We start from the raw sequence: 52,837 nt of genomic DNA, 5'->3' as shown, positions 1-52,837 counted from the left end.
CGAGGTCTCGGTGGAGCCGCCCGTCGACGTCATCGCGAATCGGCTTCTGTTGTCGAACACGGACCAGCCCGCGGAGCTGCTCGGCCTGGCGACGACGTTCGAACGGATCCGGCCGATGCTCAACGAGCCCAACGCGGTGCTCGCGTCGATCCACAAGTTCGCGACCGCCGCGACGCTCGCCGATTGGAACATCCGCGTGCCCGACGCCCTGCTCGCGCTGTCGAACGACCGGCTCAACGAGGGCCGCGAGCGCTTCGGCGACGTCGGCGTGTACAAGACGGCGATCGGGACTCACGGCGGCGGCACGTGGAAGGTCGACCTCACGGAGCGCGTGAACCCGAAGGTCGGAAACCGGCAGGCGTTTCTTCAGAAGCTCATCGACCGCGACGACGAGGAACACCGCGACCTGCGCGTGTACATCGTCGGCGACGAGATCATCGGTTCGATGTACCGCTACGCGCCCGAGGGCGACTGGCGGACAAACGTGGCGCTCGGCGGCGCGGTCGAGGACGCGACCGACGACATGCCCGACGAGGCGGCCGAGACGGCGCTGTACGCGGCCGACGTGATGGACCTCGACTACGCCGGCGTCGACCTCGTCGAGGGGTACGACGGCTGGTACGTGCTCGAAGTGAACCCGACGGCCGGGTTCAAGGGGCTGTTCGAGGCGACCGGCACGAGCCCCGCCCCGCACATCGCGAAGCTCGCGATCGAGACGGTCGGCGGCGAGGTCGACGACGACGACGTCGAGCGCATCTCGGCGACCCTCGACGACTCGCGTCCCTCCTGCGCGCCGATCCCGAAGGCGAGTCCGTCCGAGCAGCCCGTCATCGGCTACATCGAGGAGGTCGTCGTCACCGGCACCTCCGGCTCCACGCAGGCGCACGCGAAGTCGGACACGGGCGCGACCCGGACGAGCATCGACACGCAGCTCGCCGCCGAGATCGGTGCGGGTCCGATCAAGAGCATGACGCGCGTGAAATCGGGCAGCGTGAAGGGCGGGAAGGCGCGCCCCGTCGTCGACCTCGTCATCGGCATCGGCGGCAACCAGCACACCGTCACCGCCAGCGTCGAGGATCGCGGGCACATGGAGTACCCGCTGCTTCTGGGTCGCGACATCCTCACCGACTACCGTGTCGACGTCCGCAAGCGCGCCGACGTGGAGGAGGCCGAGCGCGACGAGGCCGGCGAGATCCTCGAAGAGGAGTAACGCGTCGCGGGATTGCGGGAGGACGTGCCGCACTCGGCTGACGTGAGTGTTTATAAGGGAACGCCGCTAGCGCGGTGACCACCTCCAACGCCCCAGTCGCCGGCGGTTCGCCGCCGGCTGCCAGCGGCGCTCCGCGCCTCGCTGCCGCTCGCTTATAAATCGGTGCTCGCGCGGTGAACATCACCAACGCCCCAGCCGCACCTCACGCCTCCCCAGCCTCGGACGGCCCGTCCGCCCGACCGCTGGGCGGACGGGCCGCCCTCCCTCGCGCGGGCTCCTCGCGCCCGGCGGGCGCTCGGAGGCGCACGCCGACAGCAACGTTCATTTATAAGTAGTCGTCGCTCTCGTTCTCGGTCCGTCACGCCTCGCGCCGTCACGTCTCGGTCCGTCACGCCTCGCGCCGTCACGTCTCGCGCCGTCGTCGCGTCCGTTGTTTATAAGCGCGGGCCGCCCCGTCGTTCGCGTATGACCGACGACCTCGGGACGCCCGTGCTCGACAACCACCTCCACCTCGATCCGCGCCACGGTCGCGGCGTCGACGCGGTCGAGGACTTCGTCCGGCTCGGCGGGACCCATCTGCTCGTGGTGAACAAACCCTCGTGGCACCTCGGCGTGGAGCCCGACGAGCCGGCCGACTTCCGACCCGTCTTCGAGGAGACCATCGAAGCCGTCGAGAGCGCGAACGAGGTGCTGCCGGGCCGGGCGTGGCCCGTCCTCGGCGTCCACCCCGGACTGATCAGCCGGCTCGTCGACGAGCGGGAATTCTCCCCCGAAGACGCGCGCGACCTCATGCAGGGGGGCCTGGAGGTCGCGAGCGAGTTCGTCGCCGCCGGGGACGCGCTCGCGCTCAAGTCTGGACGGCCGCACTACGACGTGAGCGACGCGGTCTGGGACGCCTCAAACGCCGTGACCCGGCGCGCGTTCGAGCTGGGAGCCGCACTCGACTGCGCCGTCCAGCTCCACACCGAGGCTAGCGAGGACCTGACCGACCTCGCCGCCGTCGCGGAAGCGGTGGGGATGGACCCCGCTCGCGTCGTGAAACACTACGCCGAAGGCCGGCTCGCCGGCCCGACACCGAGCGTGATGAGCGAGAAGGACCGCCTCAAACGGGCCGCGGAGTCGGGCGAACCGTTCCTGATGGAGACCGACTTCGTCGACGACCCCGAGAAGCCGGGGATGGTGCTCGGACCGAAAACCGTGCCCCGGCGGGTCCGCTGGCTCCTCGAACGCGGGAACGACGAGGCGGTTCGGCGGGCGCACGTCGAGACTCCCGCCGCGGTGTACGGAATCGACACCGAAGCGACACTGGAGTGAGACTCCGGAATCCCGCCGTCGAGCGGGTGTGACGCCGTCTCGCGGCACGATCGATAGGAAAGGCATTTGAGTAGTCCGGGCGACGTATCGCACATGACCGACGACGACGCCATTGAAACGTTCTATACCGACGAACGCTGGCAGAACTGGCTCGACCGGCTCAAAGAGGAGGATCTGGACCCCGAAAACGAGGACTCCGCGCGGCTCCTGTTGAACCTTCAAGACGACGCCGCGATCGCCGTCGTGAAGGTGCTCGCGGCGTTCGACGAGGACCGAATCGACGAGGACCGCACGGTCGAGGAGCTCCGTGACATCCGCGAGATCGTCCTCGCAGAGGTCGCGTTCGACGACGAGGACAAGGTCATGCTGATCGACGGCGTCCAGACCTCGCTCGTTCCCGTCTTTTACGCGGCCGAAGAGTACGTCGTCGGCGGCGTCGTCGAGGGCGACGTGAGCGAGTTCGTGCGCGCGGCCGCCGACGCCGAGGCCGAGGAGGATCTCGACGCCGCGCTCGGCTACGTCGTGCAGGCCGGGACGCGCGTCATCGACGGCGAGCCGCTCGACATCGACCTCGTCGATGAACTTGAGTACGGACTCGTCTCCGAGTGGGTCAACGGACTCGACTCGCTGCAGTCCGCCATCGAGGACCCGGAAGTCGTCGAGGAAGACGACTGACGCCGCCGTCAGCTGTGGCGTCGACCCCGCTGTCGACCCCGTCGTCGACTGTGTCGTCGATTGCGCCGTCGACCCCGCCGTCTCTTCTCCGGTCGGGGTCGTCCGCTCACGCTGCGACCGCGAACAGGAGCAGGTTGTGCGCCGCTGGGCCGAGCCCGACCGCCGCGACGAACCCGAGCAGGAGGTACCCCTCCGACGGGGTCTCGCGGACGTACGCCGCGAAGAGCCAGACGACGAGGCTCGCGACCGCGAGTTTCACCAGTAGGAACAGCCATCCCTCGCCGAGCACCGGGACCGACGGGAGCCCGCCGAGTTCCAGCAGGATCCGCGAGACGGGCGTGCGCTCGCCGAAGCCGAGCTGGGTCGTTCCGATCGCAGTCGAGATGCCGTCGAGGGCGTGCCCGAACACCGCGAGTGCGCCGACCCCGCCGGTGATCCGAACCTCGGGACGGAGTCGCGTCAGCCCCACCCACGCGCCCGCGGCGATCGGGACCGTCGCGACGAGCGAAATCCCGGACCAGAACGCGCCGTCGGTCGACACCGCCGTCGCGAGCGCGAGCGCGACGACCGGAACGAGCAACGCCGCGCCGGTCACCGCGAGGCCGGTCGGAACGCGCTTCGGGAGGACTTCGGCGCTCGCGAGCCACGCCGCGCCCGCGAGCGACCCGACCGTGAGGTAGACCGTCGGCGAGCCGGCGAGCGGAGCGAGAAGCGGCGGGAGCGCGTCGACGACGTACAACACGTGGGCCGCGGATCCGAGCGCCATCCACGGCGCGAGCGCGAGCACGTGGCGATCGGTGACCGCGGGGCGACGGCGACGAAGCGCGGCGACGACCGCAGCGGTAGCGAGCAGGACGACGACGAGGTGCGGCACCGGTGGCAGCGTCGTCCCCGAGGGGACGAACGGGAGGCCGTCCACCATCACACCGACAGGACGGGCTGGCTGGCGTACAGGAGGACGTACTCGGCCGCCTTACCGAGCACCTCGCCCGGGTCACCCGAGACGGGCTCGCGGGGAACGACGATGAAGTCGGACTCGATCTCCTCCGCCGTGTCGAGGACGACGCTGCCGGGGTGGACCGTCTTCACTTTCGTCGAGAACCCGTACGCAATGGAGTTGCTGTGGGCGATACCGGCCGAATCCGCGCGTCTCGCGACGGAGTCGGTGAACGCCTCGGTGTCGTCGGCCACGTCGCGCTCGTCGATCACGCCGTGGTCGATGGCGCGGACCACGTCCTCGTCGAGCACATACAGGGCGTGGACGCTCGCGTCGTACTCGGCGGCGACCGCGATCGCGTAGTCGACCGCCTCGTGGGACTCCTCGCTCCCGTCGACGGGAACGAGGACGAGGTCGATGTCGAGATCGGTCATACGCGAGTCGTCGTCGGGGGAGTTCAAAAAGCCCGCCCCATGCGGTCGGTGGCGGAGACGCCGCCGACGCGGTCAACGTCCGGACGCTTCGCCGGCCTCAACACTCGGACGCCCGCCGGTTGTGGGCGTCAGAACTCCGGAAGCCCGCGCTGACCCGCCTCACACCGGTCGTTCGTCGGCACGTTTGTCGCGACGATCTCGTCGACCTCGTCGCGGTTCGCCGCGTCGCTGTTGATCGCGCGGGTCGCGCCCTCGACGTCGACGTGGAACCCCGCGTCGGCGTACGCCTCGTACATCACGCCGCTGTTGCTGAGCACGACCGACACGCCCGCCTCGTCGAGCTTCCTCGTCACGTCGAGCAGCCGACGCTGGTCCTCTCGGTCGAATCCATCGGCGCTGTACTCGTTGAAGCTCGCGGTCGCGCTCATCGGTTCGTACGGCGGATCGAAGTAGACGAGGTCTCCGGGCTCGGCGGCGTCGAGGACGTACGCGAAGTCGTCGTTGCGGACGGACCCGCTCGCCAGCACTCGGCTCGCGGCCCGGATACGGTCGCGTTGGACCCAGTCGGGGTTTGCGTACCGGCCGATGGGAACGTTGAACCCGCCGTCGGCGTTCTCGCGGTAGAGCCCGTTGTAGCAGGTTCGGTTGAGGTACAACAGGAGCGCGGCCTCTTCGAGCGGGTCGAATTCGCCCTCGTACGGCCGCCGGTTGAACCGCGCGCGCTGCTGGTAGTAGTAGTTCTCCACGGCGCGCCCGCGAGCCGTCTCCTCGCTGTACCGTAGGGACGGGTCCGGGTCGGCCTCCGGGTCGTCGAACGACTCCAACCGCTCGATCAGGGCGTCGGGATCGTCCCGCACCCGCTCGTAGAAGTTCACGAGCCGCGGGTTCGCGTCGTTGATCGTCGCCCCCGCGGGCTCGCGGTCGAAAAAGACCGCGCCGCCGCCGACGAACGGCTCGTGATAGCGACCGTACTCGGCCGGGAACCGCGCGTACAGCTCGTCGAGGAGCTGCCGCTTTCCGCCGGCCCACTTCAGGATCGGCTCGGCCATGTGCTGTCGGGAATCCCCCGCGCCGCCGTATAAACGTCCCGGGCGACGCGGAGCCGATCGGTTTCGTCGGGAACGACCGAGCCGGAAGTCAGTCGTCAGCGCCGACGACCAGCACGGGAGCGGAAGCGCCGCGCTGTACCCGGACGGGGAGCGTCTCGGGGTGGACCAGCCGGTCGAGGCCGGTCCGGCGCGCGGACCCGACGACGATCAGGTCGGCGTCGTGGGTCGCGGCGAAGTCGAGGACCTCGTCGTGGGCGGTCCCGTAGCGGAACCGCTTCTCGACGTCGACGCCGCGCGCTTCGCCGCGCGCCGCCGCGTCTTCGACGAGCGTCTCGCCGGTGCGCTCGGAGCGCTCGACGGCCATGTCCCAGTGCTCCCTCGTGTCGACGACGTACAGCGCGTCCACGGTCGCACCGTGTGCGGCGGCGACGTCGAGGCCGGCGTCGACGGCCGCCCGTCCGGCGTCGTCGTCAGCGGTGACGACGAGCACCCGCTCGAAGAGAGCGGACGCCGACGCGGAGTCGAACGTCGCCGAGGGGTTCGTTTGCGACGGGCTCGTTTGCGATGGGCCCGCCTGCGGACTGGTCGCGGAGCGGTTCGTCGAGTCGGGAGTGTCTGGGTCGGCGGACATTGGTTCTCGGTACCGGGTATCGTCCGTTCGAGGACGCCGGTGGTTCTCGTATTCACGTACGAGCGGGCCCCTCTTAACGATTTTCGACAGGATAAACGATTATCATTATCTATCCGTAAACGGTGGACGATAGTTCAACACACTCTCGTTTTGTTCGACGATCACGATCTTTATGAGCGATTCGGTGCGTTGCGAGCGACTCCATCCGCGTCAGGTCGAGACGGCAAGAACGACTGCAACGACGCGTTTTAATCCGCGAGTCCGAACAGTACCGATAGGACAACGGATCGCCGCGCTCGCGCGGAGCGGCGAACGTCGAGAGGAACGACGATATGACACGGGAAACCACTGCCGACGCGACGGACGGAAACGATGGATGACGGCGACGAGAACGGCGACGGTGTCGGGGACGATGCCGACGTAGTCGCCGATACTAACGAGGGCGACGACATTGCCGGAGACGCCGAGGGAGACGACATTACCGGAGCCGCCGAGGGCGGTGAGATCGACTACGCCGGTCGGGCCACCGACGTCCTCGGATTCTCTCGGTGGTGGCAGATCGTCGCGGCGGCCGGCATGATGGCCGCCGTGAGCCCGTACCAGTACGTCTGGTCGTCGATCGAACAGCCGCTGGCGGCGAACCTCGACATCGCGTTACCGGCCTTGGGCGCGGTGTTCTCGTTTTACGTCGTCTTTCAGTCGCTCTCGCAGTTCCCGGCCGGGAAGTGGCGGGACAGTCGCGGACCGGGGCTGCTCACGTTCGTCGCGGCGCTACTCGCCGGCGGGGGCTACATCGGCCTCGCGTACGCGACGACCGTCTGGCAGCTGTACCTGCTTTACTCGCTGGGAGCGGTCGGCGTCGGGATCGTGTACACCGTCGCGGTCAACACCGCGGTCAAGTGGTTCCCCGACCGCACGGGACTCACGACGGGCATCGGGACGATGGCGTTCGCGGGCGGCAGCGCGCTGGTCGTGCCGTACGTCCGCGCGAACGCCACGGTGGCCGCCTACAGCGACGTGCTCCGAAACGTCGGTATCGGCATCCTCGTCGTGACGCTCGTCGGCGCGTTCCTCCTGCGGGATCCGCCCGACGACTGGCTCGGGTTAACGGATCGAGAGGAGGGTGACGGCGGCGACGATGGGCTGGCGGCCTCGCTCCGGGGGCGCGCGTACACGACCCGTGAGATGCTTTCGACGTGGCAGTTCTGGCTGCTGTACGCGATGTTCGTCGCGACCGCGGCCGCCGACCTCATCGTCATCGCCAATGTCGTCCGGTTCGCCGAGCAGTTCGGGCTGGCGGCCGTGGTCGCGACCGCGTCGGCGACCCTGCTTCCCGTCGCCGCCGGCGTCTCGCGGATGATCCTCGGAGAGGCCTCCGACCGCTTCGACCGCAAGCGGGTGATGGCGGTCTCGTTCGTGCTCGCGGGCGTGTTCAGGCTCGCCCTGATCGGGGCGGGATCGTCCGGATCGGGAGTCACGTTCGTCGCGCTGGTGCTCGCGGCGATGTTCTTCTCCTCGCCGCTGTACGTCTACTTCCCGGCGATGATCGCGGACTACTACGGCGCGCGCAACTCCTCGGGCAACTACGCGGTCCTCTACACCGCGAAGGTCGGTGGCGGCGTGTTCGCCGGCACCGTGACCGGCTACCTCGTCGCGACGGTCGGATGGGTCCCGACGTTCGCGCTCGGGGGCGGCCTCGCGATCGCCGCGGGGCTCGCGACGTTCGTCCTCCGTCCACCGAGCGGTTCCGGGTTGGACCGCGACGAGGCCGCGTCTCCGAACTGACGGCTCGGCATCCGCCGCCCCGCATCCGCCGAGCGACCCCGCTCCTTTTGCCCTCGCCGCGCGTACGTCCGGCGATGGAACACGCCGCCGAACTCGAACTGTTCAAGGCCCCGGAGACGACCGCGTCCCGGGACCAGGGCGCGTTCAGGACGAACTTTAACTTCCCCGGACGGAATCGACCGGGCCACGAGGACCACGGGTACGGGCCGCTGTCGACCGTCGTGGAGTCGTTCATGGACCCGGGGACGCTGATCCCCATGCACCAGCACCGCAACGAGGAAATCGTCTCGTGGGTGCCGGCTGGCGTGATGCGCCACGACGACGGAGAGGGGAACCGGCTCGTCACCGATCCGGAGACCCTTCTGATCATGAACGCCGGCCGCGGGTTCTCACACTCCGAGGAGACCGCCGCGGACGACCCGCCGCTCCGGATGCTCCAGATATTCGTCCGTCCGCACAGCCTCGATCTCGACCCCGGTATCCAACACGAACCGCTCCCGGATCCCGTCGCGAACGAGTGGCGTCGCGTGTTCGCGCCGGCGGGGACCGATCACCCGCTCACCGTCCGAAACGCCGTGTACTGCTTCGATCTCCGGCTGGACGCCGGCGAATCCGTCGCGCTCCCGGACGGACGGCGGACCGCCGCGGCCGCGACGGATTCCCAAGACTGGGACGTGTACTTCTACGTTTTCGAGGGGGAGATCGAGGCAGCGGACACCACGTTCGCTCGGGCCGAAAGCGGTCTCTGGACCGGCGGAGAGACGCCGACGCTGACCGCCACCGAGGATGCGGTCGTGGTCGCGTTCCGCCTCGACCCCGACGCGCCGATCACCCGACGGGGAACGATCGGACGGTAGACGGTCGGACTCCGGTCCGTCGTTCGTCGTCGAAGGCGTCCCCGATCCACTCGCGATCAGCTTGGCCGGCGTGACGTTTGCCCTCGTCGTCGCGGTGGAGACGCCATCTTCCCCGTCTTCGGCGGCGGTACGATCGGGATGGCCACGCTCGTTCCGCTGTGACACCAGGCAGCGAACCGATCCGGTCGTCACCGACCGCCGGCGATTTCCCGTTCGATATCTCGCCGGAGCGCGTCGATCCGATCGCCGACGGTCCCGATCGCCGCGAGAACTGGATACGTCACCGACAGGTCTTGGTAGAGGTACGTCGCCAGGTCGACATCGCCGTCGAGCGCGAGCGATCGCTCGTGGTCGACGATCTCGCGCTGACGCCGGACGGCGATCCGGTCGCAGTCGGAACGGAGCACGTTCGTCCGCGCCCGGCAGGCATCGAGCGCGCCGAAGTCTCCGTCCGGGACTTCCTCGCGCGCCATCGCCTCCAGTTCTCGATCGATCGGCGTCAGTCGAGAGGCGGCACGGTCGACGGACTCGATCTCGGATCCGATCGTCTCCGCGAACAGCTCCCGTTCATCGATTGCGTCGTCGACGGCAGCGAGCAGGGACCGCTTGTACTCCGCGTGGAATCGCGCGGTTCGGGTGAGCGCGAACGCTATCTCCGGCCCGAACTCCGCGGCGAGGCTCCGCTCGTAGGTGTCGTCGTACTCGATGTCGTAGTGCGGAACGGACATGACCGTCTCCGCGTACGCGTCTCGGACCGCGACGAGCCCCGACCCGGCGGGAGCGTGGGTACCGATCGGCCCGCTAGGGGAGCCGAGTCCGTCCGCGCCTCCGATTCCGTATGCGGCTGCCCCCGGTTCGCGGTCCGTTTCGATTTGCTCCGTCGAGACGGATTCGATCCGGTCCCGGAACGCGCGGAAGGCTTCGCGCTCGTCGACGACGCGCCGCCGCTCGACGCGGAGTACCTCTCTCGCATCGTCGAGCGCGACGAGGCCACCGTCCGATGATCCGTCGATCGTTGCCATACCGCACCTCTCGCGGATCGCCCTCGTAAACGCTGGTATGAGTGGTATGGGGTGCGACGGAGAGGTATTGAGCACTCAATACACGCGCCGCGTTCGGTCGGTCGGCCACCGCGGGCTGCGACCGGATCAAAAGCCGGCGGGCTGATGTCCGGGAGTCGCGAGAGTCGCGGGAGTCGCGGGAGTCGCGAGGACGCCGACGGTGATCGATGCTTCCACCCCGGAATGCGGACGCCAATCTCCCCTGGCGACATACGCCGTTCAAAAGCGGTTATGAACGATATAAAACGATTTGAAGTCGTTATAAACGGTCGTTGAACTCGGTGAACGGTTCGAAACGGTCGCAAACGATCGACAATCCGGCTGAACACGGGCCAACGCTCTGTCCCTTATATGATGTCGGCGCTGCATGAGTCGAGTGACGACGGTGTTCCCCATGTCAAGTAAAACGGCCTCCTCATCGATCCGCACGCCGATCCGGATCGGCAGTACCGTTTCGGCCGAGTGTTGCCGCCGCGCGGTCGCGGGCGTACGCGGCGTCGCGTTCTGGGCGTCGGTCGTCCTCCCTCTCGCGTACCTGCCCGCGGCGTACGGCGCGATGGGCTTCGAGGGCGCGTGGAGCGCGCTCGCTCTCATCGCCGTCCACATGGCCTGTATCGTGATCGGTCACGAACACAACACCCCCTCCACCACCGCATGAGTACCACGAGTTCCCCCGCCCGACCAACGGCCGCACAGTCCGCCGAACAATCCGTCGAACGGTCCTCGGAGCAGTCCGGCGAACGGTCCACCGAGCAGTCCGGCGAACAGTCCACCGAACCGACCGCGTCGAAGGCCGACCGCCTCACCGACTTCCTGCGATCGGAGGCGGCCGACGGCGAGACCTACTTCAAAGCGAAATTCATCGCCGACGACGTCGGGCTCTCACCGAAGGAGATCGGCGCGCTGATCGTCCAACTCCAGGAATCGGTGCCGGATCTCGAAATCGAGAAGTGGTCGTACACCGGGGCGACGACGTGGCGCGTGTCCGAAGCGTGATCGCAACGCGGGATTCACATTCGGATACGACGGTCGACCGCGGAGCTATTTGAGAAATTTCCACGCAACACGGTAGACATCCCCTCCGGCCAGTACGGGAGTTGGAGCGAACCATCCCGGGAGTGGGTATTGCACGCGGGTGGAGTGGTCATTTATAAGTGAGTGAGTGGTGTTGCTGGCGGCTGTTTATATATCGTTGCTGGCGTGGTGAATTGCGGTGTTTCTGGCGTTGATTATTTATACGTGATCGTTGCTGGCGCGGTGAACACTTCCAAAGCCCCAGCCGCGAGGTGGGCGCACACTCGCTGCGCGCCTCGCTCAGTCGCTACGCTCCTTCGCTGCGGTGCTTGTGTCGCCTGCGCCCACCTCGCGGCTGCCCCTTTGAGTCCCACCCCCCACCGCAACCGCACCGCAGCCTCACACCTCCCCAGCCTTGCGGCTCCCTGCAGTCGCCGCGTCCCTCGCGGGCTCCTCGCGCTCGCTTAAAAGCGAGCGCTCGGAGGCGCGCCACAGCGTCGTCTATTTATAAGTAGTCGTCGCTGCCGCGCTCATTTCTTTTAAATATCACGTCGCCGGCAGCGGTCTGCGATCCCTACTCCCGTACTCGCTCGGTGCCGTTTCTGTATTGACCACGACCGGAAGAAACGCTCACCGACGGCGGTTCCAACAGGGCCTGTTTACTCCTCACGGCCGGCGAAGGTCCGGTACTTGAGGTCGTCCTCGCGGATTTCCTCGACGATCCGATCCACTATCACCTCGCGCGGGCGGTGGAGTCCGGAGACGCGCTCGGAGACCTCCTCGAAGCGCTCGAAGGGGCCGCGCTTCCGCTCGTCGAGTAGGTTGTTACGGAGCTGCTTGCCGATCCCGGGAAGGAGATTGAGCTGGTGGAGCCGGAGCGTGATCGGTCCGGCCTCGTTGTAGAAGTCGACGAAGCGCTCCTCGTCGGCGTCGACGATCGCCTCGACGGCGTACTCGATCTCCGCGGCCGCGTTGTGCGTGAGGTCGTCGAACTCGACCTCGCGGTAGCGACCGACTGAAGGCCCGTCGAGGCCGATCCGATCGCTCACGGAGACGTCCGCGTCCTCGTCGAGCGAGAGCTCGTACAGCCGGAACGAGTCCGTTCCGAGACCGTAGGCGACCGGTGACTTCTGGTGTGCCGGCCGGTTGTCGTCGGGCCGACCGTTCGGTAACACGTCCAGCAGGACGACGGTCGGACCGGCGGACGCATCGACTGCGTCGGTCCCGTCGGTCCCGTCGGTCACGTCGGCCGCGTCGGCATCGGGATCGCTCATACGTCGAGTACCGCGCCGTACGGTGAAAAAACCGCTGCCGACGAGCGCCCGTACCCGACGCGATACGCGGTAGCAGTCGACGATAAACACACGCGGTAGCAGTCGACGATAAACGGGTGTCTACGATGACCGATCGACGATGAGAGACCGTCCGTCGGCGGCGGCCGTACCGCGCAGGTCGTTCAGTCGCCGACTACGACGACGTCGGCGACATCTGGATGTTGAGACTCTTCTGGACGAGCTGAGTGAACGCCATCGAACACAGGAAATACCAGACGATCCACATCTGGATCGGGCCGACGAGCCCGGCGTCCCACGTGACGGTGCCGGCGATAGGAACGATGAGTTCTTGGGCCGCGATCTCGGGGTATGCGGACTCGGATCCGCGGTACCCGATCACCCAGAACATCCACAGGAACGCCGGGATCGTGAGGAACATGATCCACACCATCGGACGGAACTGCTCTTTGAACATCCCGAGCTGGTCGCCCATGGCGTCCATCTGCTCCTCTTGGATGGCGTCGAGCGCGGCCTGGTCGTCGCGCTCTTTCGCCTCCTTTCGTCGGTTCTGAATGTCCTTCATCCGATCTTGGTACGCGCTCATCTTGTCCATGTCCATGAGTCCCGCGCGCAACAGCGTGGAGTACAGTCCCGTGGCGAGGGCGATCACCATTATCACGACGTAGAACGGAACGATGTTCAAGAGCGGTCCGAGCACGATGTCGATCGATCCGGCGATCGCGTTCCGGACCGGACTGACCGCGTAGCCGACGAACGCGCCGAGCGTCGCCACCCCGGCGATCTTGTCCCACTTCGTCCATGACGTCGTCTCCGGCGTCTCGACGTCGCCGCCGCTCGAAAGATCTCCGTCGTCGTCATTGGTCATTCCCGCCTCGATTGCGTCCGGGTCGGCCAGCGCGAACCCGGTCTCGCCGTCGACGAGGATCTCCTTTTCGATGAGTCGGCCCCACTGCCCGCTCGTGATCTCGTCGCGAACGTCCACCCACTGGACTTCCCCGTCGGTGGCACGATCGAGGACTACCTCGACGGCGTCCCGCATCTCGCCGTCCTCGCGGACGAGCGAGCGGACTCTCCGTTCGACCTTGCTCATTATCGGACGATTGGCGGTCGACGGTTAAGAACCTTGTAGAATCGGCGTCGACGCGGCGGTCGGCTCGCAGCGGGGTGACTACTGATCGACGCCCTATTCGTCGAGAACGTCGCGGATGCGGTCGAAGACCTCATCCGGAGGGGCCTCGCCGTCGACTTCGACGAGATCCCCCTCGTCACGGAAGTGCTCGATGACGGGTTCGGTGTTCTCGTAGAAGACCTCCAGTCGCTCGCGGGCCGTTTCCTCCGTGTCGTCGTCGCGCTGGATCAGCTCGCCGCCGCACTCGTCACAGACGCCGGGCACTTCCGGCGGCTGGAAGTCGACGTGAAAGTTCGCCCCGCAGTCGTTACAGACGCGACGGCCGGTGAGGCGGTCGACGAGCACCTCCTCGTCGACGTCGAGGAAGATGACCGCGTCGAGGTCCGAGATCGACGAGAGGTACTCGGCCTGGTCGAGGTTGCGCGGGTACCCGTCGAGCACGAAGCCGTCGGCGTCGGCGAGTGCGGCCTCGACGATCTCGTTGACGACCGGGTCGGGGACCAGCTCGCCGGCTTCCATGAAGGAGCGCGGCGTGCCGTACTCCGTCTCCATGTCCTTGTTTGCACGGAGCGCGTCGCCAGTCGTGACGTGCTCGACGCCGTACTCGTCGGCGAGCTTCGCGCTCTGTGTCCCCTTTCCGGCTCCGGGTGCCCCCAGCAGAAGGATCCGATGGCTCATACCCGAGCGCTCGCTCGCCGCACGTAAAGGCTTGAAGATTCCGACCAGCGCTTCGCGACTTCCCCGGATCCTCGTTCTTCCTACCTCGAATCCTCGTTCTGTCCTACTCCTGATCCTCGTTCAGCCGCAGTCCCATCTCCAGTTCGAAGCTTTCCGCGTCCGACGTCTCGAACCCGATCTTCTTGTACAGCGAGACGGCGGCGCGGTTCCATCGCTCGACGGTGAGCCACACCTTGGTCACGCCGGCCGCCTGCCCGTGGCCGAGCAGTCCGCGGATGAGGTGTGTCCCGATCCCGGCGCGCTGGTACTTCTGATGGACGAAGATCGCGAGTTCGTAGGCGTCGTCGTCGGGAACGAGCGTGGCGTGACCGGCCGCCTCGTCGCCGCACCACGCGACCACGTTGAAACAGTCGTCGCCGAGAATCGCGTCGAGCCAGTCGCGGATCCGCGCCTCGCCGCTCGGCGGGATCCCTTGCGCGCGGTCGGCTGGGTCGAAGGCGTCGTACATCTCGACGAGCGCCTCGTATCCCTCCTCGGTCCCCTCGTACGGACGGAGCTCGATGAGGCGGCCCTCCCGGTCGGAGAACTCGGTGGGAGGGACGGGGAAGTCGTCGGCCACCGCCTCCGGATACGCTCGGTCGCTCATCTGACCAGCGTGACCGACGTCTTGGCGTTCAACAGGACGAACTCGGCAATCGGTCCGATCGTGATCTTCCCCATCGGGCTGGTGTGGCCGCCGCCGAGGACGATCTCGTCGAACGACTCCGTCTCGGCGATCTCCACGAGGCGGCTCCCTGGATCTCCCTCGACGCGTCTGACCTCGGCGTCGATCCCGGCGTCGGCGAGGGCCGCCTCGGCCCGCTCGACGATCTCGTCGGGCGCGATCGACGAGTCCGGGTTCTCGACCACGGCGACGGTGAGATCGTCGTTCGCGACCGCCGCGCGCTCGACGGTCCGTTCGAGCGCGCGGATCGAGTCGTCGCTGCCGCCGATCCCGCAAAGCACCTTCATGCGTCTCACGTCCACACCCCGATACAAAAAGGGATCTCCGACGGGACGCGCCGCGACGGCGGAGCCCGTACCGACCAACAGACGCCCACGCGGAGCGGGGCCGAGTCGTCGAATCCACCGACAACCCTTTTATTTGGGGGTAAGGTTACTAAAGATATGAACGATCACACCGATCCCGCGTCGGATGATTCCGACGCCGAGGGATCGGACTCCGCCGGCGAGCCGGCGAGCACCGTCGGGGAATCGACGGAACCGCCCGACGGACCCGATGAGCGCGGTGATTCGAGATCGGCCGTCGAGGCCGACGGCGCGGGCCCGATCGGAACCGGAGCGTCAGTCGACGGCGAGAGCGACGAGGTGGACGCGGGCGACGAGGTCGACGGCGAGAGCGACGAGGTGGACGCGGGCGACGGGGTCGACGGCGAGAGCAACGAGGTGGACGCGGGCGACGGGGTCGACGGCGAGACCGACGACGCGGTTCCCCCCGAGGTCCGCAAGTACGAACGATTCAAGAAGATGGACGGCGCGCGCTACGAGCGCGTCAACGAGTTCCTTCGGGACCGAACGTACATCACGGCCCGGGAGTGGGCGATCGCGCGGCTCTGTGCCGACTTCCGCACCGAAACGGGCGTCGAGATGACGAAGATCGGCGAGAACCTCCCAGAGTTGGTCCCCTTCATGACCGACACGTACACGCCGCAGGCGGTCAATCAGGCGCGGTACTCCTTCGAAGAGAAGGTGACGAAGGCGGGCGCGACGTTCCTCTACGGCGCGATGTCCGGCTTTTTCACCGCGGAGGACTTGGACGAGATGATGTACGAGGTGACGGAGGTCGCGAAGTTCCTCCTGGAGGTCGAGGGCGTCGACCTCGCCGTCGCCGACGAGCTGGAGGCCGAAGACCGGATCAGCGAGGTGATGCGCGAGGTACGCACCTCCTCGGCCGACCTCCGGGGGGAGGAGGTTCGCTGTCCGGAGTGCGGGCACATTCACGAGCCAAGCGAGGAGTAGCAGTGGACCGATTTCCGAAGGCGCTCGGCGGGCTCCCAGACGCGGTGGTGATCGTCGACGGCGACGGCGTCGTCCGCGCCGCGAACGCGCGCGTCGAATCGGTGCTCGGATACGCCCCCGCAGAGCTTGAAGGGGCCCAGTTCGAGTCGCTCGTGTACGACCCCGACGACGGCGCTGCCGGTCAGGAGCTCCACCGCTACGTCACCGATCCCGCGCCGCGCTCGATGGCCGCGAGTCTCGATCTCAACGCGTGTCGCGCGAACGGGACCGAGGTCCCCGTTACTGTCAGCCTCGGCCCCTTCGAGCAGGACGGCGAGACGTACCTCGTCGTCACGCTCGTCGACATCAAGGCGGAGCGGGCGGAGCAGGCGGAGCTCCACCGGCGGACCGAGACCCTGGAAGCGCTCCACGAGGCGACACAGAACCTCCTGAAGACGACCGATCGGGAGGTCGCGGCGGAGGCGGCGGTGGATTACGTCGAGGACGTGCTCGGGCATCCGATCGCGGCGATGTGGCTGTACGACGAGGGCCGGACCCGCCTCGAGCCGGTCGTGTGGACCGAGGCGGCGGACGACCTCATCGGCGATCACCCGACCTTCGGTGCCGACGAATCCAGCATCTCGTGGGAGGTGTTCGAATCCGGCGACCCGGAGTACGTCGCCGACACCCACAGCGACCCGAACCGCCACAACCCGAACTCGCAGATCCGGAGCGAACTCGTGCTCCCCCTCGGTCGCTACGGCGTCATCAACGTCGGCGATACGGAGCCGGGCGCGTTCGAAGAATCGGACCTGGCCGTGGCCCGGCTCTGGGCCGCGACCGTGACGATGGTGTTCGTTCGGATCGAGCGCGAGCGACAGCTCCGCGAGCGCGAAGCGGAGATCGCTCGCGAGCGCGACCGGCTGGAGGAGTTCGCCAGCCTCGTTTCGCACGACCTCCGGAACCCGCTCAACGTCGCGACGGGGAATCTCGACAGGGTTCGCGACCGCTTCGAGGAAGAGCACGAGGACACGACGGTGATCGACACCGTCGCTCGGTCGCTCGATCGGATGGAGGCGCTCGTCGAGGACATGCTGACGCTCGCACGGCAGGGCTCAGCGATCGACGAGACCGAACCGATCTCCCTCTCCTCGCTCGCCGAGGAATCCTGGTGGAACGTCGACACCGGGGCGGCCGAGTTCGCCGTCCGCGAGGACCTCCGATTCCGCGCCGACCGGAGCCGACTGCGACAGGCCCTCGAGAACCTGTTCGCCAACGCCGTCACCCACGGGGGCGATGCGGTTCGCGTCGAGGTCGGCCCCCTCGACGACGGACGGGGGTTCTACGTCGCCGACGACGGCCCGGGGATCCCGGTCGACCGGCGCGACGACGTGTTCGAAGCGGGAGTGACGACCGACCCCGACGGAACCGGATTCGGACTGAAGATCGTCACCGAAGTCGCCGACGCGCACGGCTGGACGGTCGAACTCGCCGACGCCGCCGGTGGCGGTGCGCGCTTCGAATTTCGCGGTGTCGACTCCGCGACGCCGGCGGATTCGGACTGAACCCCACCGCACGGCCGAGACGACCGAGACGGCCGAGACGACCGAGACGGCTGAGACGACCGAGACGATCGAGACGACCGCGGTGACCGCGACGACGATTGGTCGTCTTGGGCGATCAGTCCAGTTCCGAGAGTGATCGACCGCGCCGACAGCCTCGACTGCGCCGACAGCCTCGACCGATCCCTCTGCCCAACCTCCGACGCCGGGGCTCAGATCCCGTCGAACGAGGGGAGGTGCCACGTCGAGATCCCCGCGTCGTCGATCACGACGTCGACGTTCGGATCGCGGTCGGCGCTCGGGAGGCCGACCTCGATCCGACCCTCGCCGGTCACGCCGTTGTCTTCCATGCGAGCGATCACATGGTACCCGCCCCGGACGTTCGCGATCGAGGCGAGCACCACGGCCGATTCGGCGGCGACCGCGGTGTCGACTTCGGCGACCGTCTCGGCTTCGGCATCGTCGTCGGCTGCGGCTCCCTCGGCGTCGTCCGCCGACCCGTCTTCGCCGTCGTCGATGGGGTCCGTACGGGTCACCGTCACGACCACCTCTCTGGGCTCGCCGGTAACGTTGAGGAGGCGGACCCCGAGCGGCGGGGACGTCGACTCGTCGCCGGCGGGCTCTCGGTCGTCATCGTCGCCTGATTCTCGATCGCCGTCTCCGACGGTCCGGCGGTCCACGTCCATCGAGAGGGTTCGCTCCGGCGACACGAGGTACGGCGTCGGCTCGGAGTACACTTCGCCGACGGATCGAACGCCCTCGTCGTTCTCGTGGTACACCGTGCCGGCGTGTTGAGCCGTGGCGACGTGGTCGTCCCCGGCGGCGTGATCGAAGGTGGCGGTCGCGTCGATCGTCACCTCCGCGGCCCCGTCGGCGGCATGTGAGTTGTGCGCGCGGACCTCCTCGTAGTCGGCGACGTAGGCGGCGACCGACTCGGGCGTGAGCCCCTCTGGGCGGTCCGGAAGGTCGCGCTCTGCGACCTCGGCGTCGGCGCGTCCGGCGAGGTCGGTGCACCCGGAGAGCGACCCCGCCGCGCAGCCCGCGCCGACGAGAAACGAGCGTCTGTTCATACGCGGACCTCGAACGGGCCGCCCAAAAGCATCACTGAAAACACAAATGCGCGTTTGTGTGTTCGGCAGTTGCGGTGTTCGGGACGACTCGGCTGTTGCGGCCTCGAGAGACGCTTGTCCGCCGCGAGAGCGCGTCAGTCGCCCGCCGCAGCGCCGCCGCCGAGGCCGTCGCGGTCGGCGTCGCCGTGGCCGGGAACGGTCCCGTCCTCGTTCCAGCCGCGGAGCGCGTAGTACTCCGAGAGTCCCTCCTCGAAGCCGTCGATGGCGTCCGCGTACGGGACGGTGTCGTCCTCGCGGTCGAACCCGCGAGCGTTGTTGAACGCGCGCTCCAGTTCTACGACGCGCGCGCCGAGGTCGAGCAGGTCGTCGTACGTCGCGTTGAGCAGGGCCGCGAGCTGGTCGTCGGAGATGACCCCCCGAGAGAACTTGCAGACGACCGCGGAGTCGAGAATCGCGTTGCGGTTCTCCTTTTCGACGAGCATCGGCGGTTTTCCGTCCAGTCCACTCGGGTCGAGCGCGTCCTCCTGGTCGACGAGCGGGTACTCGTACGGGTAGAACTCGCCGTACATGTGGTCCGCGCCGCGGTTCGCGGTGGCGAACGCGAGGCCCTGTCCGTTCAGTTTCCGACCGTCGTGTCCGGAGAAGGGCAGCCCCTTCACGGTCCAGTCGTCGGCTCCGAACTCCTCGTGGGCGCGGTGGACCCCCTCCGCGAGCTTGTCGCCGACGCCCTCCCGATAGGCGATCTGTTCGACGATCGACCGGACGAGGCCGGCGTTTCCGAACTCGTCTTCGGACTCCAGGAACATCGAGACGACGTCGCCACAGGAGATGGTGTCCATGCCGAGTTCGTCGCACAGCTCGTTCGCGCGCATCACGTCGACCACGTCGTCGACGCCGGCGTTCGATCCGAACGCCATCACGGTCTCGAACTCGGGCCCTTCCGTCTCCACGCCCGCCTCCTCGTCGCGGGTCGGGAGCTTGCAGGCGAACGCGCAGCTGGAGCAGGTTCCCTTCTTGTACTTCTTCTCCTCGACGCGGTCGCCGGAGATCCCCTCGACGCCCTCGAAGGACGTCTCGGAGAAGTAGTACGAGGGGAGCGCGCCCACCTCGTTCGCCAGCTCCGTCACGCTCGCGGTGCCCTGCCGTTTCATGATCGAGTCGGAGGTCGCCGCCTCGCGGTGGATCTCGCCGGCCTCGTCCGGCCAGTCCAGGTCGATCGCGGCGTCGGCGGACCCGTCGAACGTGAGCGCCTTCACGCCCTTCGCGCCGAGGACCGCCCCGAGTCCGCCGCGGCCGAACGCCCGCGTGTCGGAGGTCATGATCGACGCGAACCGCACGCCGTTCTCGCCGGCCGGACCGACACAGGCGACGTGCTCGGCCCCCACGCCGTGACTCTCGGCGAACCGGTCGGAGACGGCGGACACCTCCGCCTGCTCCAGATCCGGCACCGATTCGAACTCGACGGTGGGGACGCCGTCAGCGCCGATTTCGCGGACGTGAACCGCGAGCAGTTCGTCGCTATCGCCGACGAGTTCGACGGCGGCGTACCCCGCACCGGTGAAATTCCGCGAGAGGAACCCGCCGGCGTTCGACGACAGGAGGCCGTTCGTGAGCGGCGAGAGACCGGTCGCCGCCATCCGACCGGTGTACGAGGTCGTCGAGTACTGCATCGGTCCCGTCGAGAGGTAGAGCCGATTCTCCGGACCGAGCGGATCGGCGTCGAACGGGATCCGATCGTACGCGAGTGAGGTGTTGAGTCCGCGGCCGCCAGCGAATTCGGCGAGTCGGTCGTCGATCGCCGCCGTCGACGCCGACCGATCGGCGAGGTCGATCGTGAGGAGCGGTCCCTGCGCGTGTCTCATACACGTATCTGAGACGGAACGGCGATAAAACTCCGGGTGGAGGCGGATCCGATGTCGTCTGCGACAGCCGACGGCGACGCGCACAGCTACCGAATCGACGCGAGAAACAGAATGATGCGAAGGTCGTCAGTTATCGCCGTTCTTCGACTGCCATGAGTAGCCGCGTCGCTTCGCAGACTTCCCGAAGCCGCAGGAGGAGCAGCGCTCCTTTTTCGTGTGGTAGGACTTCTCGCCGCAGCGGCGGCACTTCACGTGAACCGTCTTGTTCTTTTTCCCTTGAGAGGGCGTTCCGGAGCCGGTCATGCTTTGATGGTGACGACGTTATCGCCGCGTATAATCGTTGTGTCTTCGATTGCGACGGCGAACTCGCCGTCGAGATCGCCGTCGACGCGGTCGTCGACGCCGGGCTCCGGCTCGATGACGATGTTCATGTGCTGGTCGTATCCGGCCAGCACGCCGTAGTAGGTCGTACCGTCCTTCAGGTGTACCGTCACCGGCTCCTCGAGCGACGCTTCGAGCACGTCGAGGGGTCGTCCACTCATTGTTCATACCGCCGCCCGTCGCGCTATTAAAAATACCGGGACGAAGAGTGTCTCGTGGGCGAGGATCTCGTGGGCGAGCCAGATCGGAGAAGTTGATCGTGGGCGAGCCAGATCGGAGAAGTCGAGACCGATGATGAGGTCGATGATGTGACCGACGATGCGACCGATGACAGATCTGGAGAATCACGCTCGCGAGCGCGAACGACCGCGCGGGCACGGCCGAACCCGGGTGTTTTTAACACGGGCACCTGTATCTCCAGATACCACACTCCCGCGGGACACGGTGAGTCGACGTTGGCTCGGCCGTAGCGGGGCCTCAACGACGCACGGTCGGATGTAGCGCAGAACGGCTCCTTGCGGGGTTTCAGTGATGGACGCCGATCAGGCGTTCGATATCGACAAATCATGGAAATCGAAATTGCGACACTCGGCGGTTACGAAGAGGTCGGTCGACAGATGACGGCGGTTCGAGCGGGCGAGGACATCGTCATCTTCGACATGGGCCTGAATCTCAGTAAGGTCCTCATCCACGACAACGTGGAGACCGAAAGCATGCACAGCCTCGACCTGATCGACATGGGCGCGATCCCGGACGACCGCGTCATGAGCGAACTGGAGGGCGACGTACAGGCGATCGTCCCCACCCACGGCCACCTCGACCACATCGCTGGCATCCCGAAGCTCGCACACCGGTACGACGCGCCCATCGTCGGCTCGCCGTACACGATCGAGCTCGTCAAACAGCAGATCGACGACGAGGGGAAATTCCACGTCGACAACGACCTCGTGAAGATGGAGGCGGGCGGCACGATGCGGATCGGCGACTCCGAGCAGGTCGAAATGGAGTTCGTCAACGTCACCCACTCGATCATCGACGCGATCAACCCGGTTCTCCACACGCCTGAGGGCGCAATCGTCTACGGGCTCGACAAACGACTGGACCACACGCCCGTCATCGGCGACCCGATCGACATGGACCGCTTCCGCGAGATAGGTCGACAGGACGAGGGCGTCCTCTGTTACATCGAGGACTGCACGAACGCGGGCCGCAAGGGTCGGACTCCCTCGGAGTCGTACGCGAAAAAGCACGTCCACGACACGCTCACCTCGATGGAGGACTACTCCGGCGGCATCGTCGCCACGACGTTCTCCTCCCACATCGCTCGCGTGAAGACCCTCGTCGAGTACGCCCGCGAGATTGGCCGACAGCCGGTCCTGCTCGGGCGCTCGATGGAGAAGTACTCCGGCACCGCGGAACGACTCGACTTCGTCGACTTCCAGGGCGACGTCGGCATGTACGGCCATCGGAAGTCCGTCGACCGCGCGTTCAAGCGCATCATGAAGGAGGGGAAGGGGAACTTCCTCCCCATCGTGACGGGCCACCAGGGCGAGCCGCGCGCGATGTTGACCCGCATGGGTCGCGGCGAGACCCCGTACGAACTGGACGACGGCGACAAGGTCGTCTTCAGCGCGAGCGTCATCCCGGAGCCGACAAACGAGGGGCAGCGCTACCAGTCCGAACAGCTGCTCCGGATGCAGGGCGCGCGCATCTACGACGACATTCACGTCTCCGGGCACCTCCGCGAGGAGGGCCACTACGAGATGCTCCAGGCGCTCCAGCCGCAGCACCTCATCCCTGGTCACCAGACGCTTCCGGGCCGGTCGCCGTACGTGAACCTCGCGACCTCGCAGGGGTACAAGCTCGGACGTGACATCCACGTCACGCAGAACGGCGGCACGATCCAGCTCGTCGAATGACGAGCGAGACGAAGGAGGCGCGGGTGCTGGAAGCCATCCGCGAGCGGCGTGAACTCGTCAACGCCGCTATCGACGAAGAGCTGCCGGTAGAGCACCCGGAGCGGCTCTACGAGGCGACGCGGTACATCCTCGAAGCCGGCGGGAAGCGGCTCCGCCCCACGGTGGCGACGCTGGCCGCCGAGGCGGTCACGGGGACCGAGCCGATGGACGCCGACTTCCGCGAGTTTCCGTCGCTCGACGGTGGCCCCGTCGACGTGATGCGCGCGGCGGTCGCCATCGAGGTGATCCAGTCGTTCACGCTGATCCACGACGACATCATGGACGAGGACGCGCTCCGGCGCGGTGTCCCTGCCGTCCACGAGCAGTACGACATCTCGACGGCGATTCTCGCCGGCGACACGCTCTACTCGAAGGCGTTCGAGTTCATGACGGAGACCGGCGCGGCCCCGGCGAACGGGTTGGAGGCGATGCGGATGCTCGCGTCGACCTGCACGGAGATCTGCGAGGGACAGGCGCTCGACGTCGCCTTCGAGTCGCGCGACGACATCCTCCCCGAGGAGTACCTGGAGATGGTCGAGTTGAAGACGGCGGTCCTGTACGGCGCGTCGGCCGCGACGCCCGCCCTCCTGCTCGGCGCGGGCGAAGACGTCGTCGACGCGCTCTACCGGTACGGGATCGACTCCGGACGGGCCTTCCAGATCCAGGACGATGTTCTCGATCTGACGGTTCCCTCCGAGGATCTCGGCAAGCAGCGCGGCTCCGATCTCGTCGAGGGGAAAGAGACGCTCATCACCCTCCACGCCCGTCAGGAGGGCGTCGACGTCGACGCGCTCGTCGACGCGGAGACGCCTGCCGAGGTGACGGAGTCCGCGATCGACGACGCGGTAGCCACCCTCGAAGCGGCGGGATCTATCGAGTACGCCCGCGAAACCGCGGAAGATCTCACCGAGCGGTCGAAAGAGCACCTCGAACTGCTCCCGGAGAGCGGCTCCCGCGGCCTGCTCGAAGATCTCGCAGACTACCTGATCGTCCGCGGCTACTGACCGGTTGCAACGACGAGGGCGCGGCGACGGTGAGCGCGACCGCGATGGCGGCGACGACCGCGACGATCGCGACGATGGGACGGCGGCGACGACCGCGACGAGCGCGACGGCGGCCGTGATCACCGCCCCGAGACGGGACAGGATCTTCGGACGGAACGCCGCGTTTCCGGAACGGTCGTCCGCAACGGACACCGCTTTATCGGCGGGCCGCGTTCGTCAGATAGTGTCCCGGTACCGAGACGTCGTCCTGTTCTTTCTGCTCGCGCTGCTTTGGGGCGGCTCCTTCATTGCCATCGAGGTCGGGCTCGACTACTACCCGCCGGTGTTGTACGCCGCGTATCGGTTCGACGTGGCGGCGCTCGCGCTCGTCTCGTACGCCCTCGTCACCGAGAGCGGTCCGCTCCCCCGAACCCGCGGCGACGTGGCCGCGATCGGGTTCAGCGGGGGGCTTTCAGTTGCGGTCAACAACTCCCTGCTATTCGTCGGCCAGCAGTACACGACGAGCGGAATCGCTTCGATCACCTACAGCCTCGTCCCAATCGCGACCGCTGCGGTCGCCGCCCTCTGGATCGGCGGGTCGAACCTCGACGCGCGCGGCGTGATCGGTGTGGTGCTGGCGTTCGTCGGCGTCGGCCTCGTCGCCCAACCGGATCCCGCGAACCTGGTCGGCGGCGTCACGATTGGCGTCGGGCTCATCTCGATCGGCGTGATCGCCGTCGCGGTGGGGAGCGTCGGTCTCAGAACCGTGGAGACGAGTTTCTCCAGCATCGCGCTCACCGGCTGGGCGATGTTGTTCGGCGCGATGTTGATCCACGGGTTCAGCGTCGGCCTCGGCGAGCCCCAACAGCTCCCGTCGACGGCGCTTCCGGCGCTCGGGGCGCTGCTGTTCCTCGGGGTGTTGGCGTCGGCGGTGGCGTACTCCATCTACTTCACGCTGCTCGGCCGGCTGGGGGCGTTCGAGATAAACCTCGTCTCGTACGTCGTTCCGGTGGTCGCCACCGTCGCCGGCGCACTCCTGCTCGCCGAGCCCGTGACCCCGATGACGGTCGTCGGATTCGCCGTCATCGTCGTCGGGTTCGGTCTCCTCAAACGGCACGCGATCGCGACGGAGGTGCCGAAGCTCCTCGCCCGGGTCGGCGGGCTGTTCTGATGGTGTGGGTCGACGGGCTGTTCTGACGGTGCGGGTCGCAGGATCGCTGCGCTGACCCACTCAGTCGTCCAGCGCCGCGATGTCCTCGACGATCTCGACCGCGTGGTCCTCGGGCGAGACGCCCTCGTACGCCAGCACGATCGTCCCGTCCGGGTCGATCACGTACGTGTTCCGGAACACGCCGTCGAAGGTGTTTCCGAACATGGTCTTTTCGCCGTAGGAGTCGTACGCGCCGGCGACCTCGCCGTCGGAATCGGACAGCAGGCTGAACGGGAGGTCGTACTTCTCGGCGAACGGTTCGAGGTCCTCGACGGGGTCGTCGCTGATCCCGACGACGGCGATATCGGCGTCCTCGAAGGCCTCCCACTCGTCGCGGAATCCGCAGGCCTCTGTCGTACAGCCCGGGGTGTCGGCCCGGGGGTAGAAGTAGACGACCGTGTAGCGCGCGGCCGCGGGGTCGACGGAAACGGTGTCGCCGTGCTGGTCGGGAAGCGCGATCGCGGGCGCGGGATCGCCGGGGTCGAGCATACCGTTACTGGTCACGCGGCCCTCTTAGGCGTTCGGTCCGGTTGCGTGGTCGTGTACGATGACCGTCACTTCGACTTCACGCCGATCGCCCGCAGGACTGCGGTCGCAGCCGGCGTCGGCCGCAACCTCTTTGCGGCGGGTCGCCGAACCGGACCTCATGAGTCACGGACCGCTGGACGACGACGTAGTCGAGAGCTACCGGGAGGCCGGTGCGGTGTTGGTCGAGGCGATGAACGAGGCCCGCGAGATGGTTGAGCCGGGACGGACGCACCTCGAGGTGGCCGAGTGGACGGAGGACTTCATCCGGGAGCAGGGCGCGGGCCTCGCATTCCCGGTCAACATCAGCGTCGATCCCGAGGCGTCCCACGCCACCCCGAGCCGCGACGACGAGACGGAGTTCGGCGAGGAGATGGTGTGTCTCGACGTCGGCGTCCACGTGGACGGCTACATCGCCGACGCCGCGGTGACCGTCGACCACACGGGTACCCCGGAGCTTGTCGAGGCCGCCGAGATGGCGCTGGAAGCCGCTGTCGACGAGGCGGGACCGGGCGTCGAGGTCGGCGTCGTGGGGAAGGCGATCGAGGACGTGATCCGCGGGTACGGCTACACCCCGGTCTTGAACCTCTCAGGCCACGGCGTCGAGCGGTACGACGCGCACACGGGACCGACGATCCCGAACCGCGGCGTCGAGCGCTCCACCGAGCTGGAGCCGGGGCAGGCGGTCGCCATCGAGCCGTTCGCCACCGACGGCCGCGGGAAGGTCGGCGAGGGGACCGACGAGGAGATATTCGAGCGACAGGGCTCCGCGAGCGTGCGCGACCGCCGGGCGCGGCAGGCGTTAGCGGAGATCGAGGCGTTCGACGACCTCCCGTTCGCGGCGCGATGGCTCGACGGCGACCGCGTCGGGATGGCCCTTCGCCGGCTGAAGCAGGCGAACGCGGTCAAGGGATATCCAGTCTTGAAGGAGGACGACGACGCCCTGGTCAGCCAGGCCGAGCACACCCTGCTGGTCACCGACGACGGCGTCGAGGTGACGACCGCGGGGATCCACGACTTCGACTGATGGACCGGATCTACGCGCCGTGGCGGATCGAGTGGGTCGAACGCGACGCGGACCCTATCGACGGCTGTCCGTTCTGCGTCCTTCCTGAACGCGAGGACGACCGCGAGTCGCGGATCGTCGCGTACAGCGATCGCAACTACGTCCTGTTGAACAACGCGCCGTACAACCCCGGCCACGCGATGGTGATCCCCCGCGCGCATCACGAGGATCCGACCGACCTCGACGACGCGACGCTGTTCGACCACGCGCGGCTGAAGGCGGCGACGCTCGCGGCGTTGCGCCGCGACGTGGACCCCGACGGGGTAAACACCGGCCAGAACCTCGGCGGATCGGCCGCCGGCGGTTCGATCGACCACCTCCACACCCACGTCGTCCCGCGGTGGAACGGCGACACGAACTTCATGCCCGTGACGGGCGAGACGAAGGTTATCGTGGAAGCGGTCGACCGCACGTACGAGCACCTCCACGCCGGGTTCGCCGCCGGCGACGACGTGGTCGACGCGGGCGACGCCGAGGCCGGCGACGCGGTCGAACTTGCCTTCGATCTCGGCGGGTTCGCGATCGAAGGCGACGACTGAGTCCCGGAAGCGCCGCGTGCCCGTCAGTACACCAGTTCGCCGGCGATGAACTTCCGAGTGCGCTCGTCGGAGGGATCCTCAAATATCACGTTGGTCGGGCCGACCTCAGTGATGCCCTCGTCGAGCAGCACCGCGACGCGGTCGGCGACGCGTTCGGCCTGGTGCATGTCGTGTGTCGCCACGACGACGCCGATTCCTCTGTTTCGAGCCTCGTCGATCGCCTCCTCGATGACCGCGGTGTTCCGCGGGTCCAGGTCCGACGTGGGCTCGTCGAGCAGCAGTACGTCCGGATCGTACGCCAGCGCGCGGGCGAACGACACGCGCTGGGCCTCCCCGCCCGAGAGCGAGTCGGCGTGCTGATTCGTCTTCTCCGTCAGCCCGACGACGTCGAGCGACTCTCGAACGGCGTCGGGAGTGTCCGCGAGACCCAGCGCCGCGGCGATCCGGTCGGTCCACGGGCTCCGAACCCTGAGCCCGTATTCGACGTTGCGTCCCACGGACGCGTCGAAGAGGCTCGGCTCTTGGAAGACCATCCCGACTCGCCGACGCATGGCGAGGCGATCGGACTCCTCGACGGCCCACGTGTCCGTACCGCCGAGCGCGACGGTCCCCGCGTCCGGTTCGAGCGAGAGCGCGAGGGCCCGGAGCAGCGTCGTCTTGCCGACGCCGGAGGGACCGATGACGCCGAGAACCTCGCCGGCGTCCACCTCGATGGAGAGGTTCTCGAACACGTCCTCGTCGCCGAACGACTGCGAGATGTCCGTCGCCCGAAGCATCACCGAGCCACCCCCCCGTCGCCGAAGTGAACGACCACGGCGTTGACGATCAACACGAGTGCGACGAGGACCGCGCCGAGCACCATCGCCGTCTCGTACTGCCCCTGGCGGGCTTCGAGCTGGATCGCGGTCGTCAGCGTTCGGGTCTTCGAGATCCCGTCCGCGCTCGTGATGTTGCCGCCGACGATGAGCACGGATCCGACCTCGCTGACGGCCCGGCCGAAGCCGGCCAAGATCGCGGTGGCGATCCCGTACCGCGCCTCCTTCAGGACGACGAGGGTCGCGTCGAGGCGCGTTCCGCCGAGCGCGCGCGCCGCGTCGCGGACGCCCTCGTCAACCCCGGAGACGGCCGCGAGGGTGATCGCCGTGATCGGCGGCGTCGCGAGCACGAACTGCGACATGATCATCGCCTCTCTGGTAAAGACGAGTTCGAGCGATCCGAGCGGTCCCTGGTTCGAGACCGCAAAGAGGACGACGAGGCCGACGACCACGCTCGGAAATCCCATCCCCGTGTTGATAACGGACTTCACGAACCGCTTTCCCGGGAACTCGGAGAACCCGATCAGGACGGCGACTGGAACGCTGAACAGCGTGCTCAGCGCCACGGCGGTGCCGCTCACGTACAGCGAGACGTAGATGATGCTCCGGACGTAGCCGTCCCTGAACGGGAGGTCGAGGAGGGGGGAGAGCAACTGTGCGACGAATTCGATCGGCACGCTCACTCGTCGGACGAGTCGCTACTCCAACCTTCCGGAACGTACTGCTGGAAGTCGGGATTCTCCGAGACTGCCTCGGGGAAGAACAGCTGCTCATCGTCGACCCGGTAGGTCGAGATCGCGTCCTGCGTTTCGGGACCGGTGATCCACCCGATGTACGCCATCGCCAGGTCGTAGTTGACGTTATCGTGGACGCCGGGGTTGACGGCCATGATCCCGTAGGGGTTCGCGAGGATCTCCGGGCCGTCCTCGATGGGTCCCTGCACGAGGACGACGAGGTCGAGCTCCGAGCGCTGTGAGATGAACGTCCCGCGATCCGAGAGCGTGTACGCGCCCTGCTGGGTGGCGTTGTTCAGCGCCTCGCCCATCCCGGAGCCGGTCTCCTGATACCAGTCGCCGCCGGGGTCGGTTCCCGCGGCCTCCCAGAGGTTCAGCTCCTTGGTGTGGGTTCCGGAGTTGTCCCCCCGCGAGACGAACGTCTCCCCCGCGTCGGCGATCGAGGTGAGCGCCTCGGTCGCCGAACTCATCCCCTGAATCCCCACCGGGTCGCTCTCGGGCCCGACGATAACGAAGTCGTTGAACATGAGGTCCCGGCGGTTCACGCCGTACCCGTTGCGCAGGAACTCGTCTTCGAGGCCGCGAGCGTGGACCATCACCACGTCGGCGTCGCCGTTGCGCGCCGATTCGAGGGCCGCACCCGTCCCCTGGGCGACCGCGTCGACGGACACGCCGTACAGCTCCTCGAAGTCGGTGTGAATCGCGTCGAGCAGCCCCGTGTCATAGGTACTCGTCGTCGTCGTGAGCGTGAGCGTCTCGCCGGCCACGGCGGGCTGGTCGGCGTCGGTCTCGCTTCCGCCGGACCCGCCGGATCCGTCGGACTCACCGGATCCGTCGGCGGTTCCGCCGATCGTCGAACACCCGGCCGCGCTCGCGATCGCCCCGGCACCGACCGCCGCAACGAACCCCCGGCGTTGTATCGACATAGATACATCGTTGACCCGGCGTCTGATATAACTTCTGGCGCTCGTCATCCAATGGGCAGTCCAGGGGTACCCCGTCGCGGGGTGCTCCCGCCGCGAGGTACCCCCGTCGTGAGTTACCCCGCCGCGAGGTGCTCCGGTCGCGAATTGCTTCGCGATGGAAAGCACCAACACGCTTCGGGCCGAGCGTCACCGCATGGACGACTCCGCAGACGGCGACGAGGGGGGCCGCCGCGACGCCGCCGAAACCGCGGGCCGCGGGCGGGCGGCGCTCATCGAGGGCGGGGCGGAGTTCGACGGGCGCGACGCGGCACTCCTCCGGTCGATCAACGAGACGGGATCCGTCGCGGCCGCGGCCTCGGCGTTGGGCCGCTCGCGCGCGAGGGCCCTCTCGCGGATCGAGTCCCTGGAGGACGCCTTCGGCACCCTCGTCGAGCGCCGGCGCGGCGGCTCCGGCGGGGGCGGGAGTCGGCTGACGCCCGCGGGTCGCGGCCTTCTCGACCGCTACGACCGGTTACAGGCCGTGCTGGCCGCAACTGCGACTGTTCCCGAGACGGTGCTCGAGGGGACGGTCGCCCACGTCGACGGCGAGCTGGCCGACGTCGACACCGCGGTCGGCACGGTTCGCGGCCTCCACGACGGAGCGGAACGGACTGACGACGCCGGCGACGGGGTGGCCGACGATGACGGGGTGGCCGCCGGCGACGCGGTCCAGGTGCGGATCGGCGCGGACGCGGTGACGATTTATAAGGGCGACGAGCGCGTCGACCCTGATTCGACGAGCGCCCGGAACCGGCTGCGCGGCGCGGTCGTCGGCGTCGAGGCCGGCGAGACGGTGTCGACGGTTCGTGTCGCGGTGGGCGAGGTGGAGTTTCAGGTGTTGATCACGGCGGAGAGCGCGGCGCGGTTGGCGCTTGACGAGGGCGACGAGGTGGCGATCCGGTGGAAGGCAACCGCGACGCGAGTGGTGGCGCACGCGACCGGTTCGGATCACTAAGCCGGTAGTGGAGGGTATACAAGCGCAGTCGGCCGAACGACCGTCTCCTCACTTCCCCCAGAACGGGTCCCGCTTCCGCTTGGTCTCCAAGTACGCCGCGAGCGCCTCGCGCTCGTCGGCCGTGATCTCCTCTTTTAACTCCTGTTCTAAGATCTTCGCGTGCTTCTCGGGGACTTCGGTCCAGAGCGTGTCGCCCTCCTCGATGTCGCGGCCGACGGTGGGACCGTCGATGGCGATGCTCACGCGCTCGCCGGCGCGCGCCTCGTCGACGTCGTCACCCTGCTTTTGGATCCCGGAGAGCTGGCCGACGCGGTCGAACTCGTTGCCCTCGAATACGCCGACGTTGCGGTTGTTCTGGACCGTACCGGCGATGACCTCGACGCCGACGACGGCGGGGTCGTTCTGGCGGAAGGTGTGGTCGGGGAGGATGCGGAACCGGGCGGGGCGGACGACCTTGTCGAGCACCGTCTCCTGCTGGGCGCGCTGTTTCTCCTCGACGTACGTCTCGTAGTCCTCGATCAGCTGGTAGATCACGTCGTTCGTGAACAGCTTCACGTCGGCGCTCTCCAGCTCCGACTCCGCGTTCGCCAGCAGGTCGACGTTGAACCCGAGGATGGCCTTGTGCTCGTCCTGATTCGCGGTCTCAGCGACGGCGATGTCGCGTGGCGCGATGTCGCCGACCTCCGCGCGCAGGATCGGCACCTCCGCCTCCCGCAGTGCGTTCGCCATCGCCTCCAAGGAGCCGAGAGTGTCCGCCTTGACGACGACGCCGTCCTCGGCGGTGTCGACCTCGATCTCCGCGAGCTCGGCTTCCACCTCGGCGATGACCTCCTCCAGCGGGCGGTCTCGGACCACCCGGACCGGCGCACCGGCCATCGCTCGGTCGAGGTCCGGGGCTGCGATCTTCACGCCGGCCGCGGCACCGACCTCCGCGACCTTCTCGAACTTCTTCTCGGTGCGGATCTCTTCGAGGGGGCGCGGCTGGAGCAGAGCCCTGATCTCGGTGACGATCGGGTCGTCCTGCCCACCGACGACGATCTGATCGCCGTTGCGGACCACGCCGTCGTACACGACCGTGTCGATGGTCGCGCCGAAGCCCCGCTCGTCTTTCACCTCCAGTACCGTCCCTTCCCCCGGCCCCTGCACGTCGATCGCCATCTCCTCTTTCATGAACCGCTGAGAGAGCCCCATGAGGACGGTGAGCAGGTCGGGGACGCCCTCACCGGTGAGTGCTGAGAGGGGGACGACGCCGATGTTCTTCTGGAAGTCCTGCACGCGCCAGTAGAGGTCCGCGGAGAACCCCGCGTCGGAGAGCTGCCCGATGATCTCGTAGAGGTTCTCGTTGAGCATGGACTCGGCGCGCTCCGATTGCGCCGCCAAGCTCCGTTGGATCGGCTGGCCGTCCTGCGGGTTCCATCCCGGCGTCGTGTCCACCTTGTTGGCGGCGACGACGAAGGGGGTCCCGGTGCGCCGGAGGATGTCGATCGCCTCTTCGGTCTGCGGCTGGAATCCGTCGTTGACGTCGACGACGAGCACCGCGATGTCGGCGAGCGCGCCGCCCCGGGCGCGCAGCGTCGAGAACGAGTGGTGGCCGGGCGTGTCGATGAAGAGGAGCCCGGGGAGGTCGAAGTCGGTCGGGTCGATGAGATCGCCCGCCATCCCGGAGATCGTGTCGAGCGGAATGTCCGTCGCCCCGATGTGTTGGGTGATCGCGCCGGCCTCGCCCTCGCTGACGGCGGAGCCGCGGATCGTGTCGAGCAGACTGGTCTTGCCGTGATCGACGTGGCCCAGCACCGCGACGATCGGCGTCCGAAGGGTGTCCGCGTTTGTGTGGTCGGTCATAAGTGATCGCCCCGAAAAGGTCGGTTATCATTCGTTCGGCCCGGGCGTCAGTTAAGTGTTTCAAAACGCGTCCGTCGCCCGTCGGACGCCCCCGTGGCGTTTAAGACCGTTGCCCGGGACGATGCGCACATGGTAGACATCCTCGCGGAGAACCTCTCCGGGAAGGCGGTGATGAGCGCGGATGGAACGGAGCTCGGCGACCTGTACAACATCACGATGGACCTCAAGTCGGGCGAGCTCGCCGACCTGCTCGTGAGCCCGCACGAGCATCTCAGCCCCGAGCGATCGGGCTTCGACGTCGACGAGATGGGCCGTCTCAAAGTCCCGGTCGCGAACGTGCAGGCGGTGAAAGACTACATCGTCGTCGCCCGCTGATGCAGGTTCTCGACACCTCGGCGTTCATCCACGAGTACACCACCGACACCGATGTCGTCTCGGTGCCCGAAGTCCACGAGGAGCTGGCCGACGAGGGAGCGCTGCGCTTCGACGCGATGGAGGGGTCGGGGATGACGATCCACGTCCCGGCACCGGAGGTGATCGACAACGTGCGACGCGCCGCGAGGGGATCCGGCGACGCCGCGGAGCTCTCCGATACCGACACGCGCCTGATCGCGACCGCGCTCGAACTGAGCGCGACGCTCGTCACCGACGACTACGCGATGCAGAACGTCGCCGAGCGGCTCGATATTCCCGTCGAGGCGATCGCCCGCGACGGGATCACGGAGGAGCGCGAGTGGCGGTTCCAGTGCGTCGGCTGCAACCGGACGTTCGACGAGAACAAAGAGCGGTGCCCGATCTGCGGGAGCGACCTGACTCGGAAGAACCCGGCCTGAATCGGTCGAGGGCGACCGTTCTCGACGGCGCAATCAAACGTTCTCGACGGGGCGAGCGAGCGTCATCAATCTGCGAGTTCCGACTCCGGGTCGACGGCCTCGATCTCCTCCACGGCGTCAATCTTCCCCACGGCGTCGATAGAACCTGGGGCGTCGTCCACGTGGATTCCGTCGCCGTCGTCGTCGTCGTCGACGTCTTCGTCGCCGGTCGGCGGACGCCCGTCGCCGGGAATCGCGGCCGCGATCACGTCGCCGTCGAGACGCGGGACTCTGTCTCGGAGCCGCCGCGCGACGGCGTGGGCCTCGGCGAGTTCGACCTCGGCGACCGCTCGAACGAGGGCGGCCGCCCGTTCCGCGCGGGCGCGCTGCCACGATTCCTCGCGGGCCTGATACGTGCGAATGGCTCGCAGGAACTCGCCCTGCGAGAACTCCGGCCAGTAGGGCGCACAGAAGTAGACGGCGGCCTCGTTGCCGTTGGCGTGCCACGGGAGGAAGTTCGAAGTTCGCTCGTCGCCGCCGGTTCTGACGATGAGGTCGACGTCGCGGACCGGTCGGTCGTAGATCCGATCTTCGACCGTCTCGACGTCGACGTCCGCGGGATCGAGGTCGCCGGCGTCGACGTCGGCGGCGATCGCCCGAGCGGCGTCGAGCAGCTCAGTGCGACCGCCGTACGCGAGCGCGACGTTCAGCGTGAACCGGTCGTTGTCGGCGGTTCGGCGCTCGGCGTAGTCGACCGCGTCGCGCACGCGCTTGGGGAGCCGATCGAGGTCGCCGATCGCGCGGACGCGGACTCCCTGATCGTGGACGCGGTCGGCGTCCGCGAACTCCCGGAGCTTGTCCTCGAGGAGGTCGAACAGCGGCTCGAGCTCCTCGTCCGGACGCTCGAAGTTCTCGGTCGAGAAGGCGTACAACGTCAGCTCCTCGACGCCGAGATCCGCACACCAGTCGAGGACGCGCTCCGTGGTGTCAGCGCCGGCGCGATGGCCGTCGGGCGCGTCGTCCCCGCGCTCGCGAGCGTACCGGCGATTCCCGTCTTGAATGATCGCGACGTGCGCGGGCACGTCCTCGATCTCGCGGCGGAGGTGTCGCCGATACGCGCGCTCGACGAGGCCGCGAAGCCGATCCAACATACGGTTCTACCGACACGACGGAGCGGTATGTAGCTTTATGCTTCGGGGGACCGTCGGACCGCCGATGGACGCCACGTACGTCTTCCGGGTCACCGTCCGTCTCGATCCCGACGGCGCGACGCTTGATCCCGATCGATTCGAAGCGACGATGGAGATCCCCGCGAGCGAGCCGGGGGAGGACGGGTGGCTGTTCTTTCGGGACCGACTGTGGCGGGGTGAGATCGGCGATCTGGACGCCTTCCGAGCCTTTGCGAGCGAGCTGCTCGACGCCGACGTCGTCGACGCCTCGTTCCGCGAGCTGCGGACCGACGACGCCTTCCTCGACGCGTTGAAGGTCGAAATTGGGGGCGATCTCGATCCGTTCAACGCCGACTCCGTCGACGAGGTCCTCCGGAAGTACCTCGGCTCGTCGGTCCACGTGCGGGATTGACGAGCACGCGCGGGATTGGCGAGTACGTCGGCGGCGGCAGCGCCCGAACCCCGCAACGCACTTAGCGACCGGCGGCGTACGACCGCTGCCATGGTCGTCGCCGACTACGACTTCCACCTGTTCGACCTCGACGGCACCCTCGTCGACGCCGATTGGTCGTACACCCGGACGGTGTTCGACCGCGTGGGCGACCGCCTGGATCGTCGCTTTTCCGACCGCGAGGCGCGCGTCCTCTGGCACGGACTGGGCGGTCCCCGCGGTGACACCCTCCGAGATATCGGGATCGACCCGGACGCCTTCTGGCCGGCGTTCCACGAGGTCGAGGACCCGATTGCCCGCGCGGAGGCGACGTACCTCCACGACGACGCCGCGCGGCTGCTGGACCGAGTCGACGACGTCGGCGGGCCCACCGGTCTCGTCACTCACTGTCAGCGGTTCCTCGCCGACCCCGTGCTGGATCGGCTCGACCTCGGCGGGCGATTCGACGCGATCGTCTGTTGTACCGACGAGACGGGCTGGAAGCCGGACCCCGATCCGATCGAGTTGGCGATGGGCGAACTCGGCGTCGACCCCCGGACCGACCGCGGCTACTACGCCGGCGACGGCGAGAGCGACGTGGGTGCGGCGTGGAACGCGGGACTCGACGCGGTCCACGTCGAGCGCGTCGGCCACGACGACCGCGGCCGCTGCGTGCTCGGCGACCGACGCGTGAGTCGGCTCGACGAACTGCTCGAATCGACGTGAGTGATATCGGATCCCACCGCGTCGATGACCGAACGCGAGGGAGGCACGGGGCTGCGATGCAGTCTTGGAGAATGCGGTGAGGTGGGTGCCGGGACGGATGCGGTGAGGCGGATGCCGGGACGGATGCGGTGAGGCGCGTGGATGAGAGGTGTGCTGGGGCGTCAGGAACCGGTCATCCCTCGGATCCGTTCTTTGCCGCACTTCGTACAGCACTCCACGACCTCGTCGGGATCGATGATTATCGCCCGCCGCTCGTACTGGTGGCGACAAACCAAGCGTTCGATCGGTTGCATACCAATTTCGTGAAGCCCGCGATAATGAAACTTTGGTGAGCACATACTATTACACATAATACGATTCATAAGAATACTTTTGTCCTAGATAACTAAACACTAGTGCTAAAAATAGACGTTTTATTGCTGTGATATTGATTAATTAGCAGCGGTGGTACGCGGGGCGGTGACGACACCCTCGGACGGCTCCCTACGCTCGTTTCGGTCTGGTACGTTCCCGCCGCGACCCCAACCGTTACCCTCGGCGGTCGTCGAAGGCCGGTATGGAGCTTTCAGCCGTCGACCTCTCGCCGATCCCCGCCGGCGGGACCGCCGCGGACGCCTTCTCGAACACCGTCGCGACCGCGGAACAGGCCGAGCGCCTCGGCTACTCGCGGTTCTGGGTCGCCGAACACCACGGCCGCGCCGAGCGACTCGCCGGCACGACCCCAGAGGTGCTACTCGGGCGACTCGCCGCCGCGACCGAGGACATCCGCCTCGGGAGCGGGGCCGTGTTGCTCAACCACTACAGCCCGTTCAAGGTCGCCGAGGCGTTCGGGACGCTCGACGGGCTCGCACCGGGCCGAATCGACGCCGGACTCGGTCGCGCGAACGGTTCACCGGCCGCCGACCGGGCGCTGGGGACGGACCGAGGGGTGGAGAATCCGAACGAGGACCACGAAGAGCGGATTCGGGCGGTCGTGAACCACCTCTACGACGCGTTTCCGGACGGTCACCCGTACGCGAACCTCTCGATCCCGCGGTCCGACGCCGCGCCGCCGGCCCCGTGGGTGCTCGGATCGAGCCCCGCGAGCGGCGAGATCGCGGGGGCGCTCGGGCTCCCGTACTGCTTCGCCGCGTTCATCCGTCCGGGATTCGCCGAGCGCGCCCTCGCGGCCTACCGCGAGGCGTTCGAGCCCGAGACGCTCCCCGCGAGCCTCGACGAACCCCGCGGCACGCTCGCGATCAACGCGGTCGCCGCGGAGACCGACGAGGCGGCGGCGCGCCGGCGCGCCCCGGCAGAGGCCGTCTACCGCCGGATGCAACGAGGGACCCTCGGCGACGGGACGCCGTCGGTCGAGGAGGCAATCGACGAGCTGGGCGGGGCCCCCGACCCGACGCCCGAAACGCTCGATCCCGACGAGTTCCCCCGGTCGGTCTCCGGGAGCCCGAAGACGATCGCGTCGGTTCTCTCGGAACTCGCCGACCGAGTCGGCGTCGACGAAGTGATGGTCCAGCACACGGTGCCCGACCACGACGACGCGCTGGCGTCGCACGCGCTGCTCGCCGAGGCCGTGGGACTCGACCCGCGGGAGTGAGCGGGAAGAGTGAACGGGGAGAGTGAGCGGCGGCTGCGGCGGGAGCAGGGAGAGCATTCGCCCGGTCCCGAGTAACGCTTATGTGGTGGCGTGAGGAATGTTACCATGTATAGTATGTTCGAACGGTTTTCGAGCGGCTACTACCTGGGAGAACTGTACGTGGAGCCCCACGGCGGCGACCGGGCCGTCATCCAGCGGGTCGACCACGAGCACGTCAACGAGCAGCTGTACGCGGACGGGGAGGGGATCGAGCGGCTCGACGCTCCCCTCGTGATGAAAGTCGGGGGCGGCCATATCCCGGTCGCCGGCGACGACGACGTGCCGAGCGGCACGCTCGCGCTCCCACATGAGCTAGCAGACGAGACGCTTCCGGACCGCCGGAACGTGCTGCTAGCGGACGCGGATCGCGCCGAGACCCTGTTGCGGTGGGAGGGATGGGAGCCGTTCGCGAACGCGTGAAACTTCGAGTACGATCCCGCTCGACCGCTACTGCTCTCCGCCGTCAGTCGACGGCGACGCCGACGGGCGACCGCGGATCTCGACCCGTCCCTCGACGCGGGGATCGATTCCGCGCTCGCGGGCGTACTCGGCGAGCACCTCGTACTGGATCCCGGCCTCGTCAATCCGGTGACGCTGCGCGAGCGTCGGGAACTCGTGTTCGGAGTGTAGCAGGTACTCCGAGACCGCGACCGTGTACCGCGCCTCGGGATCGATCGGCTCGCCGCCGACGGTGGCCTCGACGATCAGTTCGGTGTCGGCGTCCCAGACGACCGCGGCGTTCGAGACGTGCCCGTGCCACCAGTCGTCCTCCCCGAAATCGACGTCTGGCGCGGCCATTTCGCGGAATACGTCGTGTAACTCAGCGCCGGTGACGGAGGCGAGCGCCACGGGCTCCTCGAAGGGGAGTAAGCTGATCAGGTCGGCTTTGGTCACGTCGCCCGCCAGCGGGTCGCCCTGCCGGAGCCCGCCGGCGTTCGAGAGCCCGACGTCGGCGTCGAGCGCCCACCGGAACGCGTCGGCCACGAAGTTGCCTGCCCTGCACTCCCCGCCGTGAACGACCGCGCCGGTCCGCTCGATCGGCTCCGAGACGCGGTCGACGACCTCGCCAAGGTCGGCCGCGGCCATCCGCTCGGCGAGGGCGTCCTCGAGCCCGGACACCGGCGTCGCGCCCTCCGGCTCGTGAAGCGTCGCGGCGGGAGGGGTATCGGGTGCTCCGGCGCTCCCGAACTCGACTTCCGCCACCGCCTCGCCGTTGACGCCGGGGCGGACGAGGCGTGTTCCGGCGACGACCTCGTTGCGGCGGCTGTGAACGTGCCCACCGAGGATCGCATCGACGTCGAGCGCGCGGGCGAGGTCATCGTCGCCCGCGCCGAGATGCGAGAGGACGACGGCGTAGTCGAGGCCGTCGCCGTTCTCGCCGATCTCGTCGCGCATCGCCGCGAGGGCGTCGTCCGCGGCTGCCACGGGATCGTCGAACGAGAGCTCGGCGGCCATGGGGTTCAGCGAATCCGTCGCGGGGTCGGTGACGCCGACGAATCCGATCGTGGCACCGTCGATCACGCGAGTCGTCCACGGGACGACGCCCTCCTCGCGGCCGAAGGGCTCGCCGTCCTCGTCGCGGACGTTCGCGGAGACGAAGGCGGCCGGCGCGTCGTCGACGAGCCCGCGAAGGGCGTCGGGCCCGTAGTCGAACTCGTGGTTGCCGAAGGTGTCGAGGACGGTGTCCGTCGCGGCGTAGAAGTCGACGATCTGTCGCCCGGTCGCGACCAGCGAGAGGACTCCGGGGGCGGTCGTGTCGCCGGTGGCGACGACCGCAGCGTCGGGGCCCGAAAGCGCCCGGATCCTGCCTGCGAGACGGGCAGCCCGCTCGGGCGCGTCGAAGACATTCTCGATGTCAGAGTAGTGAACGAGACGGACCATTCGATGTGCGACCGGAGGGGCGACCGACGCTTAAAAAGCGCGGAGTTCGGGCGTCGACTCCCGTGACCCCCGCTCGCACACCCGCAGGACATTGAAAGCGCTTTTATGGATGTCCGGACTAGGTCGCTTCACAGCCTCTGCGGGGTTGATGATGTGCCGTTCCGTTAGGGACCGACCACGGGACGGACACGCGAGCCCACGCGGGGGACAGGAGAAACATATGCCCGTTTACGTAGACTACGAAACCCCAGCCGACCTCGCCGAGCGATCGCTCGAGACGCTCGAGGTCGCCCGAGACACCGGTACCGTGAAGAAAGGAACCAACGAGACCACGAAGGCCGTCGAGCGCGGCAACGCCGACCTCGTTATCGTCGCCGAGGACGTCTCCCCCGAGGAGATCGTGATGCACCTCCCCGAGCTCGCGGAGGAGAAGGGCATCCCGGTCGTCTTCGTCGAGACGCAGGACGAAGTCGGTCACGCCGCCGGCCTCGAAGTCGGCTCGGCCGCCGCCGCCGTCGTCGACGCCGGCGACGCCGACGACGACGTCGAGGACATCGGCGAGAAGGTCGCGGAGCTTCGATAACCACCCATGAGCGCAGAAGAGGGTACCGGCGATTCGACCACCGCCGAGGTGATCGAGGTCGTCGGCAAGACCGGGATGCACGGCGAGGCCATGCAGGTCAAATGCCGCATCCAAGAGGGATCGAACCAGGGGCGGATCATCACCCGGAACGTCCTGGGCCCCGTCCGCATGGGCGACGTGCTCCAGCTCCGGGAGACCCAGCGCGACGCCGACTCCATCGGAGGGCGATAACCAATGGTCGAGACACGCATCTGCGACTACACCGGCGAGGAGATCGAGCCCGGCACGGGCACGATGTACGTGAAGACCGACGGCACGATTCTCCACTTCGTCGACTCGAAGGCGGAGAAGAACTACTTCCTCGGCCGCGAGGCGCGCGACCTCGAGTGGACCGAGGAAGGTCAGAACGCGGGTGGCGAGTAGATGAGCCACCACGACGAGCGCACCTTCGTGATGGTGAAGCCTGACGGCGTCCAGCGCGGCCTCATCGGCGAGATCGTCTCTCGCTTCGAGGAGCGCGGTCTGAAGCTCGTCGGCGGGAAGTTCATGCGGATCGACGAGGACCTCGCGCACGACCACTACGGCGAGCACGAAGACAAGCCATTCTTCGACGGCCTCGTCGACTTTATCACCTCCGGCCCCGTCTTCGCGATGGTGTGGGAGGGTGCCGACGCGACCCGACAAGTCCGCGCGATGGTCGGCGAGACCGATCCAGCCGAGTCCGCCCCGGGGACGATCCGAGGCGACTTCGGCTTGGACCTCGGCCACAACGTGATTCACGCGTCGGATCACGAGGACGAGGGCGCGAACGAGCGCGAAATCGACCTGTTCTTCGACGAGGACGAGCTCGTCGACTACGGCCTCGACACCGCCGCGTGGGTGTACGAGGACGAGCAGCACTGACGCGGCGAAAACGGCGACGGGGAGATTTTTCGCTTCGGTTCGATCCGGCTCGATTGGATTCGCCTCGCCTCGATCCGGTTTGACCGCGACGCAGAGACGCATAGCCGTCGCTCTGCCGACACACCGCGTTTCCGGTGAATAACGGTCATCAATCGATAGCCGTCTCGCGGTTCTATACAGCTATCCGTATAAAAAGGTGGCCTATCGGCTCCCCTCGATGAGTTGCGATCCTCCGCCGTCGAATCGACTCGTGACCGCCCACCGCGATCGACGTCTCGCTATCCGTCGAGCGCCACGACGCGGCCATCTTCGGTGACGACGAGTACCTCGTCGCTCCCGTCGCCGGTGACGTCAGCGAACGAGGGGGCGGCGTACACGACGCTGCTGATATCCGCGCGACCGGTCACCTCGCCGTTGCGGTTCAAGACGAGGACGCGGCCGTCACGGTTCACCGCGACCGGGCCGAGTTCACCGTCCTCGTCGACGTCGGCGACGCCCGGAGCGTTCACCCGGGTTTCACCCCCGTACTGCTGTTTCCAGACAACCTCGCCGTCGAGCAGGTCCACGGCCCACACGCTCCCCGCGCCCCCGACGTGTATCCGACCGGGATCGGCGTCGCCGACGGCGACCGGGAGGTCCTGCAATCCGATCTCGTAGCGGGCGGATCCGTCGGCGACTTCGATCGTCTCCAGGTTGCCGTTCGTCCCGCCAAGCGCGAGGACGGGACCGCTCCGCGTGTCGGCCGCGCTCCAACTCAGCGGAGTGACCGACGGGGTCGTCGTCCACCGAGCGTCGCCGTCCCCGTCGAGCAGGTGGATCGCGCTCTCATCCCCACCGGCAGTCGCGACCGCGAGCCCGTGGACGGACTCGCTGTCCGGCTCGTCGCCTTCGCTGTTCGCTCCACCGTCGGATCTTCCGCCGGCTTCGACGATCAGCGGTCGGCGATCGATCGGTGCGTCGAGATCGGTCTCGAAGGTCGCGTCACCGTCTCCGTCGGGGTCGAACGCGAGAGCGCTGCCGTCGGTCGTAACGGCGGCGATTTCCCCGTTGCCGTCGGCGTCGAGATCTCCGATCGCCGGAGGAATACCACCGTCGCCGCCGAGATCGGCGGTGAAGCGCTCGGTCCCGTCGTTCGCGTCGAGCACGACGAGGGTTCCCGATCCCGTCGTGAACGCAACGACGCGGTGGGCGTCGTCGCCTGCGGTGTCGGAGACGAGTCCGCTGATCGAGGGCGGATCGTCGTCGCTCTCGGCCGGCTCCCCGCCCGAAACGGGCGTCGTCCACTCGACGTCGCCGCCGACGGCGGTGGCGCGGACGACCCGATCGCCGTCGTCGAGGGTTGACTGGATGACGAGCGGGTCGCCGTCCACGGTGGCGACGACCGCGCCACTGCCGTCGTCACCGGCGACCGGTTCCGACTCCCAGACGATCTCGGCGTCCGTCGCGCCGTCGTCGATGCCGACGAACGCGAAGAGGGCGACCCCGACGCCGGTCGCGCCGCCGGCGAACAGGATCAGACTCGCGAACAGAACGCGGCGGTCCATTGGCGGGTCGTTCGGTCGTCGCGGTGATACCGCTGTCGGATGCGGTCGAGCACGGATGCGGTCGAGTACGGATACGGTCGAAAACGGATGCGGTCGAGCACGGATACGGTTGAAAACGGATACGATCGGAAACAGAGTGAAAGCGCCGCGCCGTCGATCGGCTACAGTATCGTCGCGACGTGCTCGGCGACGTCATCGTCGACCAGATCGCGTAGGGTCGCCGGATCGCGCTCGCCGTCGGCGTTCACGAGGTACGCGGTGCCGTCCCGCTCCCCGTACGCTCGATGGAAGTCGTAGACGAATCCGTACACGGCGGCGTCGCTGACGTCGTCACTCCCGCGAGCGAACGCGACCTGCTCGTGGACGTTGTACTCGACCAACTGGTTCCTGACGCTCGCGTCGTCGTCGGCCGAGATCGCGGGGTCGTCGAGCCCGCGTTGGACGATCGGGAGGAGCTCCTCGACGTCCGAGCGAACGCCGGGCTCGTCGGGGAACTCGCCGGTCCGTGCCGCGGAGAGGGCCGCCCCGACAGCGCCGCAGCCGGTGTGACCGACGATCGCGAGGGTGTCCGTGTCGGTGTGGCAGATCGGGTAGGCGACGCTGCCGTCGAGGACGCGCTCACCGTCGACGACGGCGCTCGCGCGGTTCCCGATGTTCCCCGCGGTAAAGAGGAATCCCGGTTCGTCGACCGCCCACATCCCCTCCTGAGAGACCCTGGAGTCCGAACAGCAGACGGAGACGACCGGGGGCCGCTGTCCGTCGCGATGGTCGGCGAAGGCGTCGGCGTCGAGCGACGCGACGTGGTCGTCGTTGCGGGCGAGCAGTTCGGTGAGGATGCGACGGCTCATAGAGGGATGTTCGCGTCACGGTTCAAAAATGAGACGACTCACCGGAGCGGTCGGGAGGGACGCGAAGTGGTCGGGAGGGACGTCGCTGAAGTCCTAAACGGTGGACTGCTCAGAGCACCAAGCCGATCGCTTGGATCAGGAACCCGACGACGAAGACGGCGAGCAGCGCGACCGTGGCGACCACGACCGCGGGGGCGAGCGTCTCCTCATCGTCGTCGAGCATGATCGCCTCCAGATCTTCCATGCGAAGCGACTGGTTTCGACGGGGCTTGAACGCTTCGCTCTCACTTCGACGGGAGGTGAACGCTTCGTTCGCCCGCCGTCGATCGGACCTCGCCGCCGCTTTGGGGAAGGTTCTTTTACCCCTCGATAGACGATACGGACGGATGAGTTACGGAGGGCGGTCGGTCGCCGGACGCGAGGTGAGATCCGATGTCGAACGGTGACGCAGTCGATGGCACGGAGTCGGCGGTTGCGGTCGCCGATCCGGATGCCGAATCCGCCACCGATCCGGATGCGGATCCGGCGTCGTCGTCCGACTCGGAGGCGGGTTCGCTCGTCGTCGTCTGCGGACTGCCCGGAGTCGGCAAGACGACGGTGGCCGAGCGGATCGCCGACCGCGTCGACGGCGAGATTCTTCGGACGGACGTGATCCGAAAGGAACTGTTCGCGGACCCGGAGTACACCGAATCGGAGACCGAACGAGTGTACGCGGAACTGATCGCTCGCGCTCGCGAGCGCGTCGTCCGAGGGGCGTCCGTGGTCCTCGACGCGACGTTCGCCGACGCGCGCTTCCGGACCGACGCTCGTGAGATGGGAGAACGCGTCGCGAACGGGTTCGATCTGGTCGAAGTCGCGTGCGACGAGTCGGTCGTCGAGCGCCGAATCGAGCGCCGCGACGGGATAAGCGACGCCGACTTCGAAGTCCACCTCCACTTCAAGGAGCTATTCGACCGGATCGAGCCCGACCACGTCGTCGTCGACAACTCCGGCGGCGAGGCGGAGACGATCGCACAGATCGACGCCGCGTTCGCCGGGGGACGCGAGTCCGACGAGTGACGATCCGGCCGGGGATGACTGAGGGTCGGATCGGAAACCCGACTGGGAGTTCGATCCGAGTCGGTCGAAGCCGTTCGACCGCCCGGACGACGGTCGATCGCGACCACGCCGATCCGTTCGGATCTGGCGATCGTGTGCACTGTTCGCACGTTCAACGCGCACACGTATCTCCAATCACTTATACCGGCGAACGCATTATTAACTGTATGAGCGAAGAATCCGGGCGTCGGAATCTCCGAATGCCCTCGGACGACGAAGTGTTCGCCGTGGTGACGGAACACCTCGGCGGGAACCACGTCCGACTGCGATGTGCCGACGGCGAAACGCGACTGGGCCGGATTCCCGGCCGTATGAAGTACCGAACGTGGATCAGCGAAGGCGATGTCGTCCTCGCGGAACCGTGGGACTGGCAGGACGAGAAGGCGAACGTCGAGTGGCGATACACGGACGAGGACGCGGACCAGCTCCGGCGCGAAGGTCACATTCAGTAACGCGGTCGCGGATAGCGTGCCGTTCTCCGAGCGAACAAGCCACCCCGGAGTCGCTGCTGTACGACATTTCTCGCCAATTCGATTGCTGCCGAGATCGTGAATCGTTGCTGGCGCGGTGGACACTTCCAACGCTCCAGTCGCCGGCGCACCCGTCCGTTCATTTATAAGGAGTCGTCGCTGCCGCTCGCTCGTTTATATCTCACGTCGGCGGTTGCGGTTCCCAACACTCACTCCGGGCGTCGGTAAGAGGAGGTGGGCGAGGACGAGTCGCGTCACGCGTCGAATCCGTCACGCCGAATCCGTCACGCGTCGAGCCGTCCACGTGTCGGGAGAAGTTTCTTTTCCAGACACACGTAACGTGAGGGACGATCATGGGAGATGTTGACTTGCAATCCGAGCAGGAGCCGCTGAAAGAGGAGTACGAGACGGATCCGGACGCGGCACAGATCACCCTGCGCGCGACTGGCGAGGAGCAGGACGATGTCCGGTCCTGTAGCGTGGACATCGGCCGGGCGATCTACGAGGCCGAGCTGCACGAGGGGGCGGGCGGTCCCGGGGCGGCAGCCTGCTCTGGAGATCTCCTGTTGGGAGCGTTGGCGGCCTGCTCGCAGTTGACAGCGCAGGCCGTGGCGGAGAACTTCGGTCTCGACGTCGACGTCAGCGTGACGGCCGCGGGCGACCTCGACCTCCGCGGAACCCTCGGCATCAACGAGGACGTTCCGGTCGGGTTCGAAAACGTCCGCCTCGACGTCACCGTCACGGGCGATATCGACCAGGAGACGCGGGCGGCGCTACAGAAGTACACGGAACGGTACTGCGTCGTGTACCAGACGCTGACCGGCTCGTCGACGCCGGAAACGAACTGGGAGTTCGAGTAGCGCCCGGCGTCCTACCGCTCGAACACGAGCCCGTAATGGTACGGCGGGAGATCAACCTCGTCGACGAGCGTCAGGTCGGCCGCCGCCTCGACGGCCGCCCGGGTCTGATCGGGCCCGATCCGCAGGTCTGTCGGCGGTCCTCGCGGCTCACCGCCGATCGTCGTTTCCTCTCGCGGCCGGTCGCACCAGTTGACCACGGCGAAGCGGCCGCCGAGAGCGAGCGCGTCGACGACGCCCTCGACGAACGCGGCGCGGTCTTCGATGCCGTGGAACGCGTTCGCGAGCATCGCGAAGTCGACCGGCTCGGGGAGGTGTGCAGCGAGCGACCGGGCGTCGCCGCGGATCGGAACGACGGTGTCGATCCTGTGGTCCGCCGCGAGTCGTTCGAGCTCCGCGAGCAGCGATTCGTCGAGATCGACGGCGTACACGGACGCCGGCGCTGCTATCCGCGCGGCGGGAAGGGCGAAGTACCCGTTGCCGCAGCCGATCTCGACCGTGCGATCTCCGCGTTCGAGTCCGAGCGTGCGAAGGGTGTGTTCCGGCGTCGGCCAGAGACGACTCCACCAGTCCCAGTCTGGCTGACCCGTGTTCTGGAAGCGATCCATGGCTGACGTAGGGAAAGCCGAGATTTATCGGTTGGGTTCGGTGTGTCTGTGAATCTCAATTTAGCCTGCTCGCTCCGAACGTGCCCGCCCGCCATCGCAGGTGCCGAGTGGGAACACGTTTGTCGTCGGAGCCAGAACTATCCTCGTACATGCCCCCACGGGACGATCTCAGGGAGGCGGCGGCGGAGCTGGAGGGGTCTGTCGTCGTCTGCGGAGTCGGCGACTACGCCGACACAGTCGCCGCCGTGGCCTCCTCCGACTCCCGGTTTGTCGGGATGTCGGAGTTTGTCGCCGCGGTCGGTCCGTCCACCGCCGCTGTCGACGAGGCGTCCGCCGTCGGTGGGGAGGCCGGCGTTGGGTCGCCCGCCGCTGTCGTGATCGCTGTCGATCCGAGCGGATCGTCGACTGGGGCAGAGCCGCCGATCGAGGCAGTCGAGGAAGCTGACGCTGTGCTGGAGGCGATCGATGCGACCGGCGCATTCACTGTCGCCGTCGTCCCGGGGTGTGGCGCGAGTGCGGATGACCTGTCGGCGCTCGGCGAGCGGGTCGACGCGGTGCTACTCGCTGGGGACGGCTCCGAAAGTGTCGACGCCGGCGCGGTCACCGATGCCGATGCGGTCGCCGACGCGATCCGTACTTTCCTCGCAGTGGTTCAAGAGCCGGGATTCGTCAATCTCGATCTGACTGACGCCGAGACGGTCCTCTCGTCCGGGACAGCCGCGCTGGGGGTCGGATCCGGCGCACGAGACGCACCGTCTGTCGCCGTGGATGACGCTTTCTCGTCGCTTCCCACCGACGTTGATCCGACCGACGCGAGCGCGGTGCTCGTTGATGTCGTCGTCGATCCGGTCACCAGCATCGCGGCCGCGACCGACGCGATCGCGGCTGTCCGCGAGCGAATCGGCGTCGACGCGAACGTTATCTGGGGCGGTGCGGTGGACGAGTCGGCCGCGGCCGAGCTGACAGTCAGGGTCGTCGTCGCCGACGTTCGACACGCCCCGGTCCTCGATGCGGGCGATCCCTGTCCGCGTTGTGACGCGCCGCTGTCAGCGTACGCGTTCGGCGCGAGTGAGACGCTCTCGTGTGACGCCTGTGGGTACTCCGGGATCTCTATGCGCCGAGACTGAGCGAGCCACCGACGCTGAGGGCCTGCCGTATCGCAGACGTTGTGGACTCGGCGGATGCGACCACCGCAGCGGGCACGTCCCCCACGTTCTTGCTCTCTCGAATCGATTCGATTGCATGAACGAGGCGGCGGTGTTCGATCGGGTCGTCTCCGAGCTCGACGCCCGGAACTACGATCCACTGGTTCACGTCTCGGAGGCGCACAGCGACGCGTACGCCGACGTTCTTGATAGGTGTCGCCGCCACGAGATCACGCAAGGCGATAGTTGCGAACACGGTCTCGTGCGATGTACATTGAGACGATACCGACGAGACACGCGAGTACTGCCGAAATAAGCGTCCCACCGAGACCGATCACGAATTGGTTGACGCCGATGACCGAGGCGAGTGCGTGGCCAGCAATCCCAGAGTGAGCGATAACGGTCGGGAGCGCGACGACAAGCACGGTGACCGAGTAGATTGCGAACGCGAAGGCGCTGGGGACGATCGCTTTCGTGCTTCGAGAGACGCTGACGGCCTCAAAACGCGGAAACCCGACACCGACCCCGGTCCCGATCGCACCCGACACGGCCGATAAGACGAGCGCTGATACGCCGAGGCTCGCAACGACCGGTATCGAATGTGGACTCAGAAGCCCCGAGATAACGGTCGCCGCGATGGTTATCGGCGCTATCAGGAGGGCACCGGAGAGGACGTGTCCGATGATCAGCGAGCGCTCGGGCGCTTCCGAGAGCAGTGTGACAGGGAGTGCTGCGCCCTCCTGACCCAGCACGTTGAGCGCAAATAACGACCCGGCAACCCACGTTCCACTGAGCAAAATCCACAACGGGAGCCCGGTTCCGATGTCCCCTGTTTGGACGGCCGTGACAATCGGGCCGGCGAGGACGATCAGGGGATATAACGCGAACGACAATGATATCGGCGACCGGCGCGCACGTTTCCAGTCGACTGCAACGACCCCGAAGACTGGCTGTGTGAGAATGCGCGAGAGTCCGTTGAACCGCGAAGATCCGTTGTCCGACCGCTCGACCTCGTGGGTGATGTGAACGCCATCAGCGTACCAGAGCCACGCTGAGAGTCGGTACAGGGACGCAACCGCTACGGCGACGAACACTCCTGTGAATCCCACCGCGCCGATCGCTCTGAGCGGTGACGCCCTGATACCGAGCCCCGTTGCCGCGAGATCGCCGAACCAGTCGATCGGCGTCGGTGCGAGCACTCGATAGATCGGTTCCAGGACCGACGTGAACGCGTTCGTGAAGATCAGCGCGAAGTATCCGATGCCCAGCAGCACGAGAAACAGCGTTCGGAGACGGCTGAGCAGCCGCGATCGAACGCCGGCGTTCCGGACGCCCAGCGCGAGGAGGAAGCCGGCCGGGATCCCGGTCACGAGTACGAGACACAGCGTGAACAACAGGGCGGGGATCATGAGTAATGAGCCGGCACCGACGGCAAACGCAACTGTGGCGGCGCTTCCGGCTGTGAGGAAGAACGCAGACCAGAGGACGAGTTCGGCGAGGACAAGTCCACCAATCACGTCCCGGTGTGACACCGTCGTTAACAAGCCGTCGAGGTTGTCTGGGCGAAGCGCCACGGCGTACGCGCGATATCCGCCGAACCCGACGACGAAGATCCACCCGTAGACGAACGCCATCCGTGCCCATTCGATGAGCGGCTCGGTCTCGCTTCCGGCAACGAACCCGCCGGCAAGGTACGCCCCGAACACGCCGCCGAGCGAGAACGGAAGCAGCATGACGGCCGCGAACGCGAACGCCAACAGCTGCATCGTGTTCCCTTTCATCGTCCGCCAGCGACGTCGGAGTTCGGTCCGGGCAATGAGCCGCGGACGCTTCGCTCGCGTCATCGATCCTCAACCCGCCCGTCCTGTCGATCGCTGGCGTCTCCAGCGTTCTCAACAACCGATTCGGGAGCCGCCGGTCCGCGCTCGGCGGTGACCGAGAGGAACACGTCTTCGAGGGTCGTTCCCTCCTCCGCTTCCATCCGTGCCGTCAGTGCCGCAGGTGAACCCTCGGTAACGAGGTCGCCCTCATAGAGGACGCCGACGACGTCCGCGAGTTCCTCGACGACCGAGAGGATGTGCGTCGAGAGGAACACCGTGTGGCCGTGGTCGGTCAGGTCCGCGATAACGTCGAGGACGGTCCGGGCCGCGCGCGGGTCAAGTCCGCTGGTTGGCTCGTCGAGGAAGACGATATCGGGCTCGTGTAACAGCGCCTGAATCAGTCCGATCTTCTGGCGCATGCCCTTTGAGTAATCATCGATCCGCTTGTCCGCGTCGTCAGTGAGATCGAATCGATTCAACCAGTCTACGATTCGAGTCTCCAACTCGGCGGCGGGGAGATCACGAAGTCGACCGAAGTACTCAAGCTGTTCACGGCCGGTGAGTTCGTCAAAAACCGGCGGTTCCTCAGGGAGATAGCCGATTGACGCTCTGATCGCATCACGATCCGAGACGGGATTCTCGTCGATCCACGCCTCGCCGTCGGTCGGCTGCGTCAGCGACGTCAACATCCGCATCGTCGTCGTTTTTCCGGCCCCGTTCGGTCCGAGGAAGCCGTACACTGTGCCGTGTTCAACGGTAAGATCGAGCTCGTCGACGGCGATCTCAGTCCCGAATCGTTTCGTCAGTCCGCGTGTTTCGATGGCGTCTGTGTTTCGTGTCATCGTAAGGGAGGGGTGATTAGTTTCGTACTGCAGTCGGTCACAAGACGATGCCTCCGAATCCGGCAGCGACGAACACCAGCGCGATCACCGTCGGAAACACCGCGCTCCGGAGACGTGTGAACGCAAACCGTCTCGGGGAGCGATCGGTGATAACGAGATCACCCACGAGGACGACCTCGTTCTGCTGACGTTCCGTGCGTCCTGCGACGAGATACTCCTCGCCGGGAGCGATTCGACGTTCGGTGTAGCGCCGCGTCCCGAGTCCCGGGAACATCCGTACCCATCTCGCAACGGGTTCGAGTTCGTCTCGTACGTCGACGAACCGTTGAATGCGCTCGGGCGGCGTTTCACTGGCATTGACGGTGATGACCGTCGATTCCGTATCGAGCGCGAACCGTCTGGCGGACGGGACGATGTCGAGACTCCCGGTCGGACCGTCGAGGGTGAACGGACGCGTCGCCACACCGTCGTCGAGATGAGCTTGAAACCACGGGATCCCGATCCCGAACGGTTGCCGTTCGGTGACCTCGAACTCGAAACCGAGGCACCGCAATCCCGTGAATGGAGCCGTAAGGATCTCGCTCGATTCGTTCACAACGCCGCGGCACACGACGAAGGATCCGGTGTCCGTCACCTCGTTAGGGTCATGGACGTTGGCACGGAGGACACGCTTGACGACCGCGAGCGGCCGGATCCCGTACCAACCGATCGCAAGACCGAGAGCGATGAAGCCGCCCCCGACGACCGTGTACAGCATCAATGGGAGAGGTGGAAGATGTTGAACTCATTGGAGCAGCGATCGGCCGTCGTCGCATCCGACCGGGATGATTCCTCGTCTGTCCCCACGAGAGAACTCACCGGTTCGAGTGTCGCTACGAACAGTTGAGAGGGCTGGAGGACGGCGACGCTCGTCATCGGGACGGACAGTATCGGTTGCTCATGGAGGGGCCGCGGGGCTTCTCGGAGGGCTGTGAGGAGGGCCATATCCTATGTAACCACGAGAAACATATAAAAAACGGCGGTACGATCCGATTTGATCGGTTCTGTTGAACTCTCAAGGTGGGATCCCCGCGACTTTAGGCGCGAGAAGGGGGTCAATCGTGGAGTTAGTCAGTACCACCCTGTCCTTGACATCCTCCCCGCGCTAAAGCGCGAGGATTCCTCCGTTGGGGGTTCGGCTACCGACCCACGGAGGCAACTTGCGGGTTTGTGCGCACTTCTTTGGGACTTTCGTGAGGGTGTGGTTTCCCCGACCAGTCGTGGTCGTCCCACTCGAATCGCACGGGCCGTGCCATCGGCCTGATTTCGCAATCGCTGTTTTCTCGAAGGAACGTCTCTGACGCCGTGAGGTCGGCATGTCCCTCGAATCCGCACGGACACGTCAGCGTATCCTCGTGGCGAACCGTCTCCTCATGGTCGCCACACTCGGGACACGTCTGACTCGTCCACGCTTCCGATTCGGCTTCGAGTCTGATGCCGTACTCCTCACAGACACACGCGAGATGGTGGATGAACGTCTTGAACGCCCAGAAATTGTGCGTCTTCTCGTTCACCCTGACCGACCAGTGCGATTCCAGCACGTCGGTCAAGTCGCCCACGTACACCGTCGCCACACCCTCGTCGTACAGCCGTTCAACGAGGTCGCGTACCAGCGCGTTCTGTTCGTGGTCACGGCGCTTCGTCCGCTGTCGGTACAGCCGTCGAATCCGCTTGGAACTGTAGCGTCCCTCTCGGAGTTTCGACTGTAGACGGGCGATTTCGTCAGTCGTCTCGCGGAACCGTCCGAACAATTCCCGACCGTCGTAGAGGTATTGGGAACCAGTGGTCGTGGAACAGGCGACGAGATTGTTTGCGCCAACGTCGAGGGCGGCTTCTTCGGAAGCCAGTGGTGAATCCAGTCGAGAATCAGGTACGGTGACTGGTTGGAAAGCCCTGAACGTGTCGCTAACCTCGTCGTACTCAAGTTCCAGACGACCCTGTTTGCCGTCCCACTTCGGGTTGCCTCGGACTTCGAGGCGGAGTCGTTCGTGGTAGCCGAGTCCGTATTCGTCCTTCAGTTCTTGCCCGACAGGGATTTCGAGACGGCTACGTTTCCCCCACTGAATCGTGTACTGGTTGTTTCGGATGTAGGTACGGAGTTCGCGTCCGTCCTCCTCGTTGCCCCAGTACGACGGCGGGTTGGTGTACTCGCCTTTCTCCTTGAGGGCGAAGAACGACCGCCACGCTTCGCTGTTCTTTCGCGTGACCTGTTGAACAGTCGCGCTTCCGACGACACCGTTGTAGCGCCCTCGGTACTCGGAGGTGTCCCATACGTCGCCGTCACCGAAGTAGTTCTGACGACGTTCGTAGGTCAGTTCGTTCCACAGAGAGGCGGAGGCGTCGAGTAGCCGTAGAAGGCACTCTTTGTCGTTCTCGGTCTGTGGAACCACCTCGAAGGTGTTGACGCGCTTCATTCGTCGCCCCCTTCCTGTTCAGCGATGTACTGTTCGACAGCGCCCTCCGAGGCGCTTCCCGCTGTTCCGACGTAGTACGAACGAGTCCACTTCACGCGGTCATCGTACCGCTGATTGTACTTCCGCGCGGAGATGCCCTTGACCCAGTTGACGATGAGGGACGGGGCGTTCTTGGGCGGACTCCCGATGAACAGATGCACGTGGTCGGGCATGACCTCGGACTCGGCCAGTTCGAGGTCTTTGTCTTCACAGATTTCCGCGAAGATGGATTCGAGACGTTCCTTCGTCTTCCCCGTCAGGTGCGAACGCCGGTATTTCGGCACGAACACTATGTGGTAGTAGAGTTCGTATTTCGCGTGACGGGTACTCTTCACCATCTATGCATACTGTTACGGTCGAACGGCTTAAAGATTGTATTGGAACCCTGTCTATGCCATCGACGGCGGTTGAATACTATTGGTCGGCTTCATCCCCGCCCTGAAGG

Annotated in this window: 61 protein-coding genes and 1 pseudogene (1 of these 62 running past the window's edge); 29 read left to right on the top strand and 33 right to left on the bottom strand. The window is 66.8% G+C overall.

Features of this window, described 5'->3' with window-relative positions; all coding sequences use genetic code 11:
* From ACFQEY_RS17420 to ACFQEY_RS17410, 3 genes are all read left to right on the top strand, one after another.
* On the top strand, window positions 1-1,210 hold the 3' portion of the coding sequence (locus ACFQEY_RS17420; RefSeq protein ID WP_379771126.1) for a putative ATP-dependent zinc protease. The gene continues 143 nt to the left of window position 1, outside the view; 1,210 of the gene's 1,353 nt are visible here — the last part of the coding sequence; its start codon lies off the left edge, out of view; the stop codon is at window positions 1,208-1,210.
* Window positions 1,211-1,675: 465 nt separating this feature from the next.
* Window positions 1,676-2,524 carry a TatD family hydrolase gene (locus tag ACFQEY_RS17415; RefSeq protein ID WP_379771124.1) on the top strand — a complete coding sequence of 283 codons (849 nt, stop codon included), beginning with the start codon at window positions 1,676-1,678 and terminating at the stop codon, window positions 2,522-2,524.
* Between the two features lie 93 nt (window positions 2,525-2,617).
* A complete protein-coding gene (locus ACFQEY_RS17410; protein ID WP_379771121.1) occupies window positions 2,618-3,199 on the top strand; it encodes a DUF2150 family protein in 582 nt (193 codons plus the stop codon).
* Window positions 3,200-3,305: 106 nt separating this feature from the next.
* On the opposite strand, the gene ACFQEY_RS17405 is transcribed toward ACFQEY_RS17410, so the two are convergent.
* The 4 genes from ACFQEY_RS17405 to ACFQEY_RS17390 all read right to left on the bottom strand — a co-directional run bounded on the left by ACFQEY_RS17405 (window position 3,306) and on the right by ACFQEY_RS17390 (window position 6,250).
* Entirely contained in the window at window positions 3,306-4,121 is an 816-nt protein-coding gene (locus ACFQEY_RS17405) for a DUF63 family protein (RefSeq protein WP_379771197.1), read from the bottom strand.
* Window positions 4,121-4,570 (bottom strand): universal stress protein, encoded by a 450-nt coding sequence (locus ACFQEY_RS17400; RefSeq protein ID WP_379771119.1) that lies wholly within the window; start codon window positions 4,568-4,570, stop codon window positions 4,121-4,123. The genes ACFQEY_RS17405 and ACFQEY_RS17400 overlap by 1 nt, the downstream gene beginning before the upstream one ends.
* A gap of 128 nt (window positions 4,571-4,698) precedes the next feature.
* Window positions 4,699-5,619, bottom strand: coding sequence for a DNA adenine methylase (locus ACFQEY_RS17395; RefSeq protein WP_379771117.1), 921 nt, complete (start codon window positions 5,617-5,619; stop codon window positions 4,699-4,701).
* An 88-nt stretch (window positions 5,620-5,707) separates the two neighbouring features.
* Entirely contained in the window at window positions 5,708-6,250 is a 543-nt protein-coding gene (locus tag ACFQEY_RS17390) for a universal stress protein (RefSeq protein WP_379771114.1), read from the bottom strand.
* Between the two features lie 372 nt (window positions 6,251-6,622).
* Between ACFQEY_RS17390 and ACFQEY_RS17385 the strand changes: the two genes are divergently transcribed.
* Both ACFQEY_RS17385 and ACFQEY_RS17380 read left to right on the top strand, forming a co-directional pair.
* A complete protein-coding gene (locus tag ACFQEY_RS17385) occupies window positions 6,623-8,035 on the top strand; it encodes an OFA family MFS transporter (RefSeq protein WP_379771112.1) in 1,413 nt (470 codons plus the stop codon).
* 74 nt (window positions 8,036-8,109) lie between these two features.
* Window positions 8,110-8,892 (top strand): pirin family protein, encoded by a 783-nt coding sequence (locus ACFQEY_RS17380; RefSeq protein WP_379771109.1) that lies wholly within the window; start codon window positions 8,110-8,112, stop codon window positions 8,890-8,892.
* Window positions 8,893-9,080: 188 nt separating this feature from the next.
* Here ACFQEY_RS17380 and ACFQEY_RS17375 read toward each other — a convergent pair whose 3' ends face one another.
* On the bottom strand, window positions 9,081-9,914 hold the full coding sequence (locus tag ACFQEY_RS17375) for a DUF7260 family protein (protein WP_379771107.1): 834 nt from the start codon (window positions 9,912-9,914) through the stop codon (window positions 9,081-9,083).
* Window positions 9,915-10,347: 433 nt separating this feature from the next.
* Here ACFQEY_RS17375 and ACFQEY_RS17370 point away from each other — a divergent pair, with 433 nt between their 5' ends.
* On the top strand, window positions 10,348-10,611 hold the full coding sequence (locus ACFQEY_RS17370; RefSeq protein ID WP_379771105.1) for a DUF8028 family protein: 264 nt from the start codon (window positions 10,348-10,350) through the stop codon (window positions 10,609-10,611).
* Window positions 10,612-10,733: 122 nt separating this feature from the next.
* Window positions 10,734-10,949 (top strand): annotated as a pseudogene (locus ACFQEY_RS17365) (DUF7123 family protein); the annotation flags it as partial.
* Between the two features lie 677 nt (window positions 10,950-11,626).
* Here the strand turns inward: ACFQEY_RS17365 and ACFQEY_RS17360 are convergent.
* From ACFQEY_RS17360 to ACFQEY_RS17340, 5 genes are all read right to left on the bottom strand, one after another.
* Window positions 11,627-12,241: a DUF655 domain-containing protein gene (locus tag ACFQEY_RS17360; RefSeq protein ID WP_379771103.1), complete on the bottom strand. Its 615-nt coding sequence runs from the start codon at window positions 12,239-12,241 to the stop codon at window positions 11,627-11,629.
* 193 nt (window positions 12,242-12,434) lie between these two features.
* On the bottom strand, window positions 12,435-13,352 hold the full coding sequence (locus ACFQEY_RS17355) for a DUF106 domain-containing protein (RefSeq protein ID WP_379771100.1): 918 nt from the start codon (window positions 13,350-13,352) through the stop codon (window positions 12,435-12,437).
* A gap of 93 nt (window positions 13,353-13,445) precedes the next feature.
* On the bottom strand, window positions 13,446-14,069 hold the full coding sequence (locus tag ACFQEY_RS17350; RefSeq protein ID WP_379771098.1) for an adenylate kinase: 624 nt from the start codon (window positions 14,067-14,069) through the stop codon (window positions 13,446-13,448).
* Between the two features lie 103 nt (window positions 14,070-14,172).
* The gene (locus ACFQEY_RS17345; protein WP_379771095.1) at window positions 14,173-14,715 is read right to left on the bottom strand and encodes a GNAT family N-acetyltransferase; all 543 of its coding nucleotides are present in this window, start codon (window positions 14,713-14,715) and stop codon (window positions 14,173-14,175) included.
* On the bottom strand, window positions 14,712-15,080 hold the full coding sequence (locus tag ACFQEY_RS17340) for a universal stress protein (RefSeq protein WP_379771092.1): 369 nt from the start codon (window positions 15,078-15,080) through the stop codon (window positions 14,712-14,714). The genes ACFQEY_RS17345 and ACFQEY_RS17340 overlap by 4 nt, the downstream gene beginning before the upstream one ends.
* 156 nt (window positions 15,081-15,236) lie before the next feature.
* On the opposite strand from ACFQEY_RS17340, the gene ACFQEY_RS17335 reads away from it, so the two are divergent.
* Window positions 15,237-16,088 (top strand): DUF5806 family protein, encoded by an 852-nt coding sequence (locus ACFQEY_RS17335; protein WP_379771090.1) that lies wholly within the window; start codon window positions 15,237-15,239, stop codon window positions 16,086-16,088.
* A 2-nt stretch (window positions 16,089-16,090) separates the two neighbouring features.
* The gene (locus ACFQEY_RS17330) at window positions 16,091-17,632 is read left to right on the top strand and encodes a sensor histidine kinase (protein WP_379771088.1); all 1,542 of its coding nucleotides are present in this window, start codon (window positions 16,091-16,093) and stop codon (window positions 17,630-17,632) included.
* A gap of 209 nt (window positions 17,633-17,841) precedes the next feature.
* On the opposite strand, the gene ACFQEY_RS17325 is transcribed toward ACFQEY_RS17330, so the two are convergent.
* From ACFQEY_RS17325 to ACFQEY_RS17310, 4 genes are all read right to left on the bottom strand, one after another.
* Window positions 17,842-18,699, bottom strand: a complete 858-nt coding sequence (locus ACFQEY_RS17325; protein WP_379771086.1) for a hypothetical protein — start codon at window positions 18,697-18,699, stop codon at window positions 17,842-17,844.
* Between the two features lie 134 nt (window positions 18,700-18,833).
* Window positions 18,834-20,561 (bottom strand): aldehyde ferredoxin oxidoreductase family protein, encoded by a 1,728-nt coding sequence (locus ACFQEY_RS17320; RefSeq protein ID WP_379771084.1) that lies wholly within the window; start codon window positions 20,559-20,561, stop codon window positions 18,834-18,836.
* Between the two features lie 126 nt (window positions 20,562-20,687).
* The gene (locus ACFQEY_RS17315) at window positions 20,688-20,864 is read right to left on the bottom strand and encodes a 50S ribosomal protein L37e (protein ID WP_379771081.1); all 177 of its coding nucleotides are present in this window, start codon (window positions 20,862-20,864) and stop codon (window positions 20,688-20,690) included.
* Window positions 20,861-21,103, bottom strand: a complete 243-nt coding sequence (locus ACFQEY_RS17310; protein WP_379771079.1) for an LSM domain-containing protein — start codon at window positions 21,101-21,103, stop codon at window positions 20,861-20,863. Before ACFQEY_RS17310 ends, ACFQEY_RS17315 begins: the two co-directional genes overlap by 4 nt.
* A 405-nt stretch (window positions 21,104-21,508) precedes the next feature.
* On the opposite strand from ACFQEY_RS17310, the gene ACFQEY_RS17305 reads away from it, so the two are divergent.
* The 3 genes from ACFQEY_RS17305 (at window position 21,509) to ACFQEY_RS17295 (ending at window position 25,054) form a co-directional block, all read left to right on the top strand.
* Window positions 21,509-22,861, top strand: coding sequence for an RNase J family beta-CASP ribonuclease (locus tag ACFQEY_RS17305; RefSeq protein ID WP_379771076.1), 1,353 nt, complete (start codon window positions 21,509-21,511; stop codon window positions 22,859-22,861).
* Window positions 22,858-23,904: a geranylfarnesyl diphosphate synthase gene (gene idsA3 / locus ACFQEY_RS17300; protein WP_379771073.1), complete on the top strand. Its 1,047-nt coding sequence runs from the start codon at window positions 22,858-22,860 to the stop codon at window positions 23,902-23,904. Before ACFQEY_RS17305 ends, idsA3 begins: the two co-directional genes overlap by 4 nt.
* A gap of 223 nt (window positions 23,905-24,127) precedes the next feature.
* Window positions 24,128-25,054 carry a DMT family transporter gene (locus ACFQEY_RS17295; RefSeq protein ID WP_379771192.1) on the top strand — a complete coding sequence of 309 codons (927 nt, stop codon included), beginning with the start codon at window positions 24,128-24,130 and terminating at the stop codon, window positions 25,052-25,054.
* Between the two features lie 60 nt (window positions 25,055-25,114).
* On the opposite strand, the gene bcp is transcribed toward ACFQEY_RS17295, so the two are convergent.
* Window positions 25,115-25,582, bottom strand: coding sequence for a thioredoxin-dependent thiol peroxidase (bcp, locus tag ACFQEY_RS17290; protein WP_379771071.1), 468 nt, complete (start codon window positions 25,580-25,582; stop codon window positions 25,115-25,117).
* Between the two features lie 157 nt (window positions 25,583-25,739).
* On the opposite strand from bcp, the gene map reads away from it, so the two are divergent.
* On the top strand, window positions 25,740-26,645 hold the full coding sequence (gene map / locus ACFQEY_RS17285; RefSeq protein ID WP_379771069.1) for a type II methionyl aminopeptidase: 906 nt from the start codon (window positions 25,740-25,742) through the stop codon (window positions 26,643-26,645).
* Window positions 26,645-27,223: an HIT family protein gene (locus tag ACFQEY_RS17280; protein WP_379771067.1), complete on the top strand. Its 579-nt coding sequence runs from the start codon at window positions 26,645-26,647 to the stop codon at window positions 27,221-27,223. The genes map and ACFQEY_RS17280 overlap by 1 nt, the downstream gene beginning before the upstream one ends.
* A 23-nt stretch (window positions 27,224-27,246) precedes the next feature.
* Here the strand turns inward: ACFQEY_RS17280 and ACFQEY_RS17275 are convergent, their stop codons facing one another.
* Genes ACFQEY_RS17275 through ACFQEY_RS17265 form a run of 3 tightly spaced genes read right to left on the bottom strand, consistent with a single transcriptional unit; the run spans window position 27,247 to window position 29,698 of the window.
* Entirely contained in the window at window positions 27,247-27,999 is a 753-nt protein-coding gene (locus ACFQEY_RS17275) for an ABC transporter ATP-binding protein (protein ID WP_379771065.1), read from the bottom strand.
* Entirely contained in the window at window positions 27,999-28,715 is a 717-nt protein-coding gene (locus ACFQEY_RS17270; protein ID WP_379771063.1) for an ABC transporter permease, read from the bottom strand. The genes ACFQEY_RS17275 and ACFQEY_RS17270 overlap by 1 nt, the downstream gene beginning before the upstream one ends.
* A 2-nt stretch (window positions 28,716-28,717) precedes the next feature.
* Window positions 28,718-29,698, bottom strand: coding sequence for an ABC transporter substrate-binding protein (locus ACFQEY_RS17265; protein ID WP_379771060.1), 981 nt, complete (start codon window positions 29,696-29,698; stop codon window positions 28,718-28,720).
* Between the two features lie 193 nt (window positions 29,699-29,891).
* Between ACFQEY_RS17265 and ACFQEY_RS17260 the strand changes: the two genes are divergently transcribed.
* Window positions 29,892-30,692 carry a molybdenum-dependent transcriptional regulator gene (locus ACFQEY_RS17260; RefSeq protein WP_379771057.1) on the top strand — a complete coding sequence of 267 codons (801 nt, stop codon included), beginning with the start codon at window positions 29,892-29,894 and terminating at the stop codon, window positions 30,690-30,692.
* Between the two features lie 48 nt (window positions 30,693-30,740).
* Here ACFQEY_RS17260 and infB read toward each other — a convergent pair whose 3' ends face one another.
* On the bottom strand, window positions 30,741-32,534 hold the full coding sequence (gene infB, locus ACFQEY_RS17255; RefSeq protein WP_379771055.1) for a translation initiation factor IF-2: 1,794 nt from the start codon (window positions 32,532-32,534) through the stop codon (window positions 30,741-30,743).
* Between the two features lie 129 nt (window positions 32,535-32,663).
* Here infB and ACFQEY_RS17250 point away from each other — a divergent pair, with 129 nt between their 5' ends.
* Window positions 32,664-32,909, top strand: a complete 246-nt coding sequence (locus ACFQEY_RS17250; RefSeq protein WP_095637264.1) for a PRC-barrel domain-containing protein — start codon at window positions 32,664-32,666, stop codon at window positions 32,907-32,909.
* Window positions 32,909-33,367 (top strand): NOB1 family endonuclease, encoded by a 459-nt coding sequence (locus ACFQEY_RS17245; protein WP_379771052.1) that lies wholly within the window; start codon window positions 32,909-32,911, stop codon window positions 33,365-33,367. The genes ACFQEY_RS17250 and ACFQEY_RS17245 overlap by 1 nt, the downstream gene beginning before the upstream one ends.
* A 65-nt stretch (window positions 33,368-33,432) precedes the next feature.
* Here ACFQEY_RS17245 and uppS read toward each other — a convergent pair whose 3' ends face one another.
* On the bottom strand, window positions 33,433-34,497 hold the full coding sequence (gene uppS / locus ACFQEY_RS17240) for a polyprenyl diphosphate synthase (protein ID WP_379771049.1): 1,065 nt from the start codon (window positions 34,495-34,497) through the stop codon (window positions 33,433-33,435).
* A gap of 64 nt (window positions 34,498-34,561) precedes the next feature.
* On the opposite strand from uppS, the gene lwrS reads away from it, so the two are divergent.
* Both lwrS and ACFQEY_RS17230 read left to right on the top strand, forming a co-directional pair.
* The gene (gene lwrS, locus ACFQEY_RS17235) at window positions 34,562-34,927 is read left to right on the top strand and encodes an LWR-salt protein (protein ID WP_379771047.1); all 366 of its coding nucleotides are present in this window, start codon (window positions 34,562-34,564) and stop codon (window positions 34,925-34,927) included.
* A gap of 90 nt (window positions 34,928-35,017) precedes the next feature.
* Window positions 35,018-35,671 carry an HAD family hydrolase gene (locus ACFQEY_RS17230; RefSeq protein WP_379771044.1) on the top strand — a complete coding sequence of 218 codons (654 nt, stop codon included), beginning with the start codon at window positions 35,018-35,020 and terminating at the stop codon, window positions 35,669-35,671.
* 161 nt (window positions 35,672-35,832) lie between these two features.
* Here ACFQEY_RS17230 and ACFQEY_RS17225 read toward each other — a convergent pair whose 3' ends face one another.
* Complete coding sequence (locus ACFQEY_RS17225; RefSeq protein ID WP_379771042.1) at window positions 35,833-35,964, bottom strand: hypothetical protein; 132 nt, start codon at window positions 35,962-35,964, stop codon at window positions 35,833-35,835.
* Window positions 35,965-36,227: 263 nt separating this feature from the next.
* Between ACFQEY_RS17225 and ACFQEY_RS17220 the strand changes: the two genes are divergently transcribed.
* Together ACFQEY_RS17220 and ACFQEY_RS17215 are read left to right on the top strand one after the other, a co-directional pair.
* On the top strand, window positions 36,228-37,262 hold the full coding sequence (locus ACFQEY_RS17220; RefSeq protein WP_379771040.1) for an LLM class flavin-dependent oxidoreductase: 1,035 nt from the start codon (window positions 36,228-36,230) through the stop codon (window positions 37,260-37,262).
* A gap of 114 nt (window positions 37,263-37,376) precedes the next feature.
* Window positions 37,377-37,721, top strand: a complete 345-nt coding sequence (locus ACFQEY_RS17215; protein ID WP_379771190.1) for a DUF5802 family protein — start codon at window positions 37,377-37,379, stop codon at window positions 37,719-37,721.
* 27 nt (window positions 37,722-37,748) lie between these two features.
* Here ACFQEY_RS17215 and ACFQEY_RS17210 read toward each other — a convergent pair whose 3' ends face one another.
* Complete coding sequence (locus tag ACFQEY_RS17210; RefSeq protein ID WP_379771038.1) at window positions 37,749-39,182, bottom strand: bifunctional metallophosphatase/5'-nucleotidase; 1,434 nt, start codon at window positions 39,180-39,182, stop codon at window positions 37,749-37,751.
* A gap of 220 nt (window positions 39,183-39,402) precedes the next feature.
* Here ACFQEY_RS17210 and rpl7ae point away from each other — a divergent pair, with 220 nt between their 5' ends.
* From rpl7ae to ndk, 4 genes are read left to right on the top strand one after another with little or no spacing between them, the layout of a single operon-like run.
* Complete coding sequence (gene rpl7ae / locus ACFQEY_RS17205) at window positions 39,403-39,765, top strand: 50S ribosomal protein L7Ae (RefSeq protein WP_379771037.1); 363 nt, start codon at window positions 39,403-39,405, stop codon at window positions 39,763-39,765.
* 6 nt (window positions 39,766-39,771) lie between these two features.
* Window positions 39,772-39,996, top strand: a complete 225-nt coding sequence (locus ACFQEY_RS17200) for a 30S ribosomal protein S28e (protein WP_004046478.1) — start codon at window positions 39,772-39,774, stop codon at window positions 39,994-39,996.
* A gap of 3 nt (window positions 39,997-39,999) precedes the next feature.
* A complete protein-coding gene (locus ACFQEY_RS17195; RefSeq protein ID WP_379771035.1) occupies window positions 40,000-40,188 on the top strand; it encodes a 50S ribosomal protein L24e in 189 nt (62 codons plus the stop codon).
* Window positions 40,189-40,668, top strand: a complete 480-nt coding sequence (gene ndk, locus ACFQEY_RS17190) for a nucleoside-diphosphate kinase (RefSeq protein WP_379771032.1) — start codon at window positions 40,189-40,191, stop codon at window positions 40,666-40,668.
* Between the two features lie 278 nt (window positions 40,669-40,946).
* Here the strand turns inward: ndk and ACFQEY_RS17185 are convergent, their stop codons facing one another.
* The 3 genes from ACFQEY_RS17185 to ACFQEY_RS17175 form a co-directional block, all read right to left on the bottom strand.
* The gene (locus ACFQEY_RS17185) at window positions 40,947-42,212 is read right to left on the bottom strand and encodes an outer membrane protein assembly factor BamB family protein (RefSeq protein ID WP_379771030.1); all 1,266 of its coding nucleotides are present in this window, start codon (window positions 42,210-42,212) and stop codon (window positions 40,947-40,949) included.
* Between the two features lie 161 nt (window positions 42,213-42,373).
* Window positions 42,374-43,060 carry a carbonic anhydrase gene (locus ACFQEY_RS17180; protein ID WP_379771028.1) on the bottom strand — a complete coding sequence of 229 codons (687 nt, stop codon included), beginning with the start codon at window positions 43,058-43,060 and terminating at the stop codon, window positions 42,374-42,376.
* A 109-nt stretch (window positions 43,061-43,169) separates the two neighbouring features.
* Window positions 43,170-43,304 (bottom strand): hypothetical protein, encoded by a 135-nt coding sequence (locus tag ACFQEY_RS17175; protein WP_379771026.1) that lies wholly within the window; start codon window positions 43,302-43,304, stop codon window positions 43,170-43,172.
* 188 nt (window positions 43,305-43,492) lie between these two features.
* Between ACFQEY_RS17175 and ACFQEY_RS17170 the strand changes: the two genes are divergently transcribed.
* The 3 genes from ACFQEY_RS17170 (at window position 43,493) to ACFQEY_RS17160 (ending at window position 45,488) form a co-directional block, all read left to right on the top strand.
* Window positions 43,493-44,119 (top strand): P-loop nucleotide/nucleoside kinase family protein, encoded by a 627-nt coding sequence (locus ACFQEY_RS17170; RefSeq protein WP_379771024.1) that lies wholly within the window; start codon window positions 43,493-43,495, stop codon window positions 44,117-44,119.
* Window positions 44,120-44,325: 206 nt separating this feature from the next.
* Window positions 44,326-44,610, top strand: coding sequence for a translation initiation factor eIF-1A (eif1A, locus tag ACFQEY_RS17165; RefSeq protein ID WP_156587460.1), 285 nt, complete (start codon window positions 44,326-44,328; stop codon window positions 44,608-44,610).
* A 371-nt stretch (window positions 44,611-44,981) separates the two neighbouring features.
* Window positions 44,982-45,488 carry an OsmC family protein gene (locus ACFQEY_RS17160; protein ID WP_379771021.1) on the top strand — a complete coding sequence of 169 codons (507 nt, stop codon included), beginning with the start codon at window positions 44,982-44,984 and terminating at the stop codon, window positions 45,486-45,488.
* 11 nt (window positions 45,489-45,499) lie between these two features.
* Here ACFQEY_RS17160 and ACFQEY_RS17155 read toward each other — a convergent pair whose 3' ends face one another.
* On the bottom strand, window positions 45,500-46,093 hold the full coding sequence (locus tag ACFQEY_RS17155) for a class I SAM-dependent methyltransferase (protein ID WP_379771019.1): 594 nt from the start codon (window positions 46,091-46,093) through the stop codon (window positions 45,500-45,502).
* A gap of 149 nt (window positions 46,094-46,242) precedes the next feature.
* Between ACFQEY_RS17155 and ACFQEY_RS17150 the strand changes: the two genes are divergently transcribed.
* The gene (locus ACFQEY_RS17150; RefSeq protein WP_379771017.1) at window positions 46,243-47,220 is read left to right on the top strand and encodes an FtsZ/tubulin family protein; all 978 of its coding nucleotides are present in this window, start codon (window positions 46,243-46,245) and stop codon (window positions 47,218-47,220) included.
* Here ACFQEY_RS17150 and ACFQEY_RS17145 read toward each other — a convergent pair.
* The 7 genes from ACFQEY_RS17145 to tnpA all read right to left on the bottom strand — a co-directional run bounded on the left by ACFQEY_RS17145 (window position 47,204) and on the right by tnpA (window position 52,730).
* Window positions 47,204-47,422 (bottom strand): hypothetical protein, encoded by a 219-nt coding sequence (locus ACFQEY_RS17145; protein ID WP_379771015.1) that lies wholly within the window; start codon window positions 47,420-47,422, stop codon window positions 47,204-47,206. The genes ACFQEY_RS17150 and ACFQEY_RS17145 overlap by 17 nt on opposite strands.
* A 46-nt stretch (window positions 47,423-47,468) precedes the next feature.
* Window positions 47,469-49,082, bottom strand: a complete 1,614-nt coding sequence (locus ACFQEY_RS17140) for a hypothetical protein (protein ID WP_379771013.1) — start codon at window positions 49,080-49,082, stop codon at window positions 47,469-47,471.
* Complete coding sequence (locus ACFQEY_RS17135; protein WP_379771012.1) at window positions 49,079-49,900, bottom strand: ABC transporter ATP-binding protein; 822 nt, start codon at window positions 49,898-49,900, stop codon at window positions 49,079-49,081. The genes ACFQEY_RS17140 and ACFQEY_RS17135 overlap by 4 nt, the downstream gene beginning before the upstream one ends.
* Before the next feature lie 37 nt (window positions 49,901-49,937).
* Window positions 49,938-50,657 (bottom strand): hypothetical protein, encoded by a 720-nt coding sequence (locus tag ACFQEY_RS17130; RefSeq protein ID WP_379771010.1) that lies wholly within the window; start codon window positions 50,655-50,657, stop codon window positions 49,938-49,940.
* Entirely contained in the window at window positions 50,657-50,884 is a 228-nt protein-coding gene (locus ACFQEY_RS17125) for a hypothetical protein (protein ID WP_379771007.1), read from the bottom strand. The genes ACFQEY_RS17130 and ACFQEY_RS17125 overlap by 1 nt, the downstream gene beginning before the upstream one ends.
* A 194-nt stretch (window positions 50,885-51,078) precedes the next feature.
* On the bottom strand, window positions 51,079-52,353 hold the full coding sequence (locus tag ACFQEY_RS17120) for an RNA-guided endonuclease InsQ/TnpB family protein (protein WP_379771004.1): 1,275 nt from the start codon (window positions 52,351-52,353) through the stop codon (window positions 51,079-51,081).
* Window positions 52,350-52,730, bottom strand: coding sequence for an IS200/IS605 family transposase (gene tnpA / locus ACFQEY_RS17115; protein WP_379771002.1), 381 nt, complete (start codon window positions 52,728-52,730; stop codon window positions 52,350-52,352). Before tnpA ends, ACFQEY_RS17120 begins: the two co-directional genes overlap by 4 nt.
* Window positions 52,731-52,837 lie beyond the last annotated feature (107 nt).

The sequence above is a fragment of the Halorubrum trueperi genome (genome assembly GCF_042662525.1).
Classification (GTDB): Archaea; Halobacteriota; Halobacteria; order Halobacteriales; family Haloferacaceae; genus Halorubrum; species Halorubrum trueperi.
This window is presented reverse-complemented; position numbering and strand designations above follow the sequence as displayed.

Bases quoted from the DNA above. Each gene is read 5' to 3' on its own strand.
- ACFQEY_RS17335 (WP_379771090.1), top strand. From the start codon at position 15,237: ATGAACGATCACACCGATCCCGCGTCGGATGATTCCGACGCCGAGGGA.
- ACFQEY_RS17360 (WP_379771103.1), bottom strand. From the start codon at position 12,241: ATGAGCGATCCCGATGCCGACGCGGCCGACGTGACCGACGGGACCGAC.
- ACFQEY_RS17390 (WP_379771114.1), bottom strand. From the start codon at position 6,250: ATGTCCGCCGACCCAGACACTCCCGACTCGACGAACCGCTCCGCGACC.
- lwrS (WP_379771047.1), top strand. From the start codon at position 34,562: ATGGACGCCACGTACGTCTTCCGGGTCACCGTCCGTCTCGATCCCGAC.
- ACFQEY_RS17245 (WP_379771052.1), top strand. From the start codon at position 32,909: ATGCAGGTTCTCGACACCTCGGCGTTCATCCACGAGTACACCACCGAC.
- ACFQEY_RS17345 (WP_379771095.1), bottom strand. From the start codon at position 14,715: ATGAGCGACCGAGCGTATCCGGAGGCGGTGGCCGACGACTTCCCCGTC.
- ACFQEY_RS17385 (WP_379771112.1), top strand. From the start codon at position 6,623: ATGGATGACGGCGACGAGAACGGCGACGGTGTCGGGGACGATGCCGAC.
- ACFQEY_RS17260 (WP_379771057.1), top strand. From the start codon at position 29,892: ATGGACGACTCCGCAGACGGCGACGAGGGGGGCCGCCGCGACGCCGCC.
- ACFQEY_RS17400 (WP_379771119.1), bottom strand. From the start codon at position 4,570: ATGACCGATCTCGACATCGACCTCGTCCTCGTTCCCGTCGACGGGAGC.
- idsA3 (WP_379771073.1), top strand. From the start codon at position 22,858: ATGACGAGCGAGACGAAGGAGGCGCGGGTGCTGGAAGCCATCCGCGAG.
- infB (WP_379771055.1), bottom strand. From the start codon at position 32,534: ATGACCGACCACACAAACGCGGACACCCTTCGGACGCCGATCGTCGCG.
- map (WP_379771069.1), top strand. From the start codon at position 25,740: ATGAGTCACGGACCGCTGGACGACGACGTAGTCGAGAGCTACCGGGAG.
- ACFQEY_RS17140 (WP_379771013.1), bottom strand. From the start codon at position 49,082: ATGACGCGAGCGAAGCGTCCGCGGCTCATTGCCCGGACCGAACTCCGA.
- ACFQEY_RS17125 (WP_379771007.1), bottom strand. From the start codon at position 50,884: ATGGCCCTCCTCACAGCCCTCCGAGAAGCCCCGCGGCCCCTCCATGAG.
- ACFQEY_RS17380 (WP_379771109.1), top strand. From the start codon at position 8,110: ATGGAACACGCCGCCGAACTCGAACTGTTCAAGGCCCCGGAGACGACC.
- rpl7ae (WP_379771037.1), top strand. From the start codon at position 39,403: ATGCCCGTTTACGTAGACTACGAAACCCCAGCCGACCTCGCCGAGCGA.
- ACFQEY_RS17375 (WP_379771107.1), bottom strand. From the start codon at position 9,914: ATGGCAACGATCGACGGATCATCGGACGGTGGCCTCGTCGCGCTCGAC.
- ACFQEY_RS17220 (WP_379771040.1), top strand. From the start codon at position 36,228: ATGGAGCTTTCAGCCGTCGACCTCTCGCCGATCCCCGCCGGCGGGACC.
- ACFQEY_RS17195 (WP_379771035.1), top strand. From the start codon at position 40,000: ATGGTCGAGACACGCATCTGCGACTACACCGGCGAGGAGATCGAGCCC.
- ACFQEY_RS17415 (WP_379771124.1), top strand. From the start codon at position 1,676: ATGACCGACGACCTCGGGACGCCCGTGCTCGACAACCACCTCCACCTC.
- ACFQEY_RS17310 (WP_379771079.1), bottom strand. From the start codon at position 21,103: ATGAGTGGACGACCCCTCGACGTGCTCGAAGCGTCGCTCGAGGAGCCG.
- ACFQEY_RS17210 (WP_379771038.1), bottom strand. From the start codon at position 39,182: ATGGTCCGTCTCGTTCACTACTCTGACATCGAGAATGTCTTCGACGCG.
- bcp (WP_379771071.1), bottom strand. From the start codon at position 25,582: ATGCTCGACCCCGGCGATCCCGCGCCCGCGATCGCGCTTCCCGACCAG.
- ndk (WP_379771032.1), top strand. From the start codon at position 40,189: ATGAGCCACCACGACGAGCGCACCTTCGTGATGGTGAAGCCTGACGGC.
- ACFQEY_RS17340 (WP_379771092.1), bottom strand. From the start codon at position 15,080: ATGAAGGTGCTTTGCGGGATCGGCGGCAGCGACGACTCGATCCGCGCG.
- ACFQEY_RS17230 (WP_379771044.1), top strand. From the start codon at position 35,018: ATGGTCGTCGCCGACTACGACTTCCACCTGTTCGACCTCGACGGCACC.
- ACFQEY_RS17160 (WP_379771021.1), top strand. From the start codon at position 44,982: ATGGGAGATGTTGACTTGCAATCCGAGCAGGAGCCGCTGAAAGAGGAG.
- ACFQEY_RS17225 (WP_379771042.1), bottom strand. From the start codon at position 35,964: ATGCAACCGATCGAACGCTTGGTTTGTCGCCACCAGTACGAGCGGCGG.
- ACFQEY_RS17410 (WP_379771121.1), top strand. From the start codon at position 2,618: ATGACCGACGACGACGCCATTGAAACGTTCTATACCGACGAACGCTGG.
- ACFQEY_RS17200 (WP_004046478.1), top strand. From the start codon at position 39,772: ATGAGCGCAGAAGAGGGTACCGGCGATTCGACCACCGCCGAGGTGATC.
- uppS (WP_379771049.1), bottom strand. From the start codon at position 34,497: ATGTTGGATCGGCTTCGCGGCCTCGTCGAGCGCGCGTATCGGCGACAC.
- ACFQEY_RS17350 (WP_379771098.1), bottom strand. From the start codon at position 14,069: ATGAGCCATCGGATCCTTCTGCTGGGGGCACCCGGAGCCGGAAAGGGG.
- ACFQEY_RS17120 (WP_379771004.1), bottom strand. From the start codon at position 52,353: ATGAAGCGCGTCAACACCTTCGAGGTGGTTCCACAGACCGAGAACGAC.
- ACFQEY_RS17265 (WP_379771060.1), bottom strand. From the start codon at position 29,698: ATGTCGATACAACGCCGGGGGTTCGTTGCGGCGGTCGGTGCCGGGGCG.
- ACFQEY_RS17370 (WP_379771105.1), top strand. From the start codon at position 10,348: ATGTCAAGTAAAACGGCCTCCTCATCGATCCGCACGCCGATCCGGATC.
- tnpA (WP_379771002.1), bottom strand. From the start codon at position 52,730: ATGGTGAAGAGTACCCGTCACGCGAAATACGAACTCTACTACCACATA.
- ACFQEY_RS17175 (WP_379771026.1), bottom strand. From the start codon at position 43,304: ATGGAAGATCTGGAGGCGATCATGCTCGACGACGATGAGGAGACGCTC.
- ACFQEY_RS17275 (WP_379771065.1), bottom strand. From the start codon at position 27,999: ATGCTTCGGGCGACGGACATCTCGCAGTCGTTCGGCGACGAGGACGTG.
- ACFQEY_RS17355 (WP_379771100.1), bottom strand. From the start codon at position 13,352: ATGAGCAAGGTCGAACGGAGAGTCCGCTCGCTCGTCCGCGAGGACGGC.
- eif1A (WP_156587460.1), top strand. From the start codon at position 44,326: ATGAGCGAAGAATCCGGGCGTCGGAATCTCCGAATGCCCTCGGACGAC.
- ACFQEY_RS17325 (WP_379771086.1), bottom strand. From the start codon at position 18,699: ATGAACAGACGCTCGTTTCTCGTCGGCGCGGGCTGCGCGGCGGGGTCG.
- ACFQEY_RS17135 (WP_379771012.1), bottom strand. From the start codon at position 49,900: ATGACACGAAACACAGACGCCATCGAAACACGCGGACTGACGAAACGA.
- ACFQEY_RS17320 (WP_379771084.1), bottom strand. From the start codon at position 20,561: ATGAGACACGCGCAGGGACCGCTCCTCACGATCGACCTCGCCGATCGG.
- ACFQEY_RS17215 (WP_379771190.1), top strand. From the start codon at position 37,377: ATGTTCGAACGGTTTTCGAGCGGCTACTACCTGGGAGAACTGTACGTG.
- ACFQEY_RS17170 (WP_379771024.1), top strand. From the start codon at position 43,493: ATGTCGAACGGTGACGCAGTCGATGGCACGGAGTCGGCGGTTGCGGTC.
- ACFQEY_RS17180 (WP_379771028.1), bottom strand. From the start codon at position 43,060: ATGAGCCGTCGCATCCTCACCGAACTGCTCGCCCGCAACGACGACCAC.
- ACFQEY_RS17280 (WP_379771067.1), top strand. From the start codon at position 26,645: ATGGACCGGATCTACGCGCCGTGGCGGATCGAGTGGGTCGAACGCGAC.
- ACFQEY_RS17315 (WP_379771081.1), bottom strand. From the start codon at position 20,864: ATGACCGGCTCCGGAACGCCCTCTCAAGGGAAAAAGAACAAGACGGTT.
- ACFQEY_RS17130 (WP_379771010.1), bottom strand. From the start codon at position 50,657: ATGCTGTACACGGTCGTCGGGGGCGGCTTCATCGCTCTCGGTCTTGCG.
- ACFQEY_RS17250 (WP_095637264.1), top strand. From the start codon at position 32,664: ATGGTAGACATCCTCGCGGAGAACCTCTCCGGGAAGGCGGTGATGAGC.
- ACFQEY_RS17395 (WP_379771117.1), bottom strand. From the start codon at position 5,619: ATGGCCGAGCCGATCCTGAAGTGGGCCGGCGGAAAGCGGCAGCTCCTC.
- ACFQEY_RS17305 (WP_379771076.1), top strand. From the start codon at position 21,509: ATGGAAATCGAAATTGCGACACTCGGCGGTTACGAAGAGGTCGGTCGA.
- ACFQEY_RS17185 (WP_379771030.1), bottom strand. From the start codon at position 42,212: ATGGACCGCCGCGTTCTGTTCGCGAGTCTGATCCTGTTCGCCGGCGGC.
- ACFQEY_RS17155 (WP_379771019.1), bottom strand. From the start codon at position 46,093: ATGGATCGCTTCCAGAACACGGGTCAGCCAGACTGGGACTGGTGGAGT.
- ACFQEY_RS17405 (WP_379771197.1), bottom strand. From the start codon at position 4,121: ATGGTGGACGGCCTCCCGTTCGTCCCCTCGGGGACGACGCTGCCACCG.
- ACFQEY_RS17150 (WP_379771017.1), top strand. From the start codon at position 46,243: ATGCCCCCACGGGACGATCTCAGGGAGGCGGCGGCGGAGCTGGAGGGG.